This is a genomic window from Nocardia sp. NBC_01009 (genome assembly GCF_045208035.1).
Taxonomy (GTDB): domain Bacteria; phylum Actinomycetota; class Actinomycetes; order Mycobacteriales; family Mycobacteriaceae; genus Nocardia.
In genome coordinates this window covers 3,327,660-3,385,330 of the sequence record NZ_CP108695.1, presented here as the reverse complement: position 1 = coordinate 3,385,330, position 57,671 = coordinate 3,327,660, and the positions used below count along the sequence as shown (strand labels likewise).

43 protein-coding genes, 1 tRNA gene and 3 pseudogenes (2 of these 47 cut by a window edge) are annotated in these 57,671 nt (G+C 66.4%); 18 read left to right on the top strand and 29 right to left on the bottom strand.

The features are described 5' to 3' along the window. Positions 1-1,013: the 5' portion of a helix-turn-helix domain-containing protein gene (locus tag OHA42_RS15110; protein WP_406237668.1), read on the bottom strand. The gene continues 127 nt to the left of window position 1, outside the view; only the first 1,013 of its 1,140 coding nucleotides appear in the window; it begins with the start codon at positions 1,011-1,013; its stop codon lies off the left edge, out of view. A gap of 341 nt (positions 1,014-1,354) precedes the next feature. On the opposite strand from OHA42_RS15110, the gene OHA42_RS15105 reads away from it, so the two are divergent. Further along, positions 1,355-1,804 carry a hypothetical protein gene (locus tag OHA42_RS15105; RefSeq protein ID WP_406237666.1) on the top strand — a complete coding sequence of 150 codons (450 nt, stop codon included), beginning with the start codon at positions 1,355-1,357 and terminating at the stop codon, positions 1,802-1,804. Positions 1,805-2,326: 522 nt separating this feature from the next. On the opposite strand, the pseudogene OHA42_RS15100 reads toward OHA42_RS15105, so the two are convergent. The 3 genes and pseudogenes from OHA42_RS15100 to OHA42_RS15090 all read right to left on the bottom strand — a co-directional run. Then, positions 2,327-2,512, bottom strand: a pseudogene (locus tag OHA42_RS15100) (IS1380 family transposase); the annotation flags it as partial. Between the two features lie 572 nt (positions 2,513-3,084). After that, a complete protein-coding gene (locus OHA42_RS15095) occupies positions 3,085-4,107 on the bottom strand; it encodes a hypothetical protein (RefSeq protein WP_406237664.1) in 1,023 nt (340 codons plus the stop codon). Further along, positions 4,104-5,552, bottom strand: a complete 1,449-nt coding sequence (locus tag OHA42_RS15090; protein ID WP_406237662.1) for a phenylacetate--CoA ligase family protein — start codon at positions 5,550-5,552, stop codon at positions 4,104-4,106. Before OHA42_RS15090 ends, OHA42_RS15095 begins: the two co-directional genes overlap by 4 nt. 784 nt (positions 5,553-6,336) lie before the next feature. On the opposite strand from OHA42_RS15090, the gene OHA42_RS15085 reads away from it, so the two are divergent. After that, on the top strand, positions 6,337-6,933 hold the full coding sequence (locus OHA42_RS15085) for an NUDIX hydrolase (protein ID WP_406237660.1): 597 nt from the start codon (positions 6,337-6,339) through the stop codon (positions 6,931-6,933). A gap of 135 nt (positions 6,934-7,068) precedes the next feature. Here OHA42_RS15085 and OHA42_RS15080 read toward each other — a convergent pair whose 3' ends face one another. Further along, positions 7,069-7,845, bottom strand: a complete 777-nt coding sequence (locus OHA42_RS15080; RefSeq protein ID WP_406239372.1) for an NAD(P)H-dependent oxidoreductase — start codon at positions 7,843-7,845, stop codon at positions 7,069-7,071. Positions 7,846-7,974: 129 nt separating this feature from the next. On the opposite strand from OHA42_RS15080, the gene OHA42_RS15075 reads away from it, so the two are divergent. Then, positions 7,975-8,835, top strand: coding sequence for a helix-turn-helix transcriptional regulator (locus tag OHA42_RS15075; RefSeq protein ID WP_406237658.1), 861 nt, complete (start codon positions 7,975-7,977; stop codon positions 8,833-8,835). A gap of 55 nt (positions 8,836-8,890) precedes the next feature. Here the strand turns inward: OHA42_RS15075 and OHA42_RS15070 are convergent, their stop codons facing one another. Continuing rightward, a complete protein-coding gene (locus OHA42_RS15070) occupies positions 8,891-9,319 on the bottom strand; it encodes a hypothetical protein (RefSeq protein WP_406237657.1) in 429 nt (142 codons plus the stop codon). 157 nt (positions 9,320-9,476) lie between these two features. On the opposite strand from OHA42_RS15070, the gene OHA42_RS15065 reads away from it, so the two are divergent. Further along, positions 9,477-10,382: a helix-turn-helix domain-containing protein gene (locus OHA42_RS15065; RefSeq protein ID WP_406239371.1), complete on the top strand. Its 906-nt coding sequence runs from the start codon at positions 9,477-9,479 to the stop codon at positions 10,380-10,382. Here OHA42_RS15065 and OHA42_RS15060 read toward each other — a convergent pair. From OHA42_RS15060 to cobC, 8 genes are all read right to left on the bottom strand, one after another. Beyond that, complete coding sequence (locus tag OHA42_RS15060) at positions 10,296-10,994, bottom strand: trypsin-like serine protease (RefSeq protein WP_406237655.1); 699 nt, start codon at positions 10,992-10,994, stop codon at positions 10,296-10,298. The genes OHA42_RS15065 and OHA42_RS15060 overlap by 87 nt on opposite strands. 371 nt (positions 10,995-11,365) lie before the next feature. Further along, positions 11,366-18,601, bottom strand: coding sequence for an amino acid adenylation domain-containing protein (locus tag OHA42_RS15055; RefSeq protein ID WP_406237653.1), 7,236 nt, complete (start codon positions 18,599-18,601; stop codon positions 11,366-11,368). A 149-nt stretch (positions 18,602-18,750) separates the two neighbouring features. Further along, complete coding sequence (locus OHA42_RS15050) at positions 18,751-21,228, bottom strand: FAD-dependent monooxygenase (protein WP_406237651.1); 2,478 nt, start codon at positions 21,226-21,228, stop codon at positions 18,751-18,753. A 314-nt stretch (positions 21,229-21,542) separates the two neighbouring features. Beyond that, a complete protein-coding gene (locus OHA42_RS15045) occupies positions 21,543-22,829 on the bottom strand; it encodes a bifunctional RNase H/acid phosphatase (protein ID WP_406239369.1) in 1,287 nt (428 codons plus the stop codon). A gap of 70 nt (positions 22,830-22,899) precedes the next feature. After that, the gene (locus OHA42_RS15040; RefSeq protein WP_406237650.1) at positions 22,900-23,637 is read right to left on the bottom strand and encodes a zinc ribbon domain-containing protein; all 738 of its coding nucleotides are present in this window, start codon (positions 23,635-23,637) and stop codon (positions 22,900-22,902) included. A 487-nt stretch (positions 23,638-24,124) separates the two neighbouring features. Beyond that, complete coding sequence (locus tag OHA42_RS15035) at positions 24,125-24,769, bottom strand: hypothetical protein (RefSeq protein ID WP_406237648.1); 645 nt, start codon at positions 24,767-24,769, stop codon at positions 24,125-24,127. A gap of 174 nt (positions 24,770-24,943) precedes the next feature. Continuing rightward, complete coding sequence (locus OHA42_RS15030; protein WP_406237646.1) at positions 24,944-26,068, bottom strand: Nif3-like dinuclear metal center hexameric protein; 1,125 nt, start codon at positions 26,066-26,068, stop codon at positions 24,944-24,946. Between the two features lie 188 nt (positions 26,069-26,256). Beyond that, a complete protein-coding gene (gene cobC, locus OHA42_RS15025) occupies positions 26,257-27,294 on the bottom strand; it encodes an Rv2231c family pyridoxal phosphate-dependent protein CobC (protein WP_406237644.1) in 1,038 nt (345 codons plus the stop codon). Positions 27,295-27,338: 44 nt separating this feature from the next. Here cobC and OHA42_RS15020 point away from each other — a divergent pair. Both OHA42_RS15020 and OHA42_RS15015 read left to right on the top strand, forming a co-directional pair. Continuing rightward, positions 27,339-27,800: pseudogene (locus OHA42_RS15020) on the top strand (low molecular weight protein-tyrosine-phosphatase); the annotation flags it as partial. 296 nt (positions 27,801-28,096) lie between these two features. Then, positions 28,097-28,954: an SURF1 family protein gene (locus tag OHA42_RS15015; RefSeq protein ID WP_406237643.1), complete on the top strand. Its 858-nt coding sequence runs from the start codon at positions 28,097-28,099 to the stop codon at positions 28,952-28,954. A gap of 452 nt (positions 28,955-29,406) precedes the next feature. On the opposite strand, the gene OHA42_RS15010 is transcribed toward OHA42_RS15015, so the two are convergent. Continuing rightward, positions 29,407-30,330, bottom strand: coding sequence for a cobalamin biosynthesis protein (locus OHA42_RS15010; protein WP_406237641.1), 924 nt, complete (start codon positions 30,328-30,330; stop codon positions 29,407-29,409). A 452-nt stretch (positions 30,331-30,782) separates the two neighbouring features. On the opposite strand from OHA42_RS15010, the gene sigJ reads away from it, so the two are divergent. After that, positions 30,783-31,757 (top strand): RNA polymerase sigma factor SigJ, encoded by a 975-nt coding sequence (gene sigJ, locus OHA42_RS15005; RefSeq protein WP_406237640.1) that lies wholly within the window; start codon positions 30,783-30,785, stop codon positions 31,755-31,757. A 168-nt stretch (positions 31,758-31,925) separates the two neighbouring features. On the opposite strand, the gene ald is transcribed toward sigJ, so the two are convergent. After that, on the bottom strand, positions 31,926-33,041 hold the full coding sequence (gene ald, locus OHA42_RS15000) for an alanine dehydrogenase (protein ID WP_406237638.1): 1,116 nt from the start codon (positions 33,039-33,041) through the stop codon (positions 31,926-31,928). Positions 33,042-33,422: 381 nt separating this feature from the next. Next, positions 33,423-34,190 carry an MBL fold metallo-hydrolase gene (locus tag OHA42_RS14995; RefSeq protein WP_406237636.1) on the bottom strand — a complete coding sequence of 256 codons (768 nt, stop codon included), beginning with the start codon at positions 34,188-34,190 and terminating at the stop codon, positions 33,423-33,425. A gap of 71 nt (positions 34,191-34,261) precedes the next feature. Between OHA42_RS14995 and OHA42_RS14990 the strand changes: the two genes are divergently transcribed. The 4 genes and pseudogenes from OHA42_RS14990 to OHA42_RS14975 all read left to right on the top strand — a co-directional run. Further along, positions 34,262-35,257 (top strand): GlxA family transcriptional regulator, encoded by a 996-nt coding sequence (locus tag OHA42_RS14990; RefSeq protein ID WP_406237634.1) that lies wholly within the window; start codon positions 34,262-34,264, stop codon positions 35,255-35,257. Positions 35,258-35,497: 240 nt separating this feature from the next. Beyond that, positions 35,498-36,013: a gamma carbonic anhydrase family protein gene (locus OHA42_RS14985; RefSeq protein ID WP_406237632.1), complete on the top strand. Its 516-nt coding sequence runs from the start codon at positions 35,498-35,500 to the stop codon at positions 36,011-36,013. Between the two features lie 165 nt (positions 36,014-36,178). Then, on the top strand, positions 36,179-36,364 hold the full coding sequence (locus OHA42_RS14980; RefSeq protein ID WP_406237630.1) for a hypothetical protein: 186 nt from the start codon (positions 36,179-36,181) through the stop codon (positions 36,362-36,364). A 472-nt stretch (positions 36,365-36,836) separates the two neighbouring features. Further along, positions 36,837-37,310: pseudogene (locus OHA42_RS14975) on the top strand (TetR/AcrR family transcriptional regulator); the annotation flags it as partial. Here OHA42_RS14975 and OHA42_RS14970 read toward each other — a convergent pair. Continuing rightward, positions 37,278-39,404, bottom strand: coding sequence for an Eco57I restriction-modification methylase domain-containing protein (locus tag OHA42_RS14970; protein WP_406237628.1), 2,127 nt, complete (start codon positions 39,402-39,404; stop codon positions 37,278-37,280). The pseudogene OHA42_RS14975 and the gene OHA42_RS14970 overlap by 33 nt on opposite strands. Before the next feature lie 156 nt (positions 39,405-39,560). On the opposite strand from OHA42_RS14970, the gene OHA42_RS14965 reads away from it, so the two are divergent. Next, positions 39,561-40,250 (top strand): nitroreductase, encoded by a 690-nt coding sequence (locus OHA42_RS14965; protein WP_406237626.1) that lies wholly within the window; start codon positions 39,561-39,563, stop codon positions 40,248-40,250. Positions 40,251-40,436: 186 nt separating this feature from the next. Here OHA42_RS14965 and OHA42_RS14960 read toward each other — a convergent pair whose 3' ends face one another. The 7 genes from OHA42_RS14960 to aceE all read right to left on the bottom strand — a co-directional run bounded on the left by OHA42_RS14960 (position 40,437) and on the right by aceE (position 49,489). After that, positions 40,437-40,922, bottom strand: a complete 486-nt coding sequence (locus tag OHA42_RS14960; protein WP_406237624.1) for a winged helix-turn-helix transcriptional regulator — start codon at positions 40,920-40,922, stop codon at positions 40,437-40,439. A gap of 133 nt (positions 40,923-41,055) precedes the next feature. Continuing rightward, a complete protein-coding gene (locus OHA42_RS14955) occupies positions 41,056-42,489 on the bottom strand; it encodes an acyl-CoA carboxylase subunit beta (RefSeq protein WP_406237622.1) in 1,434 nt (477 codons plus the stop codon). A gap of 124 nt (positions 42,490-42,613) precedes the next feature. Next, the gene (locus OHA42_RS14950) at positions 42,614-43,864 is read right to left on the bottom strand and encodes a KasA/KasB family beta-ketoacyl-ACP synthase (protein ID WP_406237621.1); all 1,251 of its coding nucleotides are present in this window, start codon (positions 43,862-43,864) and stop codon (positions 42,614-42,616) included. Positions 43,865-43,874: 10 nt separating this feature from the next. Further along, entirely contained in the window at positions 43,875-44,177 is a 303-nt protein-coding gene (acpM, locus tag OHA42_RS14945; RefSeq protein ID WP_327114205.1) for a meromycolate extension acyl carrier protein AcpM, read from the bottom strand. A 124-nt stretch (positions 44,178-44,301) separates the two neighbouring features. Further along, a complete protein-coding gene (locus OHA42_RS14940; protein WP_328411124.1) occupies positions 44,302-45,216 on the bottom strand; it encodes an ACP S-malonyltransferase in 915 nt (304 codons plus the stop codon). A gap of 128 nt (positions 45,217-45,344) precedes the next feature. Further along, the gene (locus OHA42_RS14935) at positions 45,345-46,679 is read right to left on the bottom strand and encodes a PucR family transcriptional regulator (protein WP_406237619.1); all 1,335 of its coding nucleotides are present in this window, start codon (positions 46,677-46,679) and stop codon (positions 45,345-45,347) included. 11 nt (positions 46,680-46,690) lie between these two features. Then, a complete protein-coding gene (aceE, locus tag OHA42_RS14930; protein ID WP_406239367.1) occupies positions 46,691-49,489 on the bottom strand; it encodes a pyruvate dehydrogenase (acetyl-transferring), homodimeric type in 2,799 nt (932 codons plus the stop codon). A gap of 338 nt (positions 49,490-49,827) precedes the next feature. Between aceE and OHA42_RS14925 the strand changes: the two genes are divergently transcribed. From OHA42_RS14925 to OHA42_RS14910, 4 genes are all read left to right on the top strand, one after another. Further along, positions 49,828-50,385, top strand: coding sequence for a hypothetical protein (locus tag OHA42_RS14925; protein ID WP_406237617.1), 558 nt, complete (start codon positions 49,828-49,830; stop codon positions 50,383-50,385). A 137-nt stretch (positions 50,386-50,522) separates the two neighbouring features. Then, positions 50,523-50,945: a DUF3052 domain-containing protein gene (locus tag OHA42_RS14920; RefSeq protein WP_328412851.1), complete on the top strand. Its 423-nt coding sequence runs from the start codon at positions 50,523-50,525 to the stop codon at positions 50,943-50,945. Between the two features lie 74 nt (positions 50,946-51,019). Then, a complete protein-coding gene (locus OHA42_RS14915) occupies positions 51,020-51,499 on the top strand; it encodes a peroxiredoxin (RefSeq protein ID WP_406237615.1) in 480 nt (159 codons plus the stop codon). 29 nt (positions 51,500-51,528) lie between these two features. Then, a tRNA-Val gene (locus tag OHA42_RS14910) sits at positions 51,529-51,600 on the top strand. Between the two features lie 77 nt (positions 51,601-51,677). Here OHA42_RS14910 and OHA42_RS14905 read toward each other — a convergent pair. From OHA42_RS14905 to OHA42_RS14890, 4 genes are all read right to left on the bottom strand, one after another. After that, on the bottom strand, positions 51,678-53,480 hold the full coding sequence (locus OHA42_RS14905) for a serine/threonine-protein kinase PknD (protein ID WP_406237614.1): 1,803 nt from the start codon (positions 53,478-53,480) through the stop codon (positions 51,678-51,680). Between the two features lie 152 nt (positions 53,481-53,632). Further along, entirely contained in the window at positions 53,633-53,878 is a 246-nt protein-coding gene (locus OHA42_RS14900) for a hypothetical protein (protein WP_406237612.1), read from the bottom strand. Next, on the bottom strand, positions 53,875-55,152 hold the full coding sequence (locus tag OHA42_RS14895) for an RNA polymerase sigma factor (RefSeq protein WP_406237610.1): 1,278 nt from the start codon (positions 55,150-55,152) through the stop codon (positions 53,875-53,877). Before OHA42_RS14895 ends, OHA42_RS14900 begins: the two co-directional genes overlap by 4 nt. Before the next feature lie 12 nt (positions 55,153-55,164). Further along, complete coding sequence (locus OHA42_RS14890; RefSeq protein WP_406237609.1) at positions 55,165-55,584, bottom strand: YciI family protein; 420 nt, start codon at positions 55,582-55,584, stop codon at positions 55,165-55,167. 332 nt (positions 55,585-55,916) lie between these two features. Here OHA42_RS14890 and OHA42_RS14885 point away from each other — a divergent pair, with 332 nt between their 5' ends. Together OHA42_RS14885 and OHA42_RS14880 are read left to right on the top strand one after the other, a co-directional pair. Next, entirely contained in the window at positions 55,917-56,798 is an 882-nt protein-coding gene (locus OHA42_RS14885) for an alpha/beta fold hydrolase (RefSeq protein WP_406237607.1), read from the top strand. A gap of 140 nt (positions 56,799-56,938) precedes the next feature. Further along, positions 56,939-57,671, top strand: partial view of a GlxA family transcriptional regulator gene (locus tag OHA42_RS14880; RefSeq protein ID WP_406237605.1) — the 5' portion only. The gene runs 260 nt beyond the window's last position; only the first 733 of its 993 coding nucleotides appear in the window; it begins with the start codon at positions 56,939-56,941; its stop codon lies beyond the right edge, outside the window.

Below are 57,671 nucleotides of genomic sequence, written 5' to 3'. Positions count from 1 at the left end.
TCGCCGTCGCGAACCAGCATCAGCCCTTGATGCATATCCAGGTGCGTGCGGAACCGAGGCAGCGACTCCGGCAGATCCGCCCTCGCCGCTTCCTGGGCCGCCACCGCGACCCGTTCCTCGCCGAGGCGGGCAGCCAGCAGGGAAAGAAAGACGTTCACCCGCCACCAAGGGACCGCGTAGTCGCTCGCCTGATCGTCGGACCCTGAGCGGTCGAATTCCCTACGGCCCGTGTCGATCAGCCCACGTGCCGTCGCCGTGTCGCCCTGGAGTGCAGCGGCATGGGCCTTGCCCCAAAGCGCGTTCAATCGGCCCAAACCAGGGCGGTCACTGATAGCCAACGCCTGGTCGGCGAATCGGTGCGCTACCGGCAGTGCTGCACCCTCGTAGCCCAATGCGATCGCCGCACGTCCACGGACCCATACCCGGATATCCGTGACTTCCGATCTGTCGGCCGCTGCTGCGGCCATCGAATACCAGTTGATCGCCTTGCGCCCGTCGCTACCGGGAAAGGTCTTGGCGTACAACGTCATCAGACGCGCAGCGATGGACCACATCCGGGGCGAGTCCAACTGCTGTTGAAGCACGATCATGTCCGCCGCCAAACGTCGTTGTATCTCAGCACCCCCCGCGCTCATGTAGTCCCGGCCGTAGGTGACGAGTCGGTCTTCCCATTCCTCGATACCCGGCCGCGCCGGGTTCAACCGAGCCGAGAACCCTTGCGCCAAGAGGTCGGACGCCACCACGGGCGCGACGGACGTGGCGGCTAGGTGACTAAGGAATTCGCGACGGTTCACATTCGCCTCCAACAGCTCGAGGGGGCAATCCAGTACCGCCGCAAGATGGCGCAACCAAAACGATGAGGGCTCCGTTGCGTTGGACTCCCAACGCCGGGAAATGTACTCACGACTGATGTTGGCACCAGATGCCTTGCACAGTTCATCGGCCAGTCTTCCCTGCGACCAGCCCTTAGCCGAGCGAAGTTGGCGGATCAGGTCGCCGGTCCCGCTGCTCATACTTTGATCATTCCCCGCCCGCAGCCAGGACGAAAGCGAAACATCCTCACGTGGCACGGATGCCACCCCTGATGCCACTATCCGGCCGTCGCCTCTGCTGGCGACATCGGAGCAGTACGTGATGCCACTGTCGCTGCCACTTCAACGCAAGTGGTGCTCTGCGACATCGTTGTAGTCGGTATCAGGTGCCAGGTTGAACCGACTGCCGTCGTAGTCCCTGGCGTTGGTGCCCAACATCCGCAGCAATTAGGGGACAGACCATGACTGCGAGAGAACTGCCGCACCGAAGCCCGTTCGTCGGCCCTCAACAGCATGAAGTACGAGGATGGCGACCGCTGCCAATGGAAGTGACCGAGCGCTTTGCCGTTGCTGTTCAGGAATGGGCCGAGCAGACCGCGCCCACAGAATCGTCCCGGTGCTGGGGTGAAGAACCAACCCCCCAGCATCGGGCGCACGAACGGCGAGATGGCGTGATGAACCGAGACCGGATGCGTACCACCGAATCACCAGACGGCAGGAAGGTCGCAACGTGGCGGCTCATGCGTCGCGACTGCCAGGTGATCAACATCCAGAACCGCGCAGATGCGTCACCCGCATACCGATGGCCCAGTGGGGAGGAACTGCCGACCGCTACGCCAGGACTGGTGATACTCGACGGCCCACCGAACCTGTGGGAGGCCCGAGACGCGTTCCCCGGGCACGGCGATCTCTGGAACGCGCTGCGATCGGACTTCTGGGCTGCCTTGCTGTGCATGACTGACCTGCCAAACCCGTTGGGGTCGTGGTCGTGATGTCCAAGGCGGAGGAGCGTCGGCGCGGCAAACTCGAGCCGTGGCTACAGAAGCAGCTCGCAGAAATGGGCCGTGACAAGCTCAAACACACCTAAAGCCGTAGGTCAGGGACCTTAATTCGACCACGCCAACCCCAACTGCCGTATACCTGTGATGAACATTAGCTCTCCGAACGAAATCTTTAGAATCGAAATCTTCAGAAAACGAAGCTCTCCCCGAGACGTATCCCGAGGAGAGCGACGTATGTCAGGTTAGCCGCCCGAATTACCGAAAAGTACCGCGGACAGGGCTCCGACCGTGTACTTCGAGTACGCGCGCACCATCTTGATCATCACATAACCCCTTCAGATATAAGGCAGATCGACCACCTTCTCCAGATCGACCCAAGACTGAGAATAGCTCGCTTCAGTGAAGCCCCGGCCATCATGACCTGTTTGGTACATGATCACAGGGACCATTGATGATGTTGTGGGTGGCCGGGTGAATGTAGGTTGCCGCCCCCGGGCCATACGGAAAGAGGGGTCGCGCAGATCGTATGGCTGCCAATGCTTTCGGCGCTTCGGCAGCCAGCGCGGTGATCGTGCGTGACACGATCGGATCCGACACCGCCATCCCGAACACACCCGCATCGGCACGCAGAATGCCGATGTCGGCCAGGCAGTCCCCGCCGAGCGCGACCGTCACCGCCAAGTCCAGCACGATCTTGCCCCGAAATACGGCGACGTAGACTTCCCCACCGGAAAGACGCTCCTCGAATCTGCGTGAATTCCGACTTCAACAATCAGAATTCTCCCAGTTCAGGACACGCTTTCTTGTTCACGACATGCGATCCACGGTCACCTGCGATGAAAGGCCTCAGGTTAACGCTCGAGCATCGCATGTTGTCAGCATGAATATTGTGAAGTGAAGGTTCATATTCGTTAGTCGATTAAGAGTTGAACTTTCGCGTGGACATGTAGTCCATCTGGAGGAGTAGTTTTCAGAAGAGGATATCGAGCAAGTGCGTGCCCAATTGGGGCAACGTCCGTCTCGAACTTCGGCAACAGCGGCTCGACCAGCGCCCACCGTCCATCCGGAACCAGACGTTGCGAATGATCATCGACCACGACCAGACATCATGCGGCACAACCGGTTACAACACACATCGAGCGAATGACACGGCCGCAGAAGCCGTTCAAGTCAGAACACCATCGGCTCTGCTGATTGGAGTGGCGGCTGAAATCATTTCGAGCTACCACCCGACGATGGCCGGGCCCGCGCGCACTGGTGATCGCAGCTCATCAGAGCGTGCCTTCGTGGGTTGCCAGGGTGGTTACGGGTACTTCTGTTATCCCTGCTCTGCGGGCGGCGCGGCGGGCTGTGCCGGGTGAGTCTCCGGTGCCGACGATTTCGCCTTCATGTAGGGCAATCCAGGCGCTCAATGTGGTGCCGTAAGCGTCTCGACTCTTGCTGGAGTGCGCTATCGCTGGTGCTCTGAGCGCTGTTTCGAGGGGAACGCGTGGTGCGACAGTGGTGGGAGCGCGGCGGCGCCAGTAGAGGTGCTGAGCGACAATGAGGGGGCCGAGCGGTGTGAGCACTGGAATCAAGGTGATCGTCGTGGTGGCGAACCCGGCGAACATCGCCGCCATCAGCAGTACGTTGATCGTCACCGCGCAAATTCCGGCGTTGCGTCCGTATGCTTTGATCGCGGCGAGCGGCCAGACGGTCAGCAGAAGGACATCCCCCAACCCGAAGCCGATGGGCTCTGGTGCGTAGCGGGCCGCCAGCATCGGCGCGAACGGGATCCCGTTGACGAGGTTCACGAAGTCCGCGGTCAACGACACGATCCAGGTCGCGACCGTGTCGTACACCATCAGGATCAGTGCCAGTCCTGCGACGAGTGGCGGCTTCATCGCGGTCTGTACCCACATGTTGGTTACCCCGATGGCTACGATGACGAGCGCCACATCGTTCATGATCATCATCGCGGTCGACCAGCCCACGAAATATGCGACAACCTCGAAAACGCACACCGACGCCGCCGCACCCAACGCGCTCCGGCCGCCGATGACGGGAGCCAGCGTGAACTGGACCGCGAGGAAGATGATGAGTGCGAATATTGTGCAGACGAGCCAGGCGGGCATGTTCAGATAGGCGAATGGCGTGAGTACCAGCAGTGCGGCCATGATCGCGATATCGGATCGTACGAACAGCCCCGCCGGTGGCCGCTGGATCCGCACTGTGACGAGGTAACCGACGGCCAAGCCGATCGTGACCAGAATGATCGCGTCCAACGCTAGGACACCTTGCAGTTCGTATTTCACGCGTTGCGTCCAGCCGGGATAGGAATGTTGTGATGAAAGGTGTGCTCGCGGAGGTCCGCACGGACCCGGCAGGGCGTTGGGAGGTCAGCCGGGTCCTCGACCAGCACGATCCCGGCGAGTGGGAGCGCCAGATCCGCTGCCCGCTCCTCCAGCCGGGCCAGCAGCTTGCGGGAGGCGCGCTCGGCAACCACATGCAGCACCGTTGCACCAGCACTGCCGGTCTCCTCGAGCGCATACCGTGTCGGCAGCGGCAAGACCCGCTCGCCGTGGAGCAGCTCGAGCACATCTTTAGTGGTCAGCTGCGAGCCGGTCACGCGCCCGAGAATCCGTGAGGTAGCGGGAGCGGCCGCGAACTCGCATCCCAGTTTCTGCGCCTCGGGCAGCACCCGGACCAGGTCGCCAGTGACGTACCGCAGCAGCGTGGTGGTATCGCGGTATGAGACGAACGGCGTGATCGTCAGCGAGCCAACCGCTCCTGGCGCGACTGGTTCGAGCGTTACCGGGTCCAACACCTCTACGTGTCCTTGGTCGACCGGTAGGTGCAAGTGATCATGCCCGCAGACCTGACCAGCGACCGGAATGATCTCGGTCATCGAGTAGCCGTCGATGATCGGCACGTCGAACAACTCACGCACTCGTTCCCGGAGGGCGTCGGTGAGGATCTCACCGCCCACATGGATCTCCTGGAGACCGAAGTCGGCTGCGGTCCAGCCGCCGCGCTCCGCATCCTGGACCAGCGCCGCGAGATAGGAGGACGTCGCGTTCAGATGGGTGATCTGCGGGCGCTTACCGGGCAGATGCATCGGGGTAGCCAACCGATCCAGCGCGACCTGCGGGTCGACCGGACCGATCGGCACGAAACCCGCACCCGTCAACGTTATAGACCGTTCGGTCAGATAATGGGCGATGGAACGCGTCGTGATGCAATTGCCCCAGATATGTTCGGTACGTAAGCCATTGGTCAACATCAGGGCCAAAGCACCTGTGGCCGCGGTGATCTCGAGTTCGTAGCGCGAGAACCACACCGTAGTCGGAGTGCCTGTCGTGCCCGTCGTCTGCGCCGCCAGCACGGGCTTGCCGCGATCGGACACGAACGCCGATGGCATACCACGCAGGGCCTGCTTCGATGTCGGAGGAATCCTCGTGATCATATCCGGACCCACCGTGGCCAGATCGATATCGACCCCCTCGAACAGGTGCCGGTAATACGGCGTGTGCTGGGCGGCATTACGGACCGTCCGACGCAACCGCCGTCGCGTGAGGCTCTGCTGAATCTCCGGATCAGGGGGGCCCAGCATGTCATTGGCACCCTCACCAGCGGAGCCGAACTCCTCCAGCGTCGCGCGCACATCATCGGCGAGAGCCAACACGTCCTGGACTCGGAACGCGCGACCCGACAATATCGACCACGCCAACCCCAACTGCCGCATACCTGTGATGAACATTAGTTCTCCGAACGAAATCTTTAGAATCGAAATCTTCAGAAAACGAAGCTCTCCCCGAGACGTATTCCGGGGAGAGCGACGCCTGTCAGGTCAGGCCGAATTCGAACAGAAAAGTACCGCGGACAGGGCTCCGACCGTGTACTTCGAGTACGCGCGCACCATCTTGATCATCACATAACCCCTTCAGATATAAGGCAGATCGACCACCTTCTCCAGATCGACCCAAGACTGAGAATAGCTCGCTTCAGTGAAGCCCCGGCCATCATGACCTGTTTGGTACATGATCACAGGGACCATTGATGATGTTGTGGGTGGCCGGGTGAATGTAGGTTGCCGCCCCCGGGCCATACGGAAAGAGGGGTCGCGCAGATCGTATGGCTGCCAATGCTTTCGGCGCTTCGGCAGCCAGCGCGGTGATCGTGCGTGACACGATCGGATCCGACACCGCCATCCCGAACACACCCGCATCGGAACGGCGGCGGAACTGACCATTACACAGCCTCGAGAGATAGCAGTCTATGGGCGCGCGTTCGATATTCTCGCCAAGCAATCAGTTACCGGAGAAGGTGCACGGATATTGATCAGAAACGCACTCGATAAGAGGCGCGCCGACCCGGGATAGCACCACGCTCCGCAGTGAAAATACCCGCCCCTTCAGTGTCTTCGGTTACCACGCCCGGCAATCCGGTGGGCTAGACATGGTCGAGCCAATCAGCAGGGCTGGCTGTACTCGTGACCGATGGTCCGGCTGTGGTGTTGGCACCTCGCACTACAGTTGCCTGCCATGAACCCCGCGATCGCCGTCATCGCCGAGATCGTGCGAGCCATCACGCCATTCGACACCCTCGAGCGGCAGCACATCGCCGAGACGCTGGCCTGGCTCGAATCGACCGATGACGTATTCCGTCGGGTCAAACCCGATACGCCCCCGCGTCATCTGGTCTCCTATGTCGTCCTGGTGGATCCGGAGGCCCGCGCCGTCTTCCTCGGACGCCACCTCCTCGCGGACTTGTGGTTGCCGACCGGCGGCCACATCTCCCCGGGCGAACACCCGCTCGACGCCGCGGGCCGCGAGGCCGCCGAAGAACTGGGCGTCCCCGCCGAATTCACGGTCACCGGAACCGAACCGCTGTTCCTCACCGTGACCACCACCGTCGGAACCCACAGCGGACACCAGGACGTCAGCCTCTGGTATCTCATCCGAGGCGACCGCTCCCGCGAGTATGCCCTGGATCCCCGAGAATTCAGCGAGGGCCGCTGGTGGGATATCGACACCTTCGCCATCCCCGACCCCGACCCGCACTTCCCGCGATTCCTCGCGAAACTCGAATCAGCACTGCACGCTTCGCCAACTCAGCGACGTGCGAGTAACGTGCCGTGATCGCCGTGGCCCACTGCCGAGGACCGCTCCGAGCAGTCCACAGTGGTCGTGATAACCACGGACCGGCAGCGCGGTGATCAAGAGACGGGCTTCGGCGCCGGACACTTGCTTATTTCGAGGAGTGGACCACGACCGTCATCGCCGGTCCGGGCCAGCGATGTGCAGAGCGAATCCGCTGGTGCCGGGAGATTCTCGACCCGGTACCAGCTCCGAACCGTCCTGGTATGTCAGGCCGGTGTAGTCGCCGCCGGACTCGAGGCGGTACGGGATCGGTTCGGCGGTGAAGGCGGTCGCGAGTCGTTGCCGGTAACGTTCGGCGATCTCGGTGTAGCGCTGGTCGTCCAGGTGGACGGCACTGTGCTCGACGAACGGCGGCAGCACATCGAACCCGGTGAACGACAGCACACCGTGGTTGATCGGGAATAGCAGGTCGTCGATGGGACCATTGACTCCCCGCTCGGTGTAGTGCCCAATCCTGCCGCCTGCGGTGGTGGCGACCATGGCACGTTTACCGGCGAACGGACCCGCACCATAACGCGACACCTTCGCGCCATACGCGAAGTCGTAGGTGAACACTCGGTCGATCCATCCCTTGAGGATCGCGGGCATGGTGAACCACCACAGCGGGAACTGCAGGATGACCAGGTCGGCGTCGAGCAACTTTTGTTGTTCGACGCGGATGTCCTCGACAAGCCGACCGGATCGGTAGGCCTCGCCGGAGGCATGCATGAAATCCGGACCCGTGATGTCGTCGAAGTCTGTGTAGTCGGCCGCTGCCTGCCATTTCATGGCGTACAGGTCGGTAACCACGACATCGTGGCCGTCCGCGCGCAGCACGTTGACGGCGAGGTCCTTCAGGGAGCCGGTCAACGAGTTCGGGTCAGGGTGTGCGTAGACGATCAGTACGTTCATGCCACCGATCCTGCGTCCGATGTCGGGCATCGACCAGAGACTGCTTGTCCGCCGGACCAGGGTTCCTGGGACTGGCAGGACCACCATCGTCACGAGCGGCCCGAGTGGCCCATGCGCATACTGGGATGCATGGATGATCTCGGCGACCTCGGCGCGTTCCTACAGTTGCGTCGAGCGCACGTGCCGCCGGAATCGGTCGGCGTCACCATCGGTGGCCGCCGGCGGGTGGCCGGTTTGCGACGCGAGGAGCTGGCGCAGCTGGCCGGCGTGAGCGTCGATTACTACACCCGGCTCGAGCAGGGCCGAGCGACACAACCGTCGGAGCAGGTGTTGGACGCACTGTCGCGGGCACTGCAACTCGACGACGTGGCCCGCGCGCACCTGCACAAACTCGCCAAACAGCGCAACCGTCGGCCGCAGCCGACCAGCTATCCGGCCACGATTCGGCCGCAACTGCGGCAAATCCTCGACACGATGTCGGAATATCCAGCGATGATCCTCAACCACCGCATCGACGTGCTGGCGTACAACCGGCTGGCCGGTCTGCTGTACTGGGATCTGGACCAGGTGCCGGTCGACGACCGCAATCTGGCCAGGATGATCTTTCTCGACGCCGACCGCTTCGACCTGTACGCCGATCGATCGTCGTGCACCGCCGCCACCGTGGCCCACCTGCGCCACGCTGCTGGTGAGTTTCCCGATGACCCGGAGCTGGCCGCGCTCATCGGTGAGCTGTCCATCGGCAGCCGCCGGTTCAGCGAACTGTGGGCCGCCGCCGATGTCAGCGTCCGCGGTCACGGATCGCAACGCTTTCGGCATCCGATGATCGGTGTGATCACGTTGCATCAGGAGCGCTTCATGCTGCCGGACGGTTCCGGCCAGGAGCTGATCACATTGGCTCCCGAATCGGACAGCATCGATGAGGACAATCTTCGATTGCTCGCCAACCTGGGCGTCGACGACATCGGCGCACCGCAGTCGCGGCCCTGAGCCGATCGGCTCGATCCCACCGCCCGGATTTCGGACGTGGCGTATCCGGCTCCCCTCATCGGCCCACCCGGCGCAGGCCGGTGTACTCGAGGCAGGCGAACACCGCGACAACGGTTGCTCCGATCAGCATGAACGCGATACCGAGCCCGGTCAGGTCGATCAGACCCGAGAACGCCAGCGCCACCATCCCCACCGCGGACAGCGCGTTGACACTCACGACAGCGGTGGCCTGTCGCGGCGAAATATCCGGATAGCCCGCGATCAACAGCAGCGCGAGCGCGCCACCGAGCATCGCGATACCGAACGGGATCGACCACGTCGTCGGCAGCCCGAGCGGATCACGCAACGCGACTGCTCCGGCGAGCATGACCACCCCGAACCCACCGGTACTCCAGCCGTCCACCCGCAGCGCGGAGCGCAGATAGTCGGCGCCGGCCCGTGTTCCGGAAAGGGCGGGCGTGACGGCGAGGCTTGGCGTGCTCATGTCCATCTCCTGTGATCGTTTCCGGGAGCCGATCGGCTCCTGGAATCCACCATGCGGAACCGAGGTGAAGGTCTCAATAACCTCGGAGGTCATGGAATGCCGAAACGCGGGTGATTAGCCTGGTCACGTGGTTGGCACGCGGACGGCAGAAAATCTGATGGAGACCCCGTCACGGGTCGGTGGCCTGTTGCGGGACTGGCGGCAGCGGCGCAGACTCAGCCAGCTCGATCTGGCGCTGGCAGCCGACACCTCGTCCCGGCATCTGTCCTATGTGGAGACCGGCAGGTCCAAGCCGAGCCGGGCGATGGTGCTGCGGCTGTGCGAAGCCCTGGATGTGCCGCTGCGGGAACGCAACATCCTGTTGCTCGCCGCCGACTACGCACCCGCCTACCGGGAGAGCAGCCTCGACGACGCCGGGCTCGCCTCGGTGCGCTCGGCGCTGGACACGATGCTCGCCGCGCACGAGCCGTACCCGGCGGTGGTGGTGGATCGGCTGTGGAATGTGGTCACCGGCAACGCGGCCATGGGCGTCATGATGCAGGGCATTCCGGAAGAGTTGCTGCTACCGCAGCCCAATGTCTATCGCCTGGTCCTGCATCCGGACGGGCTGTCGGCGCGGCTGGCCAACCTGACCCAGGTCCGCGAGCTGTTCCTGGATCGGCTGGCCCGGCAGGCGAGTGCGAGCGGTGACCCACAGTTGCGCGCGCTCTACGACGAGGTCGCCGCCTACCCGCGGCTGCCGGACCCACCGAGTGCACCGAACGATGATGTGGTGCAACCGAGTCCGTTCGAGGTGCCACTGCGCATCCGGACGCCGTTCGGCGAGATGCGCATGTTCAGCACCATGGCCACCTTCGGCGCACCCGCCGATGTCACGCTCTCGGAGCTCGCTATCGAATTGTTCTATCCCCTCGACGAATTCACCGCCGCGGCCCTGCGTGGGCTCGCGGCGGCGACGTCGCCCTCCGAATCCGGTTCAGAACGGCCGGAATCCGGCCCCCACGCCACCGGTGGCGTTCACGGCCTCCAGAATCTGATCGATCGGCGCGAAGAAAGCCGGTGAGTGCACGGGGTTACCCGCGCCGACGCACGGCACGTTGAAGCCGATGCCGCCGAGGCCGGTCAGTCGGCCCTGGTTCATGCCGACCAGTCGATCGCCGACGGTCACCGGACCACCGGAATCGCCAGGCTTCGAGCAGGATTGATTGATGGTGGAGCCCTCCAGCCCGCCCCACACCACACCACAGTCGGATCCGCTGGTGCGCCCGCTGGTGCAGACGGTGGCGCCTGGTCCGGGCGCCGCACCGAGCCCGGCAATAGTGGTCGGCCCAACGGTGCGCACCGGGGTGACCAGGGCCGGATCGAATTGCAAGACCGCGAAGTCCAGCCCCTCACCATTGTCCGAGTAGGCCACTACGCCGATCACACCGGCATCCAGCGTCTTCTCGGCGGCCAGGCGCGCGCCGGCCGAAGCGCAGTGACCGGCGGTCAGGCCGACCAACCGATCCGCGTTGTCATAACCGATGGCGGTCAGCGAGCACGCCGAATTGTTGTCGAACACCAGGCCGGAGCTGCCGCCGAGCACCACGTTTCCGGCTGCCTGCGCGGTGCCCGCACCAACGAGACCGATGCCGGCGACGACAACCGCAACGGCCGCCATCCACTTGAACTTCACGCTCAGTACTCTCCTTCTCGAAACCCACAGGCCGACATCGGAATCGGCCACACGACAGCCCATCCGCACGTGCTGGAGTACCGCCCCGACAGTTCTGCGGCCATCGCTGGAAGGGCGAGCACCGATGACCGGTTTGTCCTTCAGCTACCTCAACATCACGGGGCCGACCCGATCCGCAGCAAGGTGTGCGCCGCACCACATTGCCGGGCCGCGGCGGCCCTGCCACAGTGAACCCTAGTCGGATCGAAATGTCTTCCCCTACCGAACTTTTCATGAGAGAGAAGACACCCGATGCGGACCGGGACCCGGCCACCGACACTCGAGGTCATGCGTTGCGTGCATGACCCCTGGCCGGGCGGTCGGACCGGCGCTCACACGTCGAGCATCTGCGCGCCGAGCTCCTGATCCAGACCGGAATCAGCTGCCGACAACGCCGCGTCCAAGTGCATGGCGACCACACCGATGTGCGGCTCGGCCATCATCTGCAAGTGGTCACCCGGCACCGCCACCTGGGTGAAGCGGCGTCCGGCGTACCGCTTCCAGCCGTTGTCCGCGCTGTCGAACATGCTGCCGACTGTCCGATGTGCCACATCGACGCCGGGCGGCAGTCCCTCGCTGGCCCGCAACAGTGTGAAGTCGCGGTCGTAGGGCTCGAGCTGGTATTCCAGCAGCGCCGTGTAATTGGCGTGGAATACGTCGTAAAGCCTGCGAATGGTCTGCGGGGAGCTGTCGGCAGGCAGAATCCCCGATCTGATCGTCTCGGCAAGCACCGCGTCGAACAGTTCGTCGGTACCGTGCACATCGGGCTCGAAATCGACGAGTGCGACCTGGTTTCCGCGTGCGTACCAGAGCAGTTCGAGGAAGAACCAGCGGATCAGCTGCTCCTGCGCGACCGGCGCACGCTTCTCTTGCTGCCGCAATGCGAGCGTGTCGAGCAGCGTCACACTGGCGACCTCGTGTTCAGGCAGCCGCCGCGCCATCTCCAGCGCGACATTGCCGCCGAAGGACCAACCCGCAAGGTGATAAGGGCCTTCCGGATGGACCCGGCGGATGGCCTCCAGATAGGACTGCGCCATCGCCGGGATGGACGTCTCGGGTGTGCTGCCCGAGTCGGCACCTGCCGCCTGCAATCCGTACACCGGACGGTCCGGGCCGAGGTAGCGGGCAAGTGCCAAGTAGCACAGCACATTTCCGCCGATAGGGTGCACAAGGAACAGCGGCGTCTTGGCGCCGCCGCTGATCGGCACCACCGGGTCGAAGGTGCGGTGGGTGTTTCCGGCCCGGATGAGTGCGGCCAGCTCGCCCGCGGTCGGTGCGCCGATGAACGTATCGAGGGGCACCTCCACGCCCCAGCGCCGCGACAATCCCATCACCACACGCATGGCACCGATAGAGGTGCCGCCGGAGGCGAAGAAGTCGTCATCGAGCCCGATCGAGCACAGCCCGGCGTACTCGGCGAGCAGCTCCACGGCCGACCGCTCGTACTCGTCGGCCGGTTCCCGCTGGGCGGCAGCCGAATCGGGGGCATTCTCGACGATCGCGCGCAGGGCGTTGTCGTCGCGCTTGCCGCTCGGCGTACGGGGCAGTTCGTCGAGCCAGATGAACCGCGACGGCACCATGTGGGCGGGCAGCACCGCGCGCAGATCGTGGCGCAGTGCGGCCATATCGGTCTGGTCGGCCGCACCGACCAGGAAGGCGATCAGCGCACCGTCGATACCGCCGAAGCCGCGGGCGACCACGGCCGCCTCGGTAATAGCGGGAAATTCCTCGAATCCGAGAATGCACAGCTCGACCTCGGCGGGTTCGACCCGGAAGCCGCGGATCTTCACCTGACTGTCGCTGCGGCCCAGATACACGATGTCCCCGGAGGACAGCCGCACGCCGAGATCGCCGGTCCGGTACAGGATCGCGCCGCCGTGGGTGGCCACGAACCGCTGCGCGGTCAGGCCCGGCCTACCGTGGTAGCCGCTGGCGATCGAACGACCGCCCAGATAGATTTCGCCGATCACCCCGTCGGGCACCGATCGCAGCGCACCGTCGAGCAGTTCCGCGGTGTCGCCGTCGACCGCTCGGCCGATCGCGGGCAGCGCGGGGAAATCATCGGCAGGCCCGAGCAGCGCGTACTTGGTGGCCACGTGGGATTCGGTGGGGCCGTATTGGTTTTCCAGCAGCAGGCCGGGCACAACCTTGCACAGGGCGCGGATCTCGTCGGTGATGCGCAGTTGCTCACCGGAGGACACGAGGGCCTTCAGGCTGGTCGGAAACGTGCGCTTAGCGACGACGGCCTCCGCGAACGCCTGCAGCGCGACGTAAGGCAGAAACAGCCGCTCAATGCCCTCCTCGACAACAAGATTCAGCAGTTCCTCGACATTCGACCGCAGATCCACCGAGCTCACCCGCAGCGCCGAGCCCGCGGCGAGGGTGGTGAAGATTTCCTGGAACGAGACATCGAAGCTCAACGGCGCCAATTGCAGGGTGCTGGCCAGACCCATCCCCGACGGTGTGCGGTTCTGCCATTCCACCAACGTGGTCAGGCCACGGTGCGGCATGGCGACGCCCTTGGGCTCCCCGGTGGAGCCGGAGGTGAACAGCACATAGGCCACCGCATCCGGCGACACGTAATCCGGCACCACCCGTGCCACACCGGTGAGATCGCCGGTGTCGAACAGCGCGGCAGTATCGAGCACCAGGGCGGTGTCATCGACGATGCCGGCGTATTCCGCGTCGGCGATCACGCGATGCGGGCGGGCCCGGTCGATCATCAGGTTCAGCCGGGCCCCCGGATAGCTGACATCGAGCGGCACACAAGCCGCCCCGATCCTGGTGAGGGCGAGCACGAGCACCACGAGCTCCGGGCGTCGGGCCATCATGATGCCGATCCGGTTGCCGGGCGCTATCCCGAAACCGCTGAGCCGCTGCACGAGTCGATCGCAGTGCTCGATCAGCTCGGCATAGGTCACCGTGTTGTCGTCGCCGATCAGCGCGATCGCGTCGGGGTTGAGCGCGGCGGCATCGGCGACGAGGGTGCCGACATCGCGGGCGGTGGCCGGGCCGGAGCCCCGATCGATCGCCGAATCCGGTTCACCGACAATGCCTGCCAGCATCCGCAGCTGGGTCAGCGCGACGGTCTCGCACTGATCCTTGGTCAGGGTGTGATCGCCGTTGACCCGCACCCACATGCGGCCGTCGCGCGGATCGGTCGCCACCGTCACCAGTAGCTGGAAGTTGGTCTCCTCGCGAACATCGAAGTCGCGCAACCGGACGCCGTCGATGCCTGCGATCGGCGCGAACACGTGGTAGTTGACGAAGTTGAACGCCGTCTCGAAAGCGGGCCCGCCGTCGGCCAGGATGGACCGCAGCGGGTAGCGCCGGTGCGGATAGGCCTCCCGCTCCCGGCGCGCAACCTGCTCGACCGCCTCCCACCAGGTGCCCGCGCACGCGTCCAGCCGTATCGGCAGCGTGTTGAGGAACAGTCCCGCAATGCGTTCGGCCCCGGCCCGATCCGGACGGCCGTGACTGACGACGCCCGTGGTGACATCGGAACGGCCGGTGACCGTGCGCAGCGCAAGGCAGTGCGCGGCTAAATAAACTGCTTTTTCCGGCACCTGGTTCCGGATGGCGAACGCGGTCACCCGTTCGGCGAGCCGGCGCGGCACCAACGCCTGCGCCTGCGGTGGTGCCGTGACGGCGGCCTGGTGGACGCCCAGCGCCGTCAATGCGGTCGGCTCCGCGTCTGCCAAAGCGGTGCGCCAGTACTCGCGCGCCGAATCATCGTGAATGGCAGCCTGTTCGGCCTGTGCGTACTCGGCGAGCACGGTCGAGGAATGCGGGCGGTCGTCGAGGACGGACTCGACGAGCCCGAGGCGATGCAGATAGTCCAGCAGTAGTTCGAGCACCGAGGTCGCGACGCTCCAGCCGTCGAGGATCGCGTGGTGGAAGCTGAGTACCAGGTCGACGGTCTGCCCGGTGTCTGCGCCCGGCCGGAGGAAAACGCGCACGGCATGCAGTGGGGCACGGGCGATGTCGTACTGCGCGTGCCTGCGCTCCTGCAAGTACGACTCGACCCGCTCGTCGGCGAGCGTCGAGTCGATGCCGGTGAGATCGACAATCTCCAGCTCGTAGTCGATGGCGGTGTGCACCACCTGCAGCGGGATCGAGTACCTGCTCAGGTCGAACGAGGACCGCAGCGCGGGCTGCCGCGACACCAGCCGATCGAAGGCGACCCGGAATTCCGCCGCGTCCCACGGCAGCTCGAACCGGTAGCGGAACACGTCCTTGTAGCTGACCGAATCGGCGCGCTCGATACTGTGGAAGAGCATGCCGAGTTGTAATGCGGTGGCAGGGAATGCGTCCTCGGCCTGATACAGCGCGGCCCGGTCGATCAGCGGCACCGTCTCGAAGGCCGCGGCGATCCGAATCCGCGTGCCCTCCTGGCCGTCGGTGACGATCCCGGCCAGCTCGGCGATGGTCGGATTCTCGTAGAACCCGTCGACATCGAAGTACAGGCCGGCCAGCTCGGCGGCGGTGCGCACCGACAGCGCGAGGATGGAGTCACCGCCATGAGTGAAGAAGTTGTCGTGCACGCCGATCGAGTCGACGCCGAGCACCGAGCGCCAGACCTGCACCAGCTCGGCCTCGACCGCGGTGCGCGGCTCGGCGCGGTGTCCGATGCCTGTGAGCTCGGCGGCGGACTCCTTGATCAGCGCGCGCCGATCCAGTTTTCCGTTGCGGGTCAGGGGAATCCGGTCCACCCGCACCAGGCGCGTCGGAATCATGTAGCGCGGCAGTCGAGCGCCGAGCAGATCGGCGATCTCGTCGCCGGTGATCTCGTCGCCGACGAAGTATCCGGCGAGCTGCACGCCGTTGGTGTCGGACCGCTCGTCGACGACGGCGACTCCCCGCACACCGGTGCAGCCGAGGATCGCGTTCTCGACCTCGCCGAGGGTCACCCGGTTGCCGCGGACCTTCACCTGATCGTCGTAGCGGCCCAGGTATTCGAGGGTGCCGTCGGGCAGCCAGCGGGCCAGGTCGCCGGTGCGATAGCGGCGACGGCCCGGCACCGTGCGGTCGTCGACGAAGGCCGTCGCGGTGAGTTCGGGGCGGCCCCGATAGCCGCGGGCCACACCGACGCCCGCGATATTCAGTTCGCCGGCCACCCCGATGGGTAGTCGGCGGCCCGCCTCGTCGAGCACCAGCAGATCGATGTTGTCGATCGGGCGGCCGATGGGCACCACCGCGCGCGAATCATCGTGCGGGCAGTCGAAATACGAGACGTCGACGGTGGCCTCGGTCGGGCCGTACAAGTTCACCAGTTGCGGCGGGGTCGTCCGCGCCGCCGCGTACAGCGCGTGGAAGCGGCGCAGCAGGGCGGGCGCCAGCGCCTCACCGCTGCAGAAGACCCGGCGCAGCGTCGCGAGGCGCGGCAGGATCGTGCGATCGGCCTCCAGTTCGTCGACGAAGGCGACCAGCATGGACGGCACGAAGTGGATGACCGTCACCGAGTTCGTCTCGATGGCATCGACGATGCGGCGCGGATCCCGTTCACCGCCCGCCGCCAGCAGCGCGACGCGCGCGCCTGCGACGGCCCACCAGAACAACTCCCACACCGACACATCGAAGGTCACCGGAGTCTTCTGCAGGATGACATCGCCTGCGGCCAACGGGTAACGACGCTGCATCCAGGTCAGCCGGTTGACCACCGAGCGATGTTCGATCATCACGCCCTTCGGCTCGCCGGTGGAGCCCGAGGTGTAGATGAGGTAGCTCAGATCGGCTGGGTGCGAGATGTTTTCGACGGCCTGACGTGCGGGCAAGGTGTTCGCCACCGATACCCGGGTGACACCGAGCCCGGCGTACACCGAGGCGTGCTCGGGGCCGGCGACCACGAACCTGGCGCCGCAGTCGGCGAGCACCGTTTCGGTGCGCGCCGCCGGATAGTCCGGATCGAGCGGGACGTAGGCGCAGCCCGCACGCAGAATGCCGAGCACCGCGATCAGCAGGTCTGTCGATCGTGGCAACACCACCGGGATGCACTCGTTGCCCGCGGCGCCCAGCTCGCGCAGCCTGGTGGCGAAACCATCCACGCGACGGGACAATTCGGCGTAGGTGAGCGGCTTGTCGCCGGAATCCGCGGCAGGCACCAGCGCAACGCGGTTCGGGTTGCCGACGGCCTGTTCGGTGAACAACCGGTCGAGGGTGGTGTACGGGAAATCGGTGCGCGGACCCGTTTCGAAGGCGGCTATTGCCGCGGCCTCCTGCACGGACAGCATCGGCAGCGCGCCCACCGGTGTCTCCGGATGGTCCAGTGCCGCGGTGATCATTTCCCCCACACTGCGCAGCGCGGATTCGACCGGGAAGGTCTCGGTGAAAACGTCCGTGTCGTAAAATAACTGGAGATTGATCGACCCGTCTCTGCCGTCCTCGGCGACGACGATGGTGAGCGCGTCCGACACCGTGCCAGGATTGAGCACCGTCCACTTCGAGATGAGGTCGTGGACGTAATCCGCGTCGGGCAGCTTGGTGAAGGAGTACTGGACGTCATACAGCGGTGGCGCCGACGGATCGCTGTTCAACGCACGCGCCAGATCGCCGTAGGGAAACCGCTGATGCTTCTTCAGACCACGGATCTGCTGGGTGACCTCCACCGCCACCTGCGCCAGCGGCACATTCCGGTCCACGCGCACCGGCAGCGGGACGACATTCGCGCGATGGCCCTGGGTACGGAAGGTCTCCGCCGAGTGCCGGTTGAGCATCGGGCAGCCGATGACCACCTGGTCGGTGCGGTGGATCGCCGTCAGATAGGCCGCCACCGCAGCGGTCGTATAGGCGAAGACGGTGAAGCCGGTCGCCCGGATGCGGTCGAGGAAGTCGCCCGGAATCATCGTGCTGTAGTGCCCGCGCACGACTTTCGGCCGCTCCGACCGGCCGGTGAAGAGGGCGGGTTCGATCCCGTCCAGCGCGGTGAGCAGCGCGTCGCGATCCTGTGTGTACTGCTCGGACTCGCGGTAGGCCCGGTCGTCCTCGGCGATCGCCCGATACGTGGTCACCGAGCGATCGGTGTGCTCGGTGGGCGGCTCCGGCTTCGCCAGCTCCGCCAGCGGCACGCCGTCGGACTTGGTGTAGCTGTCGTTGAGCAGCGCGATCAGCGGATTCAGCCCATAGCCATCGGCCAGCGCGTGATGCACCGAGATGAACATCCAGAACCGATCCGGCCGGTCCACCACCGCGGCGAGCCGGGCGGGCCGACCGGGCAGCTCCGGGTCGGCGACCGCACGCCACAGCCACTCCTGTGCCGCGGCAACCGGATTCGGCGCACCGGTGAGATCGAAGACCTCGACCTCGGGAATGTCGTCACACACCCACTGGTGGAATTCGCCATCCTCGAAGGAGAACCGCAGCCGCAGCGCGTCGTCACTCATCAGCGCGCGCTCCCAGCACGCCTGCAGCCTGGCGATCTCCAGCGGTTCATCCATGCGGAAGCTGTAGGTCTGCTGCGCGACCGGATCCGGTGCCAGCCGGAAGGCCAAGCCGAGTACATCGCGCTGATACGCGCTGACCGGCCAGGCCTCGTCGGGTCTCTCGGGGGTTGCGCTGGTTTCCGACGTCACAGTCACTCCTATCGCGACAGTCGCGGCACCGGCCGTGCGCAGATCTGCCTAGGCTGTTGCCACAGTTATCCAGTTTTCGGATACCGATAAGCACCGGCATCGACTTCGATGCCGGGCGTCTCGATTGTTTTCGGGGCGAACGCCGCCGGTCAGAGAACGGCCAGCAGCGCGCGTACGCTTTCGTCGGCGAGGCGCTCGGCCCGCTCGCGGGATACCGCGGGCTCGACATAGCCCACGTTGAAGGACAATTCGCCGTGCGTGGCGTTGGCGGTGGCCATGATGAACCCGCTCACCGACATACCCGAGACGAATTGGGCGCCCGACAGCTGCCAGGATCCGATCTTGTCCGGGAAGGGATAGTTGCCGAGGTAGGTCATGCACAGATGGCCGGGACCGCGGGTGTCCATCAACTTCACCGTGGCGGCGCTGGCGGCCACCGATTTCGGTGCCGCGACCTTCAGGAGATTCAGCGCCGCAAGGTGATCGCGGCGCCGCATCCGCGTGCCGTACTCACGCTCGATCTCGGTGGCGATCTGCCAGAGCGAAGACCACGGCGCGTACTCGGCCGGGGTCGCGATCATGCCCTGATAGGTGCCGACCTCGGTGTCGGCGACGACGCCGTCGAGGTGCGCGCGGAAGTTCACCGAACTGCCCACGGTGTACCGGGCTTCCTTCGTGGTGCCCGCTTCGCGGGCCGCGGCGACCAGCAGCGCCGCCGACAATGCGGCCTGCAGGCCGACGCCGTTGCGCGCACAGCCTGCGCTCAGCGCGTCGAGCTGGTCGCCGTTGAGGCTGCGATGCACGACGCGGCTGCGCCGCCGCACAGGCGGGGCCAGTTCGGTCGGCTCCAGCCGCCGCGGGCGGCGCAGCTGCGATTTCTGGTCGCGCAGTAGCGATCCGATGGTCCGCCCGATGCCGCTGCCACCCTGGAATCGGGCCGGGAACAGGTCTTCCGGGCCGGGCCGGATCGGGGCGGGAGCCAGCTCGGCGCCCTCACCCGAGGCGACCTGGAGCACCTGCTTGGCCACCGACATCGCGCTCTCGCCGTCGGCGATCGCGTAGTGCAGGGTGACGACAAAGTCGCTGATCTGGCCGTCCGGCGTGCTGATCAGCACGGCGCGCGCGAGCGGTCCCTCGCGCCAATCGAACGGCTCGCGCAACTCGACATCGTCGACCTCGGCCAGCCAGCGTTGCGGCTCGTCGGACTCGACGACCCGCAGCGGGATCGGCCGATTCGCCACGAGCGCGAATCGCGGTGCGGTGCCGTCGGGTTCGGCCGCAACCGCGACGCGCAGCAGCGGATGTCGGCGCTGTACTTCGTCGAGGCCGGTCCTGACCTGCTCTGCGGTGATGGACCCGTGCACCCGCACCCGGGCCAGGATGTGCAGCGGGGCAAGCTGATCGGCGATCCAGTGCCACCGCTCCATCGGGGACAGCCGGCGCGGCAGCCGCGCGGTCGGCCCGTCCAGTGGTGGGAACGACAGCGGCTTCGCCGTCTCACGCAGGAAGAATTCGGTGGGCGCGTGCCGGAAGTAGGCGTCGCGCACCTTGATCAGCCTCGGGTCCGTTGTCTGCTCGATCTTCCCGAGATTCGACGACCCGTTGACGAGCATGGCGGTCCTTGCCGCACGCAACTGTTCATAACGACGCAGTCCCGCAACGGGATCCAGCGAGGTCTTCAAGGTGTGCGCGAGCACCACCGCATCCTCGATGGACGCGTTGGCCCCCTGGCCGAGGCTGGGCAGCATGGGGTGGGCGGCGTCGCCGAGCAGGGTGACCCGGCCCCGGCCCCACTGCTCGAGCACCGGGCGGTCCTGCGCAGGCACCGCGAGGATGCCGGATTCGTCGGTCTGTTCGAGGCAGGCCCGCACCTCAGGAGCCCAATCGGCGTAGAGCCCCAGCAGCTCCTGTTTACCGCCTTGCCAGTCGGCGGCCTCGGCGGCGGGCATGGTCTTGGTGCCCCACCAGTAGACACGGCCGTGACCGATATCGTGGATGCCGAAACGCATGCCCGTGCCCCAGTAATGGGCCGAGAAGCCGCGCGGCACCGCAGGGTGCTCGAAAGGGATGCAGGCCAGCCAGCACACGAAGTTGCCGGGGCGGGGCTCAGCGCGGGCGTGCAATTGGGCGCGCACGGCGGAGTGGATGCCGTCGGCGCCGATCAGCAGGTCGCCCTCGGCGATGCGGCCGTCGGCGAATTCGACGCGCACGTGCTCGCCGTCGTCGATGAAGCGGGTTGCCTGTGCGCCAACGTGAGTCGGTGTGTCGCCGACCGCGCGCAACAGCACGTCGTGCAGGTCGCTGCGATGCAGAGCAATGCTCGGAGAGCCGAGTCTGGCGTCCTGGCGGTGGACGGGAAGTACGCGCAAGGGAGTGCCGTCCGGATAGCAGAACCGGAACGTCTCGACCTTGCCGCCGCGTTCGAGCAGCTCGTCCTCGATGCCGAGGCCGAGCGTGCGCAGCGCGCTGAATCCATTGGCCGACACCGAAAGTCCGAAGCCCTGGGCGCGCAGCTCGGGCGCGGCCTCGTACAGCTCGACCCCGAACCCCGCATGTCGCAATGCGACCGCAGTGGTGAGTCCCCCGATGCCAGCTCCCAGAACGACAACTTTGATCGGACTACTCATCGAACCTGCACTCTCATCGAACACTCAACGACCCAGGGGTGCCTCCTGTTTCGAAGCGGCCGGCGAGCCACATCGCTCGTCGGTCGTCATCCCCCCTCGGGCGGCGCTGTTCGATGACGGATCGTCCTCGGGAAACGCAGTCGGAGCGGGATGCCCTGTGCCAGACCGCCCCGAAGCCTACCCCGATCGCCGTGTTTGAAACGAGATCGAGTGAGATTCACCGCAAGGGGTCGGTTCGACAGGCTAATTCCATTGAGATGCGCAATAATTCACGCTTTCCGAGGGCGCCGCCATTGGTCGAATGGTCGCGACAGTCACAGATATGACGTGTCATTGACCAGGCGCACCGACGATCCACCGTCGGGATAGAACTCGGCGATCGACAGCGACGCCAGGTCCAAATGCAGGCGATACAGCAGCGAAGGGCCGACGCCGAGCGCCAGCTGCAGCAGGGTCTTGATCGGGGTCACATGACTGACCACCACCAGGTTCGCGCCGGGATACAGCGCGACCAGATCACGGCGTGCCGCCTCCACCCGCTCGCGCACCTGATCGAAGCTCTCCCCGCCTGGGGCGGGCACCGAAGGGTCACCCAGCCAGCGCGCGTGCAGCTGTGGATCACGCTGCGACGCCTCCAGGAACGTCAGGCCCTCCCAGTCGCCGAAGTCGGTCTCTATCAGGCCGTCGAGGACATGCACCGGGACATTCAGCGCGCTCGCCGCGGCCTCGGCGGTCTCGCGGGCCCGGCCGAGCGGGGAGCACACGACAGCCGCGATATTGCCCTTGGCAGCGAGCATCTTGGCGGCGCGCGCGGCCTGCTCGCGACCGAGTTCGGTGAGCGGCGGATTGCCGCGGCCCGAATACCTGCGCTGGATGGAAAGTTCGGTTTGGCCGTGGCGCAGCAGCAGCAGGCGGGTCGGACGGCCGGTAGCGCCGGTCCAGCCGGGGGCGGGCGTCGTTTGCGCACCGATCGGTGCCGCATCCTCGGAATCCGCCACCGCGCCCTGCGCATTCGCGCCGGTTTCCGGCGTGGCCTGTGCGTCCCTGACCTCGTCGACCCGGCTGGGCAGATCGCGCTCGACGCCGAGGGCAGCTCCCTGAGCAGGCGCACCACCCGATGTGCTGCTGCTCCGATCGCCGCCTGCGGGCGCGTGCCCGGCATCGAGCGCGGTACGCACCTCGCCGACCAGCGAGGCGTCATCCATCGCCTCGTTGGCCAGTCGATCCGCATACGAATTCTCCGCGCGCGGAATCCAGGTGAAACTCACCCGATCGAAACCCGCGACCAGCCTGCGCGCCCGGTCGGCCAGCGGAATCATCGCCGCGTGCTTGACCTTCCAGCGCCCCGACATCTGCTCGACGACCAGCTTCGAGTCCATCCGCACCGCCACCACACGCGCGCCGAGCTCGGCGGCCGCCGCCAAACCGGCAATGAGGCCACGATATTCGGCGACGTTGTTGGTCGCGACACCGATGTACTCACGGCGCTCGGCGAGAACACTCGCATGATCAGCGTCGAAAACGACCGCGCCGTAACCGGCAGGCCCCGGATTGCCACGGGAACCACCGTCGGCCTCGACGATCACCTCGAGCTGGGCCATCATTCCCCTCGCTGAACTCGACCTGCCACGGTCACGATCCGAGCACGCGCCGAAACGCGGTCTCGAAAACTCATAGGCCCGATTCCTTGGTGCGCACCATCACCGCGCCGCATTCCGGGCAACGCACGATCGCGTCGGGCGCGGCCTTCGCGATGCGCGCGATCTCACCGCGGTCCAGCTCGATCCGGCAGGCCCCACACCGGCGAGCTTGCAGCAGCGCCGCGCCGACACCGTGCTGGGTGCGCTGACGGTCGTAGATGCTCAGCAGGTCAGCAGGGAACAACCCGACAAGACCCGACCGATCGCCCTCGCAACGGCCTTGCGCCACATCGAGATCCGCGAGCGCCTCGTCCCGCAGCCGCTGCGCGTCGGCCAGATCCTGCTCGGTCTTGTCCAGGCGCGCACCCGCATGCTCGTGGTCGGCGGCGGACGCCTCGCGGCGCTCCATCACCTCGAGCAGCTCGTCTTCCAGCACCGACCGGCGCCGCTCCAAACTGCCCAGCTCATGCTGGATCTCCGAAAGCTGCTTGGCACCCACCGAACCAGCGGTCAGCATCCCCTTGTCGCGCTCCTCACGCTTGCGAACCGCCTCGACCTCACCCTCCAGCTTGCGGATATCGCGATCGAGATCGTCCAACACGATCTCCACAGCCACCGCGGCATCCTTGTGGGCATTGCGCTCCACCTCCAGCCGCGCCACCTCCTGCTGCTCGGGCAGCACGGTGCGCCGATGCGCAATCCGCGTCAGTTCGGCGTCGACAGCGGCGAGCTGCAGCAGCTTGGCCTGGATCGGGGGTTCGACATTCAACGCGAACAAACTCCTGGACGCTATGGACGGATGGGAGGCACCGCGCGCCGGTACGACGGCGAACACCAGTGCTCAACCGTACCTCGGACGGCTGGTGGATCAGGTCCGAGGCCACGTCAGCGGGTGTTGGGGTGGGGTGCGGGGGCCATATAGCGGCGACGGGGTCATGAAACCAGGCCGACAAGACGCCACCACGCAATGGCCATCCACCCCCGCCGGGAACCAGACCGGCAGCCAGCCTTCCGTCGACACCGAGTCCGAGACGCCGGAGCCCGGTGACCGGACGCCTGGAACCCGGACAACCCGCAGAGCACCGATCCAGCGGGCACCCGGCCACCCCGCGGGCCACACCGACCATCAGTCCTGCCGCACCGGCCGTCCTGCCCGGGTAACCGGATACCTCCCGCGCGAGCAGGACATGGCGGCGGCAAACCGCGACCAGCCCCGCGATCATGTCCCGTTCGTGCCCTGGGAACGGAGTTGGGGGCTAATGGCCTGGTGAGCGGGCTTTGATGGCGTCTCTGGAGATGAAGATGTCGAATTCGCCGGGTGTCCCGATGACGGCGTTGCCGTAGGCGGAGCGGACGAAAGGTTCGGTCCACCAGCGGCCTTTCCGCATATCGGCGAAGAAGTCCTGGTCGTCGCCGTTGACGAAAATTTGGTTCTGGCTGGTTGCGATGCCGTCGAGACGCTGGCCGTACAACCGGGTCACTTTGTATCCGGAGTGGAAGCCGAGCGCATTCACCCAAGGCTCCAGCTCGACGATATTGGCCTGCAAGACCCACAGGTCGCCCTCGACCTGGTACTTGTCGTGCTTCTCGCCGTGCTCGTCGTCGCCGTACAGCGTGAGCTCCACCTCTAGTCGATGTTCCTGTCCCGCAACGGGACTCACCACCACATGGGCGGCCTTGACCTCGCCGCTCAGGCCCAGATACGTCTGGATCAGCGTCGCCACCCACAGCAGCACCACCGCGACGAGCAAGAGGCACAGTCCCGCCGCGCCCCGGCCGAGCAGAACCCGTAATCCGACCCTGCGCACCATCACCAACGCCGATATCAATAGTGCGAGCGCAACAAGGATCAGCAGCATCAGCCCGATCTGCACGATCCCCAGGTCTACCGGGAAATCCATGCGGTCGTTATACCCGTTTGCGCCCAACCGATTCGCCCGAACAGCCGACACTCCAGAGACACGCCGAATACGCCCGCATTAGGATCGCCGAGGGGCCTTCAGAGCATCCAGAGCGAGAGACCGCCTTAAGAATCCAGCCTGCCGCACAACCCACGGACCTCGGTCGGGGCGACTTCAGGCGGTGGCGCGCACCGTCCACGGGTCGGTACGCATCGTCGATACCCGGGTTTCGAGATCCGGCAACGCGGCGCGCACCACCGCCTCGGCTTGCGCGCACCAGGGGAATTCGGTGGCCCAGTGGGCCGCATCCACGAGGGCGGGGCCGCCTCTGCGCAGGTGTTCGTCGACCGGGTGGTGGCGCAGGTCGGAGGTGACGTAGGCGTCTACGCCCAGGCGTGCTGCGGCGTTCAGGTAGGAGTCGCCCGCGCCGCCGCAGACGGCGACCGTGTGGATCATGCGGTCGGGGTCGCCTGCGGCGCGGACACCCCAGACGGTGGCAGGTAGAGCGGCCGCGACCCGAGCGGTGAAGGCGCGCAACGATTCCGGCTCCGGCAGCATGCCGACCCGGCCGATACCGAGCCCGGAGGGCAGCGGCGCACGCTCGCTGACGTGATAGGCGGGGTCCTCATAGGGATGCGCGGCGCGCAGTGCCGCAAGAATCGCGGCGCGGGCGGCGGGCGGCGCGATCACCTCGACGCGATCTTCCTCGACCTGCTGCAGCTCACCGAGCGAACCGACCGCCGGATTCGCCCCCGCCACCGGCCGGAACTGGCCGATCCCCGGCACCCGCAGCGCACAGTCCCGGTACGCGTCGTTGCCACCCGCACCCGCGGCGAACAATGCCGCGAGCACCGCATCGGTATGCGAGCGCGGCACCTGCACCACCCAGTTGTCCACGGCGGTGTCCGGTTTCGCGTCCAGCGGTCCGGTGACGGTGAGACCGATCGCCGAAGCCAACGCATCGGAGACGCCGGGATCGGCGGAGTCGGCGTTGGTATGCGCGCTGAACAACGCACAGCCGGACCGAATCAGGCGATGCAGTAACGCACCTTTCGGAGTGTCCGCGGCAACGGTGTCCACGCCACGCAACAGCAACGGATGGTGCACCACCAAAGCCTGTGCCCGCCAATCGATCGCCTCATCGATAACCGCGGCCGTCGCGTCGACAGCGAACAGCACCCGGGTCACCTCCTCGGCAGGGTCTCCACACACGAGCCCGACCGAGTCCCACGACTCGGCCAGCTTCGGCGGATACGCCGAATCGAGTACTCCGATCACGTCCGCCAGCGTCGTCACCATCCGCCTTCCTCCAGTTCGCTCATGCCACAATCACTCCCGGCCCAGGCACAGCGGGCCGCAGGATTTCCGACCACGGGTCACTGCCCGCAACGCGGCCATCGAACCCGCCACCATGCTCGTGCGCCCTCGTCCTCTGGAGCCGCGATCCACTGCGGCGGGCGAGAATTCGTAACCGCGTTCGGCCGCCATCACCAGCCCGCCGCGCGGATTCCGGCGATCAGCCGACCCACCTCTTCGGTGCCGCGCACGGCGACACGAAGATAGTCGGGACCGAGGCCGGGGAAAGTGTCGGCGCGACGGACTGCGATCCCCTGGTCTGTCAGATGCTTTCGCAGCAACTCTCCGTCCGCGACGTGCAGCAGCAGGAACGGCCCGGCAGCGGGTGTGTGGACATCGATGCCCGCTGCTGTCAGCCGTTCGATCATCGATTCTCGTTCGACCACGAGTGCCCGAGCCCTCTCTTGCGCCTGGGCGACCGCGAACGGCGCGGCGGTCGCAGTGATGGCCTCGAGCTGCAGGGTGCCGAGCGGCCAGTGCGGGCGGCCGTGATTCAGCCTGGCGAGCAGTTCTGGTGCGCCGAGGAAGTAGCCGCAACGCAGGCCCGCCAACGCCCAGGTCTTGGTGAGGCTGCGCAGCACGAGGACATCGGGTGCGGCGGAGCTCGCCAGCGATTCGGTCTCCCCCGGCACCGCGTCGGCGAAGGCTTCGTCGACCACAAGGGTCCGGCCGGGCCTTCGCAAGGCGCGGATCATTTCGGCGGGATGCAGCACCGAGGTCGGATTGGTCGGATTGCCGAGGACCACCAGGTCCGCCGTTTCGGGCACCGAGGCCGGATCCAGCAGATATGGCGGGTCGAGCAGGACCCGGGTGACCGGAACGCCCGCGTCACGCAACGCCAGCTCGGGCTCGGTGAACGAGGGATGGATCACCGCGGCCAGTCCGGGCGCGAGCCGGGGCAGCATGGCGAAGCCCTCGGCCGCACCCGCCAGCAACAACACTTGCTCCGGCGGGCGACCGTGGCGCAGCGCCACCGCGGACCTTGCCGCGAGATCCTCGGCAGCGCTCGGATAGCGGCCCAGCGAGTCCAGCCGTGCGGCCAGCCGGCGGCGCAGCCAGTCCGGCGGCGCGCTGCCCTGCACGTTCACCGCGAAATCGAGCATGCCCGGGCGCGCGTCCACGTCGCCGTGGTGGCGCAGTTTCGCATGATCGACGCTGTCCTGGGGCACGAGAAAACACCCTACGTGGCGGCCCGCAGGCAGCACGGGCCAGAATGGCTGTCGTGGCTGAGCTGCACGTGTCGTTCGTCTGTACCGGAAACATCTGCCGATCGCCGATGGCGGAGAAGATGTTCGCGGGGCATCTGTACCGCGCCGGTCTTGCCGACCAGGTGCGGGTCAGCAGCGCGGGCACCACCGCATGGCATGTCGGCGACGACGCCGATCCGCGCACCACCGCGACATTGCGCAGGCACGGCTACCCGACCGGTCACGTGGCGGCCGTCTTCGGCGACGAGCACCGCGACGCCGACCTACTGATCGCCCTCGACACCGGCCACGAACGCGAGCTCGCCCGCCTGGGCGTGCCCTCCGACCGACGCAGACTCCTGCGCAGCTTCGACCCCGCCGCCGACGGTCCGGATGTCCCCGACCCGTACTACGGCAGCACGGCCGACTTCGAACTCGTTCGAGACCAGATCGAGGCGGCCATCCCCGGCCTGCTGGATTGGGTCCGCACGGCGCTCGACACCCGCACCGGGGCCAACGGACCGGAAGCGGGGACAGCAGGGCTCGACGCCAGCGATGAACCGGCGCTCGATGCCGCACCCGACATCGGCAATGCTGCGGACGAACCGGACACCACACGCGAGCCGGCACCAGACGGCGGCAACGCCGTGGACGAACCAGAACCCACACGCGAGCCGGTTCCCGCCGCCACACCTGCGGCGAGCCTTGGGCACGCCGACGCCCACGCCGCCGTCGAGCCGACCGCTATCCGATACGCCGCGCAACCGGTCACCGACAGACGCTCATGATCCGCAGACTGACGTTCCTCCTACGCCCCAGCTGGCTGATTCTCGCCGTGCTGGTGGCCGCTTTCGCCTACCTCTGCTTCACAGTGCTCGCGCCGTGGCAACTGGGCAAGAACACCGCCACATCGCATCGCAATCAGCTCATCGCCGACTCCGTGGATGCCGCACCGATCGACATCACCGCTGTCCTCGACAACAAGGACACCGACTCACCCGCCGAGTGGCGACGAGTGACCGCAATAGGCACCTATCTCCCCGATACGACGGTGCTGGTCCGGCTGCGCCACCTCGACGGCGCCCCCGCCTACGCTGTGCTGTCGACCTTCCGGCTCGACGGCGGCAGGATCCTGCTCGTCGACCGCGGCCTCGTCGCCGCCGTCGACGGCACCCGCCCACCCGAGATCCCCGACCCACCCGCCGGATCGCAGCGCATCGAGGCCAGGGTGCGCATGTCCGAGGGCGTCACCCCCGGCAAAGACCCGTCCGTCCAAGACGGCTACCGCCAGGTCTACTCGATCGACACCACCCAGGAAACAACCGTCCTGCAGCAGCCACTGACCGCCATCCCCACCGGCGAACGGGGCGGCTACCTCCAACTCGACGAGAACCAGCCCGGCGCCTTCACTCCCACCCCCCTCCCCCAACTCGACGCGGGCCCATACCTCTCCTACGGCCTCCAATGGCTGGCCTTCGGCATCATGGCCCCCCTCGGCCTCGGCTACTTCGTCTATGCCGAAATCCGTGAACGCCGCAAAGAAAAGGCCACCACCACCTCACTGCCCACCGAAGCGCCCACCCCCACAACAGCTCCCACCAAGGAACAACGCCTGGCAGACCGGTACGGCGGCAACCGCTGAACCATCAGACTCCCGACGAACGAGACATCGCTGCGGCCAACAGCGGCCGCCGTCATATCCCGTTCGTCACCCGATTCTGGGCTGGTGGCGACTGGCCGGGCATGGACATCCCTGCGACCAACACCGAGCACAGCCTCCGTCGCATCCTGTTTGTCACCCAATTCTCGGCCGGTGGCGACTGGCCGGGCATGGACATTGCCCAGCAGGCGACGCTGGAAAGTCCCAGGAGCTCGCGCCCGACGAACGGGATATCCCTGCGGCCAACACCGAGCGCCACCTCCGTCATATCCCGTTCGTCACCCAATTCTCGGCCGGCGGCGACTGGCCGGGCATGGACATTGCCCAGCAGGTAGCGCAGGAAAAACTTCGGAGTCGGTCGCGGTGCGCACACCACATGGTGGTGGGGAGCATCCGTGTTGCGGAAACCGTGTGCCGCTCGGTGCGGAGATCGGTCAGCGGGGAGGGCGCAGGAATGACCAGAGGGCGGTGGTGAGGACAGCGCCGAGTTGGACGGCTTCCGACATCCGGACGGCGCGGCGGAGGTCCGCTACTGCCGGGGGTGGGCCTTCGCCGAGGGTGGGGCGCAGTTCGGTGCCGTAGCGGTATTGGGTGCGGCCACCGAGGCGGACGCCCAGTGCGCCTGCCATCGATGCTTCGACGACGCCCGCGTTGGGGCTGGGGTGTTTGGCGGCGTCGTGGTGCCAGGCGCGCAGTGCGGCGGCGGGGCGGCCACCGACCACGGGGGACAGTGCCGCGGTGAGCAGGCCGGTGAGGCGGGCGGGCAGCAGGTTTGCCAGGTCGTCGGTCCGGGCGGCGGCCCAGCCGAAACGTTCGTAGCGATCGTTGCGGTAGCCGATCATGGCGTCGAGGGTGTTGATCGCACGGTAGCCGAGCAGGCCGGGCACACCGGCGACCGCGCCCCACACCAGCGGTGCCACCGTCGCGTCGGAGGTGTTCTCGGCAATGGATTCCACTGCGGCGCGGGCCAATCCGTCCGCGTCGAGCACCTCGGGATCCCGCCCGCACAGCGAGGGCAGCAACGCCCGTGCGGCGGGCAGATCGCCGGATTCGAGGCAGTCGGCCATCTGTCTTCCGGCCCGCGCCAGACTGCGGCCGCCGAGCACCGTCCACGTGGCCAGCGCGGTGGCAACTAGCCCACCACGCCGAGCACCGACACCCACCGCGACAATCGCGCCCACCGACAGCGCCTCGTGCAGCACTCCGGCCGACCGCCGATCGGCATAGGTCACCGCTTCGAGCGCGCTTGCCGCCGAACCGAACCCGGCCACCGGATGCCACCGTCGCGGATCACCGAACGCGCGGTCGAGCGCGAAACCGAGCAGCAGCCCGGCAGCGGTCGAGGTCCCCGTGTGCACCCGGCGAGGTTAGCCGGTACCGGCCACGCGTCAACGGCCACACCGTCGAACCGCACCACGGTGCATGGCACAGCCCACCCGACGCAAACCCGGCATCACCGGTACTGACCGTTCGAACGCTCCGGATTCCCACTCGATGCAACGGCCCGTTCGACTCCGGCAACCGCAGCTGTGTGGGTGGGCTACTTGCCGAAACAGTGCGGTACCACGAGGATCCTGCGCAGGGCCGCCGCCGCTGGACGCCCCGCCCAGCCAGATCACCCTCACACCTCGGTTGCGACCACCAAACAGGGGCCGCGGGTTGGGCCCACCTCACCGCAGCGCACTCCGCGCAACCGCGTGTCCGCGCGGCGTGTCGTCGTGTGTCACACTCTGCTGCCCTGAGTCGTCATCCTGATGACTCCCCATAGACTCGCCCCCGACAGGGGCCGCACGACCGAACGGCGAGACCAGTGACTTCCGATCAGCCCTCCGCATCCGAGCCCATCGACCAGGCCGAGTTGGCCAGGCAGTTCGAGGAGCACCGGCCGTATTTGCGCCGGCTCGCCTACAGCAATCTCGGCAGCCTCACCGACGCCGACGACGTGGTGCAGGAGGCGTGGCTGCGGCTGCAGCGCCAGCACGAGTCGGGCAAGGCTGGCGAGATCGACAACCTGCGGGCCTGGCTGACCACGGTGACCGGCCGGCTGGCGTTGGACTACCTCGGCTCCGCCCGGGTGCGCCGCGAGCAATACGTCGGCGAATGGCTTCCCGAGCCCGAGGTGACGAGTTGGGACGATCCCGCCGACCGCATCACCCAGGACGAGCGGGTCACCACGGCCCTGCTGGTGGTCCTCGAATCCCTGTCCCCCGCCGAACGCACCGCGTTCGTCCTACAGGATGTGTTCGGTATGACCGGCCCCGAGGTCGCCGAGGTGGTCGGGCGCACTCCGGCGGCGGTTCGTCAGCTCGCCTCGCGCGCACGCAAGCGCATCGAGGACGGGACGCCGCGTTTTCCTGCGTCGCCGGACGAGCAGGAGAAGGTGGTCTCGGCGTTCGCGGTGGCGTGGCGGTCCGGTGACCTGAGTGCCTTGCTCGGCGTGCTGGATTCCGAGGTCAGCCTCACCGCCGATGGCGGCGGCAAGGTGCCCGCGATCCGGCAGCCGGTGCACGGCGCCGAGCTGGTCGCGAAACTGCTGCTCGGCTGGTACCACGCACCGTCGGCGGCAGGCGCGTGGGGCCGTGCGGTCCTGGTCAACGGTCAGCCCGGTCTTGTCGTCTTCGACGGCACCCACACCGGCGTCTTCGCGTTCACCGTCGACGAGGGCCGCATCGTCGCCATCGACGTGGTCCGCAACCCGGATAAGCTGCACGACCTGCCGACCACCGGCGCCCCCGACTGGTACCTCGGTCAAAACCCCGAGGCCGGTTCTGCCAGCACCGAATAGCCACCGTCAACGGGCGGTTTCCCGCCAGGGAAGCCGCCCGTTCACGTGTCCGAAGACCGGCTTCCCACAGCCGGTTTCGTCGACATCCAGGCCGCACCTGCTGCCTCCTCGAGCCGGGGTCTCTGTACACGGCAGCGACTTCCACCTGTTCAGATGTCGATGGTCGGATCAGCCGGCCGAGCCCACGGGCTTCAATACCGGGTATCCGTGTGCGGCAGCGACTTCCGCCGAGAGCAGGTGTCCCGCGTCGGCGGTCAGGCCGCGCGCCAGGTCGGGGTGTTCAGCGCAGGCCTGACGCCAGCCGTGGTCGGCGATGGCGCGCACGTAGGGCAGTGTCGCGTTGGTGAGCGCGACGGTCGCGGTGTGCGGGACCGCGCCCGGCATATTGGCCACGCAGTAGAACAGTGAATCGGCCACGCGGAAAGTGGGATTCGTGTGCGTCGTCGGACGGGAGCTGGTGAAGCAGCCGCCCTGGTCGATGGCGATGTCCACCAGCACCGAGCCGGGGCGCATGCCCGCGACCAGCTCGTCGGAGACCAATTTCGGTGTCCGCGCGCCCGGCACCAGCACCGAGCCGATGACCAGATCCGCCGCAAGCACCGCCTGCGCAATCGCGACCGTGTTCGACGCGAGAGTGGTTATGCGCCCGTCGAATTGGGCGTCCAGCTCGCGTAGCCGGACCAAATTGGTATCGAGCACAGTCACTTTCGCGCCCATACCGGCGGCGACCGCGGCCGAATTGCTTCCTGCGACGCCCCCACCGAGCACCACCACGTCCGCCGGTCGCACCCCCGGCACGCCGCCGAGCAGTAGCCCGGCGCCGCCGAGCGGCGCCATCAGGTGATACGCGCCGACCTGAGGGCCGAGCTTCCCCGCGACCTCGCTCATCGGCGCGAGCAGTGGCAACGAGCCGTCGGCCGCACGCACCATCTCGTAGGCGATGGCGGTGCTGCCCGAGCGCAGAATCGCATCGGTGCATTCGCGGGACGCGGCCAGATGCAGGTAGGTGAACAGCACCTGTTCCGGCCGCATCCGTGCATACTCCGGTGCGATCGGCTCCTTCACCTTCAGCACCAACTCGGCCTCCCACCACAGCTGGTCGGGGTCGGGCACCATCCGCGCCCCGGCCGCGGCATAGTCGGAATCGGCGAACCCCGACCCCACCCCCGCGCCTGACTCGATCAACACCTCATGTCCGTGCCGCACCAACTCCCCGGCTCCCGCCGGCGTCAGCGCCACCCGAAACTCCTGCTCCTTGACCTCCCGCGGTACTCCGATCCTCATACCGCCATCGTGGACCACACACCCTCCCGATGCCAGAACGCCGCGCGGTCGACCCCGGCGAACCTCCGACCTCCACGAGCGGCACCCTCGTGTGCCGCACTCTCGTTCTGCCACAACCAGGTGCCGCTGCCGAAGGCTATTGCGGTTCGGGACGTGAAAGTTGGGTGAGGTGGCCGCTACCTCGATGCCCGCGTACGGCACAGCGGTGCTCACATCACGATCATCCGACCGGGCTCGGACGAACAGCCGACCCAGCAATCAGAACTGCCGCAGCCTCGAGGCACCACGTGAGCAGAGCCGCGCTCCACGCTCCGACGAAGAGTCGACCCTGCGATCAGAGCTGTGGTGGCCTCGAGGCCGTGCGTTCGGACAGGGTCACGTTCAGACCGTGAATGTCCGGCCCGGCTGCGGGATGCGGAGTTGGTCGGCGCGGCCGCCGTAGGCGAAGACGCGGGCGAGGTGGTCGAGGGATTCGGTGAAGTGGCCCCACCCTTCGGCGTGCACCGGGATGATGGCCGCGTCGCCGAGGTGTTCGGCGGCCTGGAGGGCGGTGCGGGCATTGAGGGTGACGTCGGTGTCGCCGAAACGGCCGACGTTGGCGGCGCCCACATTCAGGATGGCGATGTCGATGCGACCGATGCGCTCGACGATCTGCTCGACGAGCGCGACCGACGCGTTGTCACCGGAGACATACACCGTCGGCAGGCCCTCGGCCTGCAACACGAAACCGGTGACGACGCCGCTGAACGGTTCGCACCCCTCGGGTCCGTGCAGCGCGGGAACCGCGGTCACGCGGACTTCCCCGACCGTCACGGTCTCCCAGTTCGCCAGTCCTCGAACGCCGTTCACGCGGCCGGCCGCATCCGGCGTGGACAGCACGGTCTCGACGGTGGCAAGGAACTCGCGACCGGAATTGTCGAGATTGTCGGCGTGCTGGTCATGCGAGAGCAGCACCACGTCCACGGATCCGACCTGCTCGAGCGGCACCGCGGGACCGGTGAGCTTGTGCAGGGTGATCGGGCCCTGGTAGTCACCCGGCGCATCGAAGGTGGGGTCGGTCAGCCAGGTCAGACCCGCGTACCGGAAGCGCAGGGTCGGCCCGCCGATGTGCAGGGCCTCGAGGGTGGTGCGTTCGATCGTTTCGCTCATGACGTCGATACTTGCCGATGCGTTTCCTCGTAACCAGTGGCCCGAGTGCCATCTACCGCTAAAATCGGGCCATGCACTCTGTCGCGGTTCTGGCCTTCGAGAACGTCAGTCCGTTCCATCTCTCGGTACCGTCCCTGGTATTCGGACGCGTCGGCGCGGACGGCCGCGCACCGTACCGAGTCGACGTATGTGCCGAGCGCCCAGGCGCTCTGAGCACGCCGGCCGGATTCGACATCGACGTCAAGCACGGCCTCGAGGTCTTGGAGCGGGCCGACACCGTGGTGATTCCCAGCTGGCCGCGCGGCGCCGCGATATCCGATGACCTGCGCGCGGCACTGCACGGCGCGCACGCACGCGGTGCGCGGATCGTCGGCCTGTGCCTCGGCTCCTGGGCGGTGGCCGCCAGCGGCCTCGCCGATGGGCGCGAGGTGACCACGCACTGGTCGGCGGCCGCCGATCTGGCCCGCGCCTACCCCGCGGTCCTGGTGCGCGCCGACCGACTGTGGTCGGATCTCGGCGACCTCGTCACCTCCGCCGGGGTCGCCGCCGCGCTCGACTGCTGCCTGCACCTGGTGCGCACCGATTTCGGCAGCCGCGAGGCAACTCAACTGGCCAGAGCATTGGTCACTGCACCCCACCGCAGTGGCTCACAGGCCCAATACATCCCGATTGCCGTACCCGATGCTGCCGACGACGATCCCATCGAACACGCAATGGTCTGGGCCCGAACACATCTCGGTGATCCGATCGATCTGGATGGCTGGGCAGCCGTCGCGTTGATGTCCCGGCGCACCTTCACCCGACATTTCCGCGACCGCACCGGAAACAGCCCGCAGCAGTGGCTGCTGCACCAGCGCGCCGACCGCGCTCGGCTGCTACTGGAATCCACCGCCGACACCATGGATCGCATCGCCGCCGAAACCGGGTTTGGCACTGCCGTCAGCCTGCGCCACCACTTCCATCGCATCCTGGGCACCAGTCCCGCCGCCCACCGCGCCATGTTCCACTCCGCCGCGGCGGACATTCGGCGCACCAGCGCACGTCTCGATCGAAGCAGTGCGGGCTGACGGGTACATCGGCCCCAGCTTGCCCTGCCCGCGACCGGTGGGTTGCCTCGGTTCTCATTGCTTCCCGCACGCCCCCGCGTCGAATACGGCATTCGAGCAGTCACCGCGCGAGCCACCCGCAATCCAGCCGAGCGAACATTCGGGCCCGACAGCCCGACCCGGATCGCCGACGCACACGCTCGGGCCCGGCGAACTCGGGGCGCTGCGCAGCTGCCGCGGCGGCGTAGCTACGTTTTCCGTATGAGGATTCAGGTGGGCGAGTTTGCGCCGGAAGTCGACGACAGTGCGTGGATCGCACCCAATGCGACCGTGATCGGGCGCGTGCAGCTCGCGGCCGAGGTGAGCGTTTGGTACAGCGCGGTGGTGCGTGCCGACCTGGAGCAGATCAGCATCGGCGCCCGCACCAATATTCAGGACGGCTGCGTGCTGCATGCCGATCCCGGTTTTCCACTGACGGTGGGCACGGGAGTTTCGGTGGGGCACAACGCGATTCTGCACGGCTGCACGATCGGCGACGATGTGCTGGTCGGCATGGGTGCGACCGTGCTCAATGGTGCGGTGATCGGCGCGGGCTGCCTGATCGCCGCCAACGCGCTCATTCCCGAGGGCGCCCACATTCCGCCGGGCTCGCTGGTGGCAGGCGTGCCGGGCAAGGTCCGCCGCGAACTCAGCGCAGCCGAGCAGGATGGCCTGCGGCTCGGTGCCGCTGTGTACCTTCACAACACGGTCGACCACCGCGACGCGAAGATCCTGTGAGACAGCGCACACTCATCAATTGCCCACTTGGAATGGCTGATAACATTTTGCCAGCGTGCCCGACGTCCTGGGATCCGCTGCCGACACAGCCGACCTGCGGCTTGTAGCGCAGAGTCGATCCCATCGGGACGGCGGGCGCGGAGCGTGCAGGCAGGAGGTATCACGGTGGCGTACGGACAGCCGAGTATGCACCAGCCGAAGGGGCGGCTCAGCGTGGCCGACATCGCGGCCCAACCGGGCGGAATCGAGGCGCTACAGCGCCGACTTCACGAATTACGTTCCAGTGGTGTCGATTTCGCGGCCAATGCGATCGAACAAGAGATGGCGGCGCTGGACCTACCGCACCGGTGATGTCCGATCACCGCCTCGTCGTTCCGATGCGGCGGTGATCATCTCCATTGCGGTCTCGCGCTCGAGGCCGAAATACCTGGTCCGGCAACGGTTCGCGAAACGCGCCAATACCCAAAGGCAGCGCCGCCACTGCGAGACATACAGTCCGACAATGACTTTTCCGGCTGCCAAATGCGCAATCTTCGCCGACTGCGCAGTCAGCGTTGTGCGCACGACCGCCGCCGCCGGCGATGCCGGACACCGGCCGCGCCATCCGCGTGCGGTGGCGTGTACTCCGCTCGATGGACAGCTCCGACGGGTCTTCGGCAACACCGATCACGACTCAGTGAGATGATTCATACGCGTTTCACTCACGCTTTCGCGAATCCTCGGCCAATCCGCCGCAACCCGGTGAAATAATGAACATCCATCATCCGCACCGTCGCGGCGCCGCGCACTCTTCGGCGCCCGCGCCGAATCGACTGGAGACCCGATGCCCACCGTCCCGCCCATGCTCCAGCGCATCCTCGACAACCCGGTCAAGGACGGCGAGAAGCTACTGGAGAGCGCGCTGTCGGCATTCCTGGACTTCGGGATCAAGCGCACCAGCATGGGCGAGATCGCCCGCCGCGCCGGCATCAGCCCAGCTACCCTCTATCGCCGCTTCGAATCGAAGAACGAACTGGTCGAAGCGGTGAGTGTGCGAGAGGCACAGCGCTTCGTCACCGCGATCGATGAGCGGGTGCGCACCGTCGCCGGCAGCGACAACCAACTGGTGGAGATCTTCGCCGCGTTCATCAGCGCGATCGCCAGCAACGAACTGCTGCGCAGGCTGCTGCGCACCGAACCCGACCTCATCCTGCCGCGGCTCACCACGGAGGCCGCGCCGATCATTGCCGTCGGCCGCACCTACCTCGCCGCGAAGCTGCGGGAATTACGGACCGACGACGGCTCCGACGATTTCGACGCCGACCTGGTCGCCGAGATCATGGCCCGGCTCGCCCTCTCGCTGGCCCTGACCCCCGACGGGCTCATTCCGCTCGACGATGTCGAGGCCGGACGTGACTTCGCCCGCCGGATCCTGCTGCCGATGGTCGGGGTCCGCACCACAGCCTGACCGCAGCCCGAACGCCGCGGCCACCCGCTCGTTCAACTCGCGCACCGACTCGGCATCGGGCACTCGCCCGTCGTCGACGAATTCGGTAACCAACTCGACGACCCGGCCCGAGCGCGCCGGGTCCGGCAACGGCAGCCGCGACACATACTGGGTAATCCACCGCCGCCGACCCGAGTACAGTCGATTCCCGCATACCGCATCGTAGAAGTGCAGGCCGAGCGCCGAATTCGCCACACCCATCAGCAGATACGCCAGCTGCTCCGCGTCACCGTGCATTCCGATGTCCGCCAGTGACATCCAATAACAATCCCCATTCACCACCGCCCCCGACCGATCAAGAGCAAACCGCGGCCGCTCGCTGATATCGGGAAACACCACCTTCGGCACCCGCCACAAATGCGGGCGCTGCGGCACCCAGATCTCGAACCACTCACGCCCACCGTCCGTCACATATTTCCGACCGGCCAATATTTCCTCATGGGTCCGCAAATACGCTGCGGCACCGGGAAATTCGCTCAGGTCGACCGGGATGCGCCGCGACCGAGTCGTGTCATAGGGATACAACACACGAGTGCCACGACCGCCGGAGACCCGCCACGGCCGGAGGTCATGATGAGTGATCAAGTCGAACAACAACTCCGACTCCGGACATGGCTCCACCTCCCCCCACCGATCCGAAATGAACACCCGATCCGCCGTCGTCTTGATCCCCACCCGAATCCGCGCTATCTCCCCGAATGTCCGCCAGGTCCCGACCCCCACTTGGCCCAACCAGTCGTCCACTCCCGGCCGCGACATCCGCCATGCCCGCCCCGCCGCAGCGGTCCGCCCAGAACCACGCAACTCACGACTGACGAATTGCCCGTCGACCCCGCACACCCCGACGACCCGAGCAACATCCGAGTCCCCCGGCACCGAATTCCCGGCACCATTCGTACCGCCGCCGACTACGGCTCCGCCGTCTGCACCACCGTCACCGATACTGTCGGCGCCGTCCTCGGCACCGGTCCGAGCGCGAGTATCAGCAGCGGTCCGGGGAGCACCGCTCACCGCCCCGTCGGTTTCGACCGATAGCGACGCGACAACTCCCCGATCATCGGAGCCGAGCTCGCCGGTCGCCAGCGTGCCCACTGCTACCGCGAAGATACGACCGTTATGTGCGACGAAACGGCCCCGGTCCTCGGTCAATGCTTCGAATAGCTCTGTGCCGCTGACAGTTTCGCATGCGGGGACCTCGTAGGCCGATACATAGCGGCAGGCTTCGCGGCGCGAAGTGCGCGTGGCGATCGTGACGGCGGGCAGCACGGCGGCCTCGAACAGCTTGGTGTCGCCGAGGTCGTACAGCTCGATCGGAGCCAACTCCGACAGCAGCAATCCTCGAATGTTCGCGCCGGCCTTGGTGGTGAGAAAGCGGTTGGCGCACAACAATCCGAGTACCCCACCCGAGCACAGCAAGCGCGGTGCGATCGCGACGAACGGATGGGTGAGATCGATTCGGCCCCGCAACCCGAACTGCTTGCTCAGCAACTGCGCTGTCGCACCACCCAGCTGCTGGGTGCGCACATACGGCGGGTTGGTGATGATGGCGTCGAAGCAGGCGTCCGTAATGTCCTCGGACACCGTGAGAAAGTCGCCGACATGCCAGTCGACAACGACCCCCGCGGTGCAGGCCCGCTCGCGCGCGACCGTCAGCGCCTCGCTGTCGAGGTCGTAGCCGACCAACTCCACCCGCACCTCGGGCAGCCGGATAGCGGCCTCCTGTTGTAGAGCCAGCAGCAGCTCGCCGTCCCCGCAGGCGGGATCGAGTACCCGGAGTGCAGCAGAATTCCGTGGTCGCGGCATATGTTCGAGTAGCCGCTGCGCCAGAAATCGCGCCAGCGCAGGCGGGGTGTAGTGCCTGCCGTGCCGTTTGCGATCCCGCGCGGCGGCGGTCTCGGAACCCATGTCAGGGATTGTGCCCGGTCCAGCCGTGACAATCGCGGCAACGCGGGCAATGCGACGCATCACGCCGAAACGGTGCCGCACAGCGGTTCCGAAACGAGACTCCGAGTGCTAGCGTCCAGTCTCAAAATGAGACTGAATGAAGTGAGGTTCGAAGCCATGGCGCCTACCGATGACCCCGACCAGTTCGCCGTGCTGTCCCGAATACTCGACGACCGGTGGACCTGTAGGCAGTTCCAGTCGCAACCGGTGGCACGGGAGACGATCGAGTCGCTGCTGCGGCTGGCACAGCGCACCCCCTCGTGGTGCAACACTCAGCCATGGCAGGTCGCGGTGACCGCGGGAGCCGGCACCGATCGGTTCCGCAGAGAACTGCTCGCACATATCGAAAAGTCGACGCCCGAGCCGGATTTCGCATTTCCCGCGCAGTACACCGGGGTTTATCGGGATCGCAGACGCGAATGTGGTCTGCAGCTCTACGACAGTGTCGGGATCACCAAGGGCGACCACGCGAGGACGATGCGGCAGGCGCTGCGCAACTTCGAACTCTTCGACGCACCGCACGTCGCGATCATCACTTCCGAGGCCGATCTCGGCGTCTACGGCGCCGTCGACTGCGGCCTCTATATCGGCAACTTCCTCCTCGGTGCACACAGCCTCGGACTCGGCGCCGCCCCGCAGGCCGCGCTCGCATCCTACGCACCGTTCCTGCGTGAGTACTTCGACATCCCGGATAGTCGGCGAGTAGTCGCAGGCATCTCGTTCGGCTATCCCGACAAGGACCACCCGATCAACTCCTTCCGCACGATGCGCGAAGACCCCCAACACGTTGTGATCTGGGCGGACTGAGAAAGTAACGGCCACCGGCGCCGCGCAGGGTCACCGGTTCGTCGGCGGTGGAGTCACGGGACGAATATGCGATACGCCGAGCGCAGCGCCTGAGCGGCGTCGCGATACGCCGACTGATTCCCGCACCAGGAATGCGTGCATCCGAATCCATTGATGAGAAGCTCGCACACGCGGGCACAGCCCGAGCTATCGAGCCGAACTGTGCGCCCCCGCCGACGCTGCGGTAACCCCGAGGCCCGGCCCCGGCAATGGCGTCACGTCGCGAGCAGTGAGTTCGTTCCCGCACACATCGCATTCGAGCTCCACATGCGCCTCGCCGGTGCACTCGCGATGCCGATACTCCACCGGCGGACCGTCGGGCGCCATATAGGTGTCGCCCCAATCCCGGATCGCCATGAGGATCGGATAGATGTCGTGCCCCTTCGGCGTGAGGCGGTACTCCTCATGAGCCCCCTCGGCCGCCTTCTGTTTCACCAGGATCCCATGCTCGATCAGCCGGTCGAGCCGATCCTGCAACCGACTGCGGGAGATACCGAGCGTGCTCTGAAAGGCATTGAACCGCCGGACTCCCGAGAACGAATACTTCAGGATCAGCAGGGTCCAGCGGTCGCCAAAGATCACCAGCGGGCGCGTAATCGAACACGGCACCTCGGCAAGTTCCTCGTAACGCACCCCCCGATGCTACTCAGCGAAACCGGTCTTCGGATCGGCATCCGCCGCTTCCGTCGACGGTCCGGCGGCAGGGCCGAGCAACAAAGAATGGGCTCCGGGAATCCCGGAGCCCATTCTCGATCAGAACATCACCTCACAGCGGAATGTTCTTGTGATGACTCTTACGAGCCGGCGCCGCGGCCAGCGCGGCGGCGATGATGCTGCGCGTCTTCGCCGGGTCGATGACCTGGTCGACGACACCGATCGCGATGGCACGCTCGACACCACCGGCAATCTGCTCGTGCTCGACGGTGAGACGCTCGTGCAGTGCCTCACGCTCGTCCTCCGGCGCCGCTGCCAGCGCCTTCTTGTGCAGGATGCCGACCGCGGCCTTGGCGCCCATCACGGCGACCTCGGAGCCCGGCCATGCATACACCGCGGTCGCGCCCAACGAGCGGGCGTTCATCGCGATGTAGGCGCCACCGTAGATTTTCCTGGTGACCAGCGTGACGCGTGGCACCCGAGCCTCGGCGAACGCGTGCAGCAGCTTCGCGCCGCGGCGCACCACGCCTTCCCACTCCATGCTGACGCCGGGCAGGTAGCCGGGGACGTCGGTGACCACGACCAGCGGGATACCGAAGGCATCGCACAGCCGCACGAAACGCGCGGCCTTCTCGGCGCTTTCGGAGTTCAGGCAGCCACCGAGCCGAATCGGGTTGTTGGCGAGCACACCGACCGTACGACCGGCGAGCCGGCCGAGACCGGTGACGATACTGCGGGCGTAGCCACCCTGCAGCTCCTCGAACGACGACTCACCGTCGACGTTGTCGAGCAGCTCGTGGATGATCGGCTTGACGTCGTAGGCGCGTTTGGCCGATTCCGGCATCATCGCCTTCAGGTCGACGTCACCGTGTTCGGCGGCGACCAGGTCGAATTCGCCCTGCTCGGCGAACATCGACACCAGTCTGCGACCCCGATGCAGCGCATCGGCCTCGTCGTTGGCGACGATGTGGGTGACACCGGACTTCTTGCCATGGGTCTCCGGGCCACCGAGGGTGGCCATGTCGACCTGCTCACCGGTGACGCTGCGGACCACGTCGGGACCGGTCACGAAGACTCGTCCCTCGGGTGCCATGATCACGATGTCGGTCAGCGCGGGGCCGTAGGCGGCGCCACCGGCCGCGAAGCCGAGGACCACCGAGATCTGCGGAACCAGGCCGGACGCCCGGACCATTGCCTCGAAGACCAGGCCCACGGCGTGCAGTGCCTCGACGCCCTCGGCGAGCCGAGCGCCGCCGGAGTGCCAGATGCCGACAATCGGAATGGCGGAATCGATGGCGGTGTCGATCGCATCGACGATGTGCTTGCAACCTTCCACGCCCATCGCGCCGCCCATGACGGTGGCGTCGGAGCAGTAGGCGACGGTGCGGACACCGTCGACCTCGCCGATTGCGGCGAGCACACCGGACTTGTCCCGCGGATGCAGCGGAAGGACCGTACCCGGGTCGAAGAAGCGCTGCAACCGACCCAGCGGGTCACGCGGATCGATCACTGTTTCGGGCTGAAACGCGGGGGCCACTATCGTCATCGCGTTTACTCCTCACCTCTGTGAAGTACGCCGCTGCCGCGGCTGCGTATGTCGAACCACGGTGGGGTCGACCAAATTCAGTTGGCCGACCCCACCGGGATCGTTGTGCAGTCGATGCGGGCGGCTATGCCCGACCGAAGGCGAGCGCGACATTGTGCCCACCGAAACCGAATGAATTGTTGATCGCGTATTCGATCTCCTGGCGGCGAGCCTCGCCGTGAACCACATCCAGATCGATCTCCGGATCCTGGTTCTCCAGGTTCAGCGTCGGCGGAACAATCCCGTCCCGGATGCTGAGCACGGTGAGCACCGACTCGAGAGCACCCACGGCGCCGATCGAGTGACCGAGTGCTGATTTCGGCGCATACACCGACGCATGGTTACCCACCGCCAGGTTGATCGCCCGCGCCTCGGCGGTATCACCGATCGGAGTGGCAGTGGCATGCGCGTTGACGTGCGTGATGTCCTTCTTCGTCAAACCCGCGGTCTGCATCGCCCGAGTCATCGCACGCGCCGCACCGTTACCGTCCGGAGCAGGAGCGACCAGATGGAAACCATCAGAGGTGATACCGGCACCCAGCAGACGAGCATGGATCGTCGCGCCACGCGCCTTGGCGTGCTCCTCGGTCTCCACGACCATGAGCGCACCTGCCTCGCCGAAGACGAACCCGTCCCGATCCTTGTCGAACGGACGCGACGCACCCTTCGGGTCATCGTTACGAGTACTCATCGCACGCATCATCGTGAACGCCGCGATCGGCACCGCGTCGATGAAACCCTCGACGCCGCCGGTGACGACGATATCCGCGTCACCCATCACGATCATGCGCCATGCGTTGGCAATAGCCTCGGAGCCAGACGAGCATGCCGAGACCGGAGTGACCACTCCTGCCCTGGCCTTCAATTCGAGACCCACAACAGCCGACGGGCCATTCGGCATGACCATCTGAACAGCCAGCGGCGAAATCTTGCGATAGCCACCGTTCTTCAGCTTGTCGACCGAGTCGATCAGGGCGTCACCGCCACCGAGTCCGGTGCCGATGGCCACACCCAGGCGTTCCGGGTCCACTTCCGGGCTGCCCGCGTTGCGCCAGACTTCACGACCGAGAACGGTCGCGAGCTGCTCGACGTAGGCCATGCGCCGACATTCGACTCGGGTCAGCAGGGTCTCGGGCCGGACCTTCAGGTGACCGCCGATGCGGACCGGAAGGTCGTATTCCTCGACGAAGGAATCCTCGAGAACGTCGATACCGCTCTCGCCGTTGAGGAGTCCCTTCCACGTCGCATCGACGTCACCAGCGATCGACGTGGTCGCCGCCATGCTCGTGACGACGACGTTGGGGAAGTTCCCGTTCAAGGTGGAAGGAGTGGTCACAGTGTCGGCCCTACTCGGCGTTGTCGAACTTGGCCTTGAGCTCCGCGGCGGCATCCGAGTTCTCCGCCTCGAGCTTCTGGATGTAGGCGACTGCGTCGCCGACCGTCTTCAGGCTGGCCAGATCCTCGTCAGGGATCTTCACGCCGTACTTGTCCTCGGTCTGCACTGCGATCTCGACCATGGACAGCGAGTCGATGTCCAGGTCATCGACGAAGGACTTCTCGATCGTCACCTCGGAGGGTTCGATACCCGTTACCTCTTCGATGATCTTGCCGAGTTCCTCGACGATTTGTTCCTGGGTCAGAGCGGCCACTTCGTGGCTCCCTTCTTGATCTCTTTGTAGGGCTTCTACTGTTTTTTTCGGTTCGAGACAGCCGATGGTTACCGTCTGCTCGGTCACGATCGTGCGTTTTTATTGCACGTCCGCGGGGGGAAAGCTAGCCGGAGGTGGTGAGCCCGGCCAACGCGGGGAGGTCTTCAGGGGTCTTCAGGGCCAGCGTGGGCGTGCCCTTCAGTTCCCGTTTTGCAATACCGACGAGTGTGCCCGCCGGCGGCAACTCCGCCACTGCCGAAACACCGGCTTGCCTGGTCGTTTCGGTGCACAGATCCCAACGGACAGGTCGGGTGACCTGCGCCGCGAGCTTAGTGATGGCGTCCGCTCCCGAGGCGACCGGCTTGCCGTCGAAGTTCGACAGTAGGGTCCGGGTCGGCTCGTTCGGGGTGATCTGGCTTATGGCTTCCGTCACAGCATCCTGGGCCGGGCCCATGAAAGCGGTGTGGAAAGCCCCCGCGACGGGCAGCGCACGCACCCGCGCCTTCTCGGGTGGGTTTGCGGCGAGTTCTGCCAGGGCGTCCAGTCGACCCGCGGCGACGATCTGGCCCACCGCGTTCCGGTTGGCCGGAACGAGGTCGAGCTCCGCGAGCCGTGCGAGCACGGCAGCCTCATCGCCACCGAGTACCGCGGACATACCGGTCGGCTCCAGCGCGCACGCCTTGGCCATCTCCGCACCGCGGATAGCTGCCAGGGTGACCGCCTCGTCGGGGGTGATGACCCCGGCGACTGCGGCTGCGGCAAGTTCGCCGACCGAGTGTCCGGCGACGATGGTAGCTGCCGGAAGGGAACTCGGGTCGATTTCCGCGAAGGCAAGCAGCGCAGCGGCGACAACGAGCGGTTGGGTAATGGCAGTGTCGGTGATCTCCTCGGCCGTCGCGGTGGTACCGAGACGAATCAGATCCAGGCCGGCGGCCTTGGACCAGAGGGCGAGTCGATCTGTCGCGCCGGGAAGGTCGAGCCAAGGCGCGAGCATGCCAGGTGTCTGGGACCCCTGTCCAGGGGCGAACAACGCGATCACATCTCTAAGAAAACACTGTGAGGCAGGCCGCAGGAGATGTCGACGCGAATGAAGCTTGCGGTGGCCTTTTGTGGGAGTCCCACAAAAGGCCACGTGGGTCGTGCCGATCGACCGGCTCCCACGATCCGTTACAAGCCCTCGTGACCCATGACGAGGTGAGTTGCCTCTGGGGTGGATGTTGACGATTCGTTACGGGTTCGTGTCAAACGACCCACTGTGGATGCGATCCGGAGCACATAGGCGTCCCGCGGATTCATCGGATCTCGTCCGGTGACTTCGGCAATCCGTTTGAGGCGATAGCGAACGGTATTTGGATGAACGTACAGCTGACGGGCACACGTCTCGACAGCACCACCGCAATCCAGATAGGCATCGAGAGTGTCCGCCAGCGACGAACCCGCCGCAGCCAACGGTAGGACAAGATACTCGTTCAACGCGTCTATCGCACCTCGATCGCCGAGCAATGCGCGTTCGGGCAACAATTCCGTCGCGTGCACCGGTCGAGGCGCACCCCGCCAGCCCACCACGGCCTCCATGCCTGCCAGGGCTTCCACCGCACTCGCATGCGCGGCACCAAGGGTTCGGGTGGTCGGGCCGATCACCACCGGCCCGTCGGAGAACACCTCGGCGAGCAGGTCCGCAAGGAACGGCGATATATAAGAGCTTTCGCCGAGATGGCCACTGACCACCATCACCAACCGCGAGCCCTGGACAACGGCGAGCGCCGCACGACCATGCCGTGCGGCGATGGTGTGCACCGACCCGACCATGCCGACACCCTGATCTCCCGGCGGAGTCCCGACCAGCACGGTCGCGGGCGCGGTGGCGTCCCAGTTCAATGTCGCGGCACGCGACAGCATGTCCGGGCCGGTATCGCCACGCACGACGGCGTCGACGACCAGCGCCTCCAGGCGGGTGTCCCACGCGCCGCGGGATTCCGCGGCGCTCGCGTACACCGAGGCGGCGGCGAACCCGAGCTCACGCCCGTACCGCAACACCGCCTCGGTGAGCGCGACGAGCTGCCGGTCGTTGCGCGCGAGCGCGGGCAGCCACTGTTCGAAGAACTCCATGGCCACGCGGACCATGTCCACGGTCTGGCGCAGCGTCAGCCGCCGCGCCAGATCCTGTGGAATCACTTGGAAGGCATCCAGACTGAACCTGATGTCGCTGTCGGGATCCTGCAGCCACTCCAGGAAGTTCACCACCGCGGTCTGCACCAGCATCTGGACCCCGGCGCGCTGCGCGGCATCCAGATCGGCGAAGAACGGCAACCGATCCTGCATCGACCCCACCGCCTCGGTGGAGAGTCGACCAGAGAACTGCTTCACACGTTTGAGCAACGTGTCGGGTAGCGGGTCTCGGGTTTGCCGGTTCGGGGATAGCGCGCCGGTCGGCAGATACACCTCGTGCTCGGAGGAGCCTTCGGAGATCCGTCGCGGCCGCGGCGGTTTACGGTCCACCATCCAATCGTCCGCTACTCGCCGTCGCCGTCGCCGCTTGCCACCGACTTCGGCGCGGCGTCCACATCATCGATGCGGTATTTCGCGGCCGCTTCGGTCAGTGTGGCGGCATCGATCTTCCCAGCCCGGACGAGTCCGGCCAGCGCCGCGACCACGATGGACTGCGCGTCCACATTGAACACGCGACGCGCGGCAGGCCTGGTGTCGGAGAAACCGAAACCATCGGTGCCGAGGGTGGTGAAGTCACCGGGCACCCACTGCCGAACCTGATCCGGCACCGCACGCATCCAGTCCGTCGCGGCAATGATCGGACCCTCGGCCGCCGAGAGCGCCTGCGTGACGTATGGGACGCCGACATCGGTGCCCGGGTTGCGCAGCTTCGCGATTTCCTTGCCGAGCGCCTCCTTGCGGAGTTCGCCCCACGACGTCACCGACCAGACATCGGCCTGCACACCCCACTCCTCGGCGAGCAGCGCCTGCGCACGCAAACCGTCCGGCACGGTGACGCCGGAGACGAGGATCTGGGCGCGCACATCGCCCGCCGCACCACGCTTGTACAGGTAAATGCCCTTGAGCAGACCCGGGATATCGAGGTCGTCGGGCTCCGCGGGCTGCTGGTAGGGCTCGTTGTACAGGGTGATGTAGTAGAAGATGTCTTCGCCGCCGAAGCCGCCGTTCGGCTGCCCGCCGTGCGAAACGGCGCCCGGCACCGCGCCCGGCCCGGCCTGCGGGGTCCCGCCGCCGTACATCCGGCGCAGGCCGTCGCGCACGATATGCGCGAGCTCGAACGAGAACGCGGGATCGTAGGTGACAACGGCCGGATTGGTCGAGGCCAACAGCAGCGAGTGGCCGTCGTTGTGCTGCAGACCCTCACCGGTCAACGTGGTTCGCCCGGCGGTTGCTCCGAGCACGAATCCACGAGCCAATTGGTCCGCCGCCGCCCACAGACTGTCGCCGGTGCGCTGGAAGCCGAACATCGAGTAGAAGATGTACAGCGGGATCATCGGCTCGCCGTGGGTCGCGTACGAGGTGCCCGCCGCAGTGAACGACGCGGTCGATCCGGCCTCGTTGATGCCCTCGTGCAAGATCTGCCCGACGGAGCTCTCTTTGTAGGCAAGCATCAATTCCGCGTCGACCGATGTGTACAACTGGCCGTTGCGGTTGTAGATCTTCAACGAAGGGAACCACGAGTCCATACCGAAGGTGCGGGCCTCGTCGGGGATGATCGGCACGATTCGCTTGCCGATCTCCTTGTCCCGCAACAGCTCCTTCATGAGCCGAACCAGCGCCATGGTGGTCGCCACGTTCTGCTTGCCGGAACCCTTGCGGACCGACTTGTACGCCTCGTCGCCAGGAAGTTGCAGAGGCTTTGCCGCGGTGCGCCGCTCGGGCAGGAAGCCGCCGAGCGCCTTGCGCCGGTCCAGCATGTACTGGATCTCGCGCGCCTCCATGCCCGGGTGGTAGTACGGGGGCAGGTACGGATCCTTCTCCAGCTCGGCGTCGGTGATCGGAATCCGCTGCAGGTCACGGAAATCCTTGAGGTCCTGCAGGGTCAGCTTCTTCATCTGGTGGGTGGCGTTGCGGCCCTCGAAGTGCTTGCCGAGGGTGTAGCCCTTGATGGTCTTGGCCAGGATCACCGTCGGCTGGCCCTTGTGCGCCATCGCGGCGGCATAGGCGGCATAGACCTTGCGGTAGTCGTGACCGCCGCGCTTGAGGTTCCAGATGCTTTCGTCGGACATGTCCTGGACCAGCGCCTTCGTCCGCGGGTCGCGGCCGAAGAAGTGATCGCGGACGTAGGCGCCGTCGTTGGCCTTGTAGGTCTGGAAGTCGCCGTCGGGCGTGGTGTTCATCAGGTTCACCAGCGCACCGTCGCGGTCGGCGCCGAGCAGCGCGTCCCACTCACGACCCCAGACCACCTTGATGACGTTCCAGCCCGCGCCGCGGAAGAACGACTCGAGTTCCTGAATGATCTTGCCGTTGCCGCGCACCGGCCCGTCGAGGCGCTGCAGGTTGCAGTTGACGACGAAGGTCAGATTGTCCAGGCCCTCCATGGCCGCGACCTGCGCGAGGCCGCGCGACTCCGGCTCGTCCATCTCGCCGTCGCCGAGGAATGCCCACACATGCTGATCGGAGGTGTCCTTGATGCCGCGATCGTGCAGGTAGTGATTGAACCGCGCCTGGTAGATGGCGTTCATCGGGCCGAGACCCATGGACACCGTCGGGAACTCCCAGAAGTCGTTCAGCAACCGGGGATGCGGGTACGACGGCAGGCCGTGGCCCGGTCCGCCGTGGCTGTATTCCTGCCGGAAGCCGTCCATCCGATCGGTGCTGAGCCTGCCCTCGAGGAAGGCGCGGGCGTAGATGCCCGGCGAGGCGTGGCCCTGGATGAAGATCGAGTCGCCGCCGCCGGGATGATCCTTGCCGCGGAAGAAGTGGTTGAAGCCGACCTCGTAGAGCGCCGCCGAGGACGCGTAGGTCGAAATATGGCCGCCGACACCGATTCCCGGGCGTTGCGCGCGATGCACCATGATCGCTGCATTCCAGCGGATCCAGGCACGGTAGCGCCGCTCCACCTCTTCGTCGCCGGGGAACCACGGCTCGTTCTCGGTGGGAATCGTGTTGACATAGTCGGTCGAGGTCAAGGCGGGGATGGCGACCCGACGCTCACCGGCGCGTTCCAACAGCCGGAGCATCAGATAACGCGCGCGGCCCGGACCTTCCCGGTCGAGCATCTCATCGAACGATTCGAGCCATTCGGAGGTCTCCTCCGGGTCGATGTCCGGTAGGTAGGACGCCACCCCTTCGCGGATCACCCGGACACGGCCGCCTGCCGGCGCGGCAGGCGATCCGTGCGGATCGCGGCCTAGGGCAGGGGCGGTCTCGGAGTTCGGCACAGCGGATTTCGCTGCAGCGGAAGAGTGGATCAGGTCGGTCAAATCTGCTCCTCGTACAGGGGGTGGACATGTGATGGCGTCGGTTTCCCCGGGCAGGCACGCATGGTTGGCGGACCGCCCGCTTCACGAAAGTTTCGGGCGCACCTCCATCCTTGCGGATGATGTGTCCCAGGTCATCATGTCAGCAGCAAATCCAGTACCGTTCTGCAGGGAACGTGAGTCGAGACCGCCGTAGTACAACCGAAGCGGGGAGGACGATGAAGGTGCTGGACCCACGCGGGTTCGGATTGGTGTGCGCGACCTTGGCGGTCGTGGCCGGATTGACGATCGCGGGATGCGCGAATCGGGTAGATGGAGTTGCGAATCCGAACGCTGCAGACCTAGCGGCATACAAGACCGCAGCGGCCTCCTCTTCGGCCGCGGCCACCTCCTCGCGCAAGGCTGCGGCGCAAACGCAGGCGATCAACGACAACTGCGGGCAATTCCCCAGCACCACCGGTGTCGGCGTCTCGAAGTACAACGACTTCATCAACGCACACGACTCCAACGCGCCCGACTACGCGAGCAGGCGCGATGCCGCCGCATCGACCCTCGACGAGGCGGCCGAACGGGTCGAGTCCGGAGTGAGCACCGCGGGCGACTCGCTGCCGTCGGACCTTGCCGCAAAGTTCACCGAATACGTCGCCGCCGCACGGCTACTTGCCTCCGAGAGCCGCAAGATGACCTACACCGCACCGGTCGGACCGCTCAACGACGCAAGCAGACGGGTCAACGACGCACGCAACGCCGTCCGCGAGGCTTGCCCGAAACGCTGAATCGGACAGGAAAACCGGCTCGCAACGATCTTGTCACACGACATTCGACGGGTATTTCGTCCGATCAGCTTGCGCTCGAGCCGATAACCATGTTCGCTTGCAACTACCTATTGTCTGGAGTTGAGGAGGACACCACCGTGGTCGCCGCGGCGGACGCGCAGAACTACGCTCAGAAGCTTGGCATTATTCACGGCATGGTTGTCCAGGAACTGGGCTGGGACGAGGACACCAACGACGACCTGCGAGCCGAGATCGAAGAAACCATCGGCAGCGAGCTGCTCGACGATGACTCCGATGAGGTCATGGACGTCGTGTTGCTGTGGTGGCGCGACGGTGACGGGGATCTAGTGGATGCCTTGATGGAAGTCACCGGGCAGTTGTCGGACGACGGATTCGTCTGGGTACTTACCCCGAAGACCGGAAATTCGGGGCATGTCGATCCCAGCGAGATCGCCGAATCCGCACCGCCCGCGGGCTTCACGCAAACCTCGGCAATCAGTCTCGGGGATTGGGCAGGCAGCCGCCTGGTGCAGCCGAAAGCGCCCTCGAAGCAGCGCTGACCGGTCTTTCGCTATGGTTTCGCCGGGCGGCCTTCGCGCCGCCCGGCGCAACCCGACTCGATGGAGGATTCGCGATGCCACTGGAGGTTGGCCCACTTGAGGTCGGCTCTGTCGCGCCGGATTTCACGCTGAAGGACCAGAACAACCAGCAAGTCACGCTGTCGGACTTCCGCGGCAAGAAGAATGTGCTCATCGTCTTCTACCCGCTGGCCTTCACCGGGATCTGCCAGGGCGAGCTGTGCAAGGTCCGCGACGAGCTACCGAAGTTCCAGAACGACGACGCCGAGATCCTTGCGATCTCCGTCGGTCCCCCACCCACCCACAAGATCTGGGCGGCCGAACAGGGCTACGTCTTTCCCCTGCTGTCCGACTTCTGGCCACACGGTGCCATAGCCCAGAGCTACGGCGTCTTCAACGAGAAGTCCGGCTACTCCAACCGCGGCACCTTCGTCGTCGACAAGGACGGAATCATCCGATTCGCCGAAATGAACGGCCCCGGAGAGCCCCGTGACCAGGCGGCTTGGGAGAAAGCGCTCGCCGCGCTAGATTCATAATCCGTTGCCGCCGGATCTCCGGCGAGCACGGGCGTATAGCTCAGCGGTAGAGCACTGGTTTTACACACCAGCGGTCGGGGGTTCGATCCCCTCTGCGCCCACCGAAGAAGTACCAGTTGGACAAGGGTTTTCTACGCCCGACCTTCTGCTCCATACGCATTCCGCGCGGAACAGGGGTTCAGCCGACCACGAGTTTCACCACCGGATTGGGGCCCAGGTCGGTGACGTATACGTTGCCCGCCGTGTCGACCGCCACACCCTGGGGATTCTTCAGGCCGGTGAACGGCAGCGGGGTCGGCGTCGACGCGCCCGCCGCCAACCTCACCACCCATTTGCTACCCCAGTCGACGACGTACAAGTCTCCCGCCGCGTCGACCGCCATACCCTGGGGATCTTTGAGCCCAGTGACCGGCAACGTGGTCGGCGCCGACGCGCCCGCCGCCAACATCAGCACCCGCTCGGTACTCAATTCGGTGACGTATACGTTGCCCGCAGCGTCGACCGCCACCCCCTGGGGATCTTGGAGCCCCGTGAACGGCAGCGTCGTCGGCGCCGACGCGCCCACCGCCAACCTCAGCACTCGATCATTACCCCGGTCGCCGACGTACACGTTGCCTGCATCGTCGACCGCCACACCCTGGGGATCTTTTAGCCCGGTGAACGGCAGCGGGGTCGGCGTCGACGCGCCCGCCGCCAATTTCACCACCCGATCGTTACTCGTGTCGGTGACGTAAACGTTGCCCGCAGTGTCGACCGCCACACCCTGGGGATTATTCAGGCCGGTGAACGGCAGCGGGATCGGCGTCGACGCGCCCGCCGCCAATTTCACCACCCGATCGTTACCCATGTCGCTGACGTATACGTTGCCCGCCGTGTCGACAGACACATCGGTGGGCAGGCTGACGCCGGTGAACGGCAGCGGAGTCTGTGACGAGTAGCCCGAGCCGATAGGTGCGGGCGAGTTGCCACCGCCGCCTGATTCCCGTTGGACACCGATGACGACAGCTACGGCGGCCACCACCGTAACCCCGACCGCGGCAGCGAGCAGCCAGGCGGCCTTGGGCGACAATCTGATTCGCCGCCCATGACGCGCGGCCACGCCCTCGGTGGTGCTGACCGCGGAATCGCCCACCGCGGCGCGGGCCGCCGCGGCCAGCTCGCGCACGGTCTGGTAACGCTCGTCGGGGTTTTTGGCCATTCCCTTGGCGATGACCGCATCGAACGCAGTCGGTACATCGGGTGTAGTGGTGCTGGGACGCGGCGGCGGGGTGTGCAGGTGATGGGCGATCACACCCTGCATCCCCATTGCGCTCGCAAACGGCGGCCGGCCGGTCAGGCACTCATACAGCACGCACGCCAACGCGTACACGTCCACTCGGGCATCGGCCTTGGCCTCCGCGCTGATCTCCTCCGGCGCCATGTAGGCGACGGTGCCGATGGCCTCGCCGATCGTGGTCAGCGTACGGTCGTCGGCGGCGTGGGCGATCCCGAAGTCGATCAGGGAGGCGAACTCATTGGCCCCTAGCAGGATGTTGGTGGGTTTGACATCGCGGTGGACCAGCCCGACGTCGTGGGCCGCCTGTAGCGCGCCGGCCACCTGTGCGACGATCGCCACCGCCCGCGGCGGCGACAAGGCCCCGTCTCGCGTGATCACCTTGTGCAGGTCGGTGCCCTCGATCAAGCGCATATTCAGATAGAGCCGACCGTCGATGTCGCCGAAGTCGTGGATGGGGATCACATGCGGCTCGGTCAACTGCGCCACCGCCCGGCACTCCCGGCGGAACCGCTCGCGCAGCTGCTCGTCATCGGCGAAGCGCTCGGGCAACACCTTGAGCGCCACCACCCGGTTGGTCAGCGAATCATGCGCCCGCCACACCTGGCCCATGCCGCCCTGCCCCAGCAGCGACAGAAGCCGATAGCGTCCGAACGCCTCCGCTGGCCCCCGAGTGGCGTCCCCGCCACTCACTGCCGTGTCATCCATTGTGTCGTCCTGTGACCACCCGACTGGCAAACGGTGTACTTGCTTGCATTCCAACCCCCGCCCGAGCGGGTAGCCCCACACTAGTTGATTTAGCCAGGCCAGACAGTCGAAAGTCGGTGCTATCGTCGGGCGCGCGAGCTTCCCAGCCATGCTCATACCGGCAAGTACGCGGCCGGGCACTGCCCGCCACCGGTGCGAGTGCGCAGATCGTGCCCAGAAATCCGCCAGCAAACCTGTCGCAAGTTCAGCGTACCTCTGAGCGACACGACCAACTCAGGGCTTCTGTGTTCGGACTCGATCCGCGCACGGATGGCTTCCACGGTCCGGTCCTTCGGGATGCGCTCGGGCCAGAGAATCACCGCGACCAGCACGGCCAGCGGCAAGGCGAACCCGGTCACAGTTCTGCGAGCTTCTTCGCGAGCAAGGCGCGTTCCCGTTCGTTTCCGCAGAGTCGGATGGCGAGTTCGAGTTCGGCACGCGCCTCGCCGCTGCGGCCCAATCGCGTGAGCAGCTCGCTGCGAACGCTCGGCAGCAGGTGCGAATTCGCCAGGGCTGCGGAGGTTTTGAGCTCGTCGACAATGCGGAGGGCGGCCGAGGGGCCCTGGGCCATGGACACCGCGACCGCGCGATTGAGGTCGACGACCGGGGAGGGAGCAAGGCGGCCCAGGGCCTCGTATAGGAGCACGATGCGGTCCCAGTCGGTGGTGTCGACGGATGCGGCGACGGCATGGCATTCGGCGATCGCGGCCTGCAGGCCGTAAGCGCCGAGGCCGCGGCCGACCCGGGTGACCCGGTCCAGGGCGGCGCGCCCACGGCGAATCGCCGCGCGGTCCCAGCGGCGGCGGTTCTGGTGCGCCAGCAGAATCGGCTGCCCTTCGGAGTCGGCGCGGGCCGGGAAGCGTGCAGCGGTGAGCTCGAGCAGGGCCAGCAGCCCGTGCACCTCGGGTTCGGCCGGCATCAACCGGGCCAGCACCCGGGCCAGGCGCTGCGCCTCACCGGCCAGATCGAATCGGATCAGATCGTCACCCGAGGTGGCGGACGATCCTTCGGTGAAGATCACGTAGATGACGCTGAGCACCGACCCGAGGCGTTCGCTGCGCTCCTGCGCGGACGGCACGGCGAAGGGAACGCGAGCTGCTGCAAGGGTTTTCTTCGCCCGCGTGATCCGGGCCTGCACGGTGGCCGTAGGCGCCAGAAACGCCTTGGCGATCTCGTCGCTGGACAGGCCGCCGACCACCCGCAGCGTGAGCGCGATCCGGGCCTCGCGCGAAAGCACGGGATGGCACGCGATGAAGATGAGCGCGAGCACGTCATCGTCGACCTGATCGGGATCCCACGGTGTCTGTGCACTCGCGGATTCCGCGGGCGGGCCACCGGCGGCGACCCCGCCCTCGCCCAGATCCCGGGCGAGGGCGGAGTACCGGTCATCGAGCGCGGCGCGTCGGCGAAACGCGTCGATAGCCCGCCGCCGCCCGACGGTGAGCAGCCACCCGGCCGGATTGCGCGGCACGCCATCCCGCGGCCAGTTCACCAGCGCCTCGGCCAATGCCTCCTGCGCAAGGTCCTCGGCCAGCGCGAAATCTCCGGTGTAGCGCGCGAACGCACCGACAATCCGCGCGGACTCGATCCGCCACACGGCGGCAACGGCCTCACGACCCGTGGAATCGGCCACTCGCTCAGCGACTCACAACTGTCCGGTGGCTTCGCGCCATGCTCGTTCCTTCTGAATCCATTCGTTGTCCTGCGGGAATTCGTCGATCGTGGTGACCCGGCGAATTTCGGTCTTGAATCCCGGCCCGAACGACGGGGCCCGCCTAGCCCATTCGATGGCCTCCTCCTTGGAGGCCACATTCAGAATGTAGAACCCGCCGAAGAGCTCCTTGGTCTCCCCGTACGGCCCGTCCGTGACGACCGGCGGCTCCGACGAATAGTCCACCACCACGCCCTCTTCCGGCCCGGCCAGCCCTTCGGCCGCGACCAGCACCCCGGCCCGGATCATCTCGTCGTTGTACCGCCCGACGGTCTCGAGCACCTTCTCGAAGTCGACGCCCTCCATGGCCGCATTGCCCTCATCGGTGGCCCGCCAGATCAGCATGTACTTCACTGTCATCCTCCTTTTCCGGGTCGCCTACCGACCCTCTCACTCCAAGGTCGAACAGCGAACGCGACAGATCGACACGGCCCCGAAGGAATTTTCGCGGCTGGGCGGGTTTTACGACTGCTCTCCGCCGGACCGAGTTCACGAAAGCAGCGAGGCCCGGTCGAAACCGCGGTCAGCGACTGTCGTTTCCGCGGTGACACTGGTCAGGATCTGACGAAATCGGCCGTCCGGCTGACCCGTCCGGCCTTCGGTATCGGTCGCGCCGATTTTCCGGCGTTCAATTCCAGCAGGTCGCAGTCGCGGCCACCGGATGATTCCGCTGGAAGGAAACGACAATGACCGAGTATGTGACGCTCGAACACGGGCAGCTCGCCTGCGATGTGGTCGGTGACGGACCGCTCGTGGTGCTGTCACACGGCATGGGCACCGTGCGGCACGACTTCCGCCACCTCGTCGGCCCCCTGGCCGCCGCGGGCTACCGGGTGGTCAACGTGGACATGCGCGGGCACGGCGAATCGAGCCTCGACTGGCCGTCGGTGACCGGAAAAGCCGCCATCAGCCGCACCGATGTAGCGGAGGACCTGCTGGGCGTCATCCGGCACTTCGGCGGCCCGGCGGTGATCGTCGGACACTCGCTGTCGGGCGGCTCGGCAACGATCGCCGCGGCGCAGGCCCCGGAGCTGGTGACCGCGATCGTCGAGATCGGACCCTTCACCCTCACCCAGAGCCTGCACGCCGGAGCCCTGCTCACCAGCCGCCGATACCGCCGCGGCATGGTCCGCCTCGCCCTCACTTCGATGATGAATTCGCTGCCCTGGTGGCGGCGGTATCTGGACATCGCCTATCCGACCAAGCCTGCCGACTACGACCAGTACCTCGCCGGCCTCGAGAACATCCTGCGGCAGCCCGAGCGCTGGGCGGAATTCATGAAAACCGGACAGACCACCCCTGCGGACGCGGACGCCCGGTTGGCGGATGTCCGCTGCCCCGCGCTGGTGATCATGGGTTCGGCGGAACCGGATTTCGCCGATCCCGAGGCCGAGGCGAACGCGATCGCGGCCGCCATTCCGGACGGTTTGGGCCGGGTGGTGATGGTCGACAACGGTGGACACTATCCGCACGCCCAGTTCTCGGATCGTGTTGCCGCAGTGATCATCCCGTTCCTCGATCAGCACGCGGTGCGCGGCAAGAGCGCCGGGGTCGGGCGCGCCGGCTGATGTGGCCGCCCGGGCGGGCCTCCCGACCGCCTTTGCACACGGCAATATTCCCGCTGCGCGCGGCGATGGGGAAGCCCGACTGCCGTCACGGTCACGCGCTGATCGTGGCGGCCACCTGTCCCAACTGCGATGATGGCGGCATGCCCGCGCCGCGCACCATCGTTTTCGTCGCCTACGAGGGCATGCAGCTGGTCGAATTGGCCGGGCCGATGGATGTTTTCGGGTTCGTCAATGCGATCGGCGAGAAGACGGTGTACCGGCTCGTGACGGCCACACCGCAGGGCCGGTCGATCAAGACCGACGGCGGTCTGACCATCGCGGTCGAACACTCGCTGCACGACCTGGCTGCCTCCGCTGACGAGATCGACACCCTGATGGTCGTCGGCGGCTGGATCTCCGGGCCGGTGTCCGCGGAAGTGGTCCGCGAATTACCCGCCCTGGCCCGCAAATCCCGCCGAGTGACCTCGGTGTGCTCCGGCGCGCTGCTGCTCGCCGCCGCCGGTCTGCTCGACGGCTACCGGGCCACCACCCACTGGGGTACGACCGATCGACTGGCCCGCACCTACCCTCGCGTCACCGTCGAGCCCGACCGCATCTACGTCCACGATCGCAACCGCTGGACCTCCGCGGGCGTCGCCGCCGGCATCGACCTCGCACTGGCCCTCGTCGAGGACGATCACGGTCGCGAGATGGCCCAGCAGATCGCCCGCGCCTTCGTCGTCTTCACCCGCCGCTCCGGCGGCCAAGCCCAATTCAGCGCCCAACTGCGCACCCAGCCCGCCCGCACCCCCGCCATCCGCGCCGTCCAACAGTGGCTCCCCGACCACCTCGACGACGACCTGGCAGTCTCCGCTCTGGCTCAGCGCGCCGGCA

What these genes read in the sequence shown, in the direction of transcription:
- OHA42_RS14995 (WP_406237636.1), bottom strand. Translation starts at nt 34,190, where the DNA reads ATGAGCGAAACGATCGAACGCACCACCCTCGAGGCCCTGCACATCGGC.
- OHA42_RS14935 (WP_406237619.1), bottom strand. Translation starts at nt 46,679, where the DNA reads ATGGTGGACCGTAAACCGCCGCGGCCGCGACGGATCTCCGAAGGCTCC.
- OHA42_RS15065 (WP_406239371.1), top strand. Translation starts at nt 9,477, where the DNA reads ATGGAGACCCCGTCACGGGTCGGTGGCCTGTTGCGGGACTGGCGGCAG.
- OHA42_RS14885 (WP_406237607.1), top strand. Translation starts at nt 55,917, where the DNA reads ATGACCGAGTATGTGACGCTCGAACACGGGCAGCTCGCCTGCGATGTG.
- OHA42_RS15080 (WP_406239372.1), bottom strand. Translation starts at nt 7,845, where the DNA reads ATGAACGTACTGATCGTCTACGCACACCCTGACCCGAACTCGTTGACC.
- ald (WP_406237638.1), bottom strand. Translation starts at nt 33,041, where the DNA reads ATGAGGATCGGAGTACCGCGGGAGGTCAAGGAGCAGGAGTTTCGGGTG.
- OHA42_RS14985 (WP_406237632.1), top strand. Translation starts at nt 35,498, where the DNA reads ATGAGGATTCAGGTGGGCGAGTTTGCGCCGGAAGTCGACGACAGTGCG.
- OHA42_RS15015 (WP_406237643.1), top strand. Translation starts at nt 28,097, where the DNA reads ATGATCCGCAGACTGACGTTCCTCCTACGCCCCAGCTGGCTGATTCTC.
- OHA42_RS15035 (WP_406237648.1), bottom strand. Translation starts at nt 24,769, where the DNA reads ATGGATTTCCCGGTAGACCTGGGGATCGTGCAGATCGGGCTGATGCTG.
- OHA42_RS15050 (WP_406237651.1), bottom strand. Translation starts at nt 21,228, where the DNA reads ATGAGTAGTCCGATCAAAGTTGTCGTTCTGGGAGCTGGCATCGGGGGA.
- OHA42_RS15045 (WP_406239369.1), bottom strand. Translation starts at nt 22,829, where the DNA reads ATGGCCCAGCTCGAGGTGATCGTCGAGGCCGACGGTGGTTCCCGTGGC.
- OHA42_RS15075 (WP_406237658.1), top strand. Translation starts at nt 7,975, where the DNA reads ATGGATGATCTCGGCGACCTCGGCGCGTTCCTACAGTTGCGTCGAGCG.
- OHA42_RS14915 (WP_406237615.1), top strand. Translation starts at nt 51,020, where the DNA reads ATGCCACTGGAGGTTGGCCCACTTGAGGTCGGCTCTGTCGCGCCGGAT.
- OHA42_RS14965 (WP_406237626.1), top strand. Translation starts at nt 39,561, where the DNA reads ATGGCGCCTACCGATGACCCCGACCAGTTCGCCGTGCTGTCCCGAATA.
- OHA42_RS15090 (WP_406237662.1), bottom strand. Translation starts at nt 5,552, where the DNA reads ATGTTCATCACAGGTATGCGGCAGTTGGGGTTGGCGTGGTCGATATTG.
- OHA42_RS15085 (WP_406237660.1), top strand. Translation starts at nt 6,337, where the DNA reads ATGAACCCCGCGATCGCCGTCATCGCCGAGATCGTGCGAGCCATCACG.
- OHA42_RS14905 (WP_406237614.1), bottom strand. Translation starts at nt 53,480, where the DNA reads ATGGATGACACGGCAGTGAGTGGCGGGGACGCCACTCGGGGGCCAGCG.
- OHA42_RS15030 (WP_406237646.1), bottom strand. Translation starts at nt 26,068, where the DNA reads ATGGTGACGACGCTGGCGGACGTGATCGGAGTACTCGATTCGGCGTAT.
- OHA42_RS14990 (WP_406237634.1), top strand. Translation starts at nt 34,262, where the DNA reads ATGCACTCTGTCGCGGTTCTGGCCTTCGAGAACGTCAGTCCGTTCCAT.
- OHA42_RS14955 (WP_406237622.1), bottom strand. Translation starts at nt 42,489, where the DNA reads ATGACGATAGTGGCCCCCGCGTTTCAGCCCGAAACAGTGATCGATCCG.
- OHA42_RS15105 (WP_406237666.1), top strand. Translation starts at nt 1,355, where the DNA reads ATGGAAGTGACCGAGCGCTTTGCCGTTGCTGTTCAGGAATGGGCCGAG.
- OHA42_RS15070 (WP_406237657.1), bottom strand. Translation starts at nt 9,319, where the DNA reads ATGAGCACGCCAAGCCTCGCCGTCACGCCCGCCCTTTCCGGAACACGG.
- OHA42_RS14925 (WP_406237617.1), top strand. Translation starts at nt 49,828, where the DNA reads ATGAAGGTGCTGGACCCACGCGGGTTCGGATTGGTGTGCGCGACCTTG.
- OHA42_RS14970 (WP_406237628.1), bottom strand. Translation starts at nt 39,404, where the DNA reads ATGGGTTCCGAGACCGCCGCCGCGCGGGATCGCAAACGGCACGGCAGG.